The sequence below is a fragment of the uncultured Methylovirgula sp. genome (genome assembly GCF_947646745.1).
GTDB lineage: Bacteria > Pseudomonadota > Alphaproteobacteria > Rhizobiales > Beijerinckiaceae > Methylovirgula.
Genome location: NZ_CANSHK010000004.1, coordinates 57,672 through 105,213 on the forward strand (window position 1 = coordinate 57,672; position 47,542 = coordinate 105,213).

55 protein-coding genes and 1 tRNA gene (1 of these 56 running past the window's edge) are annotated in these 47,542 nt (G+C 64.0%); 31 read left to right on the top strand and 25 right to left on the bottom strand.

All coding sequences use genetic code 11. The features are described from left to right. From Q0025_RS02035 to Q0025_RS02050, 4 genes are all read right to left on the bottom strand, one after another. Positions 1 to 614, bottom strand: the 5' portion of a protein-coding gene (locus Q0025_RS02035; RefSeq protein WP_297295502.1) for a biotin-dependent carboxyltransferase family protein. The gene continues 415 nt to the left of window position 1, outside the view; 614 of the gene's 1,029 nt are visible here — the first part of the coding sequence; it begins with the start codon at positions 612 to 614; its stop codon lies off the left edge, out of view. Beyond that, positions 615 to 1,331 carry an allophanate hydrolase subunit 1 gene (locus Q0025_RS02040; RefSeq protein WP_297295503.1) on the bottom strand — a complete coding sequence of 239 codons (717 nt, stop codon included), beginning with the start codon at positions 1,329 to 1,331 and terminating at the stop codon, positions 615 to 617. A 27-nt stretch (positions 1,332 to 1,358) separates the two neighbouring features. After that, positions 1,359 to 2,234 carry an undecaprenyl-diphosphatase UppP gene (gene uppP, locus Q0025_RS02045; protein ID WP_297295505.1) on the bottom strand — a complete coding sequence of 292 codons (876 nt, stop codon included), beginning with the start codon at positions 2,232 to 2,234 and terminating at the stop codon, positions 1,359 to 1,361. 153 nt (positions 2,235 to 2,387) lie between these two features. Beyond that, complete coding sequence (locus Q0025_RS02050) at positions 2,388 to 3,269, bottom strand: SDR family oxidoreductase (protein ID WP_297295507.1); 882 nt, start codon at positions 3,267 to 3,269, stop codon at positions 2,388 to 2,390. A gap of 92 nt (positions 3,270 to 3,361) precedes the next feature. On the opposite strand from Q0025_RS02050, the gene Q0025_RS02055 reads away from it, so the two are divergent. Both Q0025_RS02055 and rplS read left to right on the top strand, forming a co-directional pair. Then, positions 3,362 to 4,210 (top strand): helix-turn-helix transcriptional regulator, encoded by an 849-nt coding sequence (locus tag Q0025_RS02055; protein WP_297295509.1) that lies wholly within the window; start codon positions 3,362 to 3,364, stop codon positions 4,208 to 4,210. 127 nt (positions 4,211 to 4,337) lie between these two features. Beyond that, complete coding sequence (gene rplS, locus Q0025_RS02060) at positions 4,338 to 4,823, top strand: 50S ribosomal protein L19 (RefSeq protein WP_297295511.1); 486 nt, start codon at positions 4,338 to 4,340, stop codon at positions 4,821 to 4,823. 17 nt (positions 4,824 to 4,840) lie between these two features. On the opposite strand, the gene Q0025_RS02065 is transcribed toward rplS, so the two are convergent. Further along, on the bottom strand, positions 4,841 to 5,242 hold the full coding sequence (locus tag Q0025_RS02065) for a VOC family protein (RefSeq protein WP_297295513.1): 402 nt from the start codon (positions 5,240 to 5,242) through the stop codon (positions 4,841 to 4,843). Between the two features lie 172 nt (positions 5,243 to 5,414). Between Q0025_RS02065 and leuC the strand changes: the two genes are divergently transcribed. The 3 genes from leuC (at position 5,415) to Q0025_RS02080 (ending at position 7,755) form a co-directional block, all read left to right on the top strand. Further along, entirely contained in the window at positions 5,415 to 6,821 is a 1,407-nt protein-coding gene (gene leuC, locus Q0025_RS02070; protein WP_297295515.1) for a 3-isopropylmalate dehydratase large subunit, read from the top strand. Between the two features lie 130 nt (positions 6,822 to 6,951). Beyond that, positions 6,952 to 7,038: transfer RNA gene (locus Q0025_RS02075), tRNA-Leu, on the top strand. Between the two features lie 123 nt (positions 7,039 to 7,161). Next, on the top strand, positions 7,162 to 7,755 hold the full coding sequence (locus Q0025_RS02080) for a hypothetical protein (RefSeq protein WP_297295518.1): 594 nt from the start codon (positions 7,162 to 7,164) through the stop codon (positions 7,753 to 7,755). Here Q0025_RS02080 and Q0025_RS02085 read toward each other — a convergent pair. Genes Q0025_RS02085 through uvrC form a run of 4 tightly spaced genes read right to left on the bottom strand, consistent with a single transcriptional unit; the run spans position 7,730 to position 11,095 of the window. After that, on the bottom strand, positions 7,730 to 8,203 hold the full coding sequence (locus Q0025_RS02085; protein WP_297295520.1) for a molybdenum cofactor biosynthesis protein MoaE: 474 nt from the start codon (positions 8,201 to 8,203) through the stop codon (positions 7,730 to 7,732). The two genes, Q0025_RS02080 and Q0025_RS02085, sit on opposite strands and share 26 nt — an antisense overlap. 1 nt (position 8,204) lies before the next feature. Then, on the bottom strand, positions 8,205 to 8,456 hold the full coding sequence (moaD, locus tag Q0025_RS02090; protein ID WP_297295522.1) for a molybdopterin converting factor subunit 1: 252 nt from the start codon (positions 8,454 to 8,456) through the stop codon (positions 8,205 to 8,207). Then, positions 8,453 to 9,076, bottom strand: a complete 624-nt coding sequence (pgsA, locus tag Q0025_RS02095) for a CDP-diacylglycerol--glycerol-3-phosphate 3-phosphatidyltransferase (RefSeq protein ID WP_297295524.1) — start codon at positions 9,074 to 9,076, stop codon at positions 8,453 to 8,455. The genes moaD and pgsA overlap by 4 nt, the downstream gene beginning before the upstream one ends. Before the next feature lie 42 nt (positions 9,077 to 9,118). After that, positions 9,119 to 11,095, bottom strand: coding sequence for an excinuclease ABC subunit UvrC (gene uvrC / locus Q0025_RS02100; protein ID WP_297295526.1), 1,977 nt, complete (start codon positions 11,093 to 11,095; stop codon positions 9,119 to 9,121). A 306-nt stretch (positions 11,096 to 11,401) separates the two neighbouring features. On the opposite strand from uvrC, the gene Q0025_RS02105 reads away from it, so the two are divergent. From Q0025_RS02105 to Q0025_RS02125, 5 genes are all read left to right on the top strand, one after another. Beyond that, the gene (locus Q0025_RS02105; protein WP_297295528.1) at positions 11,402 to 12,151 is read left to right on the top strand and encodes a hypothetical protein; all 750 of its coding nucleotides are present in this window, start codon (positions 11,402 to 11,404) and stop codon (positions 12,149 to 12,151) included. A gap of 92 nt (positions 12,152 to 12,243) precedes the next feature. Then, a complete protein-coding gene (locus tag Q0025_RS02110; RefSeq protein WP_297295546.1) occupies positions 12,244 to 12,666 on the top strand; it encodes a DUF2147 domain-containing protein in 423 nt (140 codons plus the stop codon). 57 nt (positions 12,667 to 12,723) lie between these two features. Next, the gene (locus tag Q0025_RS02115; protein WP_297295547.1) at positions 12,724 to 13,656 is read left to right on the top strand and encodes a ribose-phosphate pyrophosphokinase; all 933 of its coding nucleotides are present in this window, start codon (positions 12,724 to 12,726) and stop codon (positions 13,654 to 13,656) included. A gap of 182 nt (positions 13,657 to 13,838) precedes the next feature. Further along, a complete protein-coding gene (locus Q0025_RS02120; protein WP_297295548.1) occupies positions 13,839 to 14,795 on the top strand; it encodes an acetyl-CoA carboxylase carboxyltransferase subunit alpha in 957 nt (318 codons plus the stop codon). Positions 14,796 to 14,878: 83 nt separating this feature from the next. Continuing rightward, positions 14,879 to 16,072, top strand: coding sequence for a GNAT family N-acetyltransferase (locus Q0025_RS02125; protein WP_297295550.1), 1,194 nt, complete (start codon positions 14,879 to 14,881; stop codon positions 16,070 to 16,072). 22 nt (positions 16,073 to 16,094) lie between these two features. Here the strand turns inward: Q0025_RS02125 and purH are convergent, their stop codons facing one another. The 3 genes from purH to dapF all read right to left on the bottom strand — a co-directional run bounded on the left by purH (position 16,095) and on the right by dapF (position 19,904). Next, positions 16,095 to 17,687 carry a bifunctional phosphoribosylaminoimidazolecarboxamide formyltransferase/IMP cyclohydrolase gene (gene purH, locus Q0025_RS02130; protein ID WP_297295552.1) on the bottom strand — a complete coding sequence of 531 codons (1,593 nt, stop codon included), beginning with the start codon at positions 17,685 to 17,687 and terminating at the stop codon, positions 16,095 to 16,097. 67 nt (positions 17,688 to 17,754) lie between these two features. Next, on the bottom strand, positions 17,755 to 19,038 hold the full coding sequence (gene mtaB / locus Q0025_RS02135; RefSeq protein ID WP_297295554.1) for a tRNA (N(6)-L-threonylcarbamoyladenosine(37)-C(2))-methylthiotransferase MtaB: 1,284 nt from the start codon (positions 19,036 to 19,038) through the stop codon (positions 17,755 to 17,757). Further along, on the bottom strand, positions 19,035 to 19,904 hold the full coding sequence (gene dapF / locus Q0025_RS02140) for a diaminopimelate epimerase (protein ID WP_297295556.1): 870 nt from the start codon (positions 19,902 to 19,904) through the stop codon (positions 19,035 to 19,037). The genes mtaB and dapF overlap by 4 nt, the downstream gene beginning before the upstream one ends. Positions 19,905 to 20,005: 101 nt before the next feature. On the opposite strand from dapF, the gene Q0025_RS02145 reads away from it, so the two are divergent. Genes Q0025_RS02145 through Q0025_RS02155 form a run of 3 tightly spaced genes read left to right on the top strand, consistent with a single transcriptional unit; the run spans position 20,006 to position 21,611 of the window. After that, positions 20,006 to 20,758: a GyrI-like domain-containing protein gene (locus Q0025_RS02145; RefSeq protein WP_297295558.1), complete on the top strand. Its 753-nt coding sequence runs from the start codon at positions 20,006 to 20,008 to the stop codon at positions 20,756 to 20,758. Between the two features lie 17 nt (positions 20,759 to 20,775). Then, complete coding sequence (locus tag Q0025_RS02150) at positions 20,776 to 20,937, top strand: hypothetical protein (protein WP_297295560.1); 162 nt, start codon at positions 20,776 to 20,778, stop codon at positions 20,935 to 20,937. After that, a complete protein-coding gene (locus tag Q0025_RS02155; protein WP_297295562.1) occupies positions 20,934 to 21,611 on the top strand; it encodes a methyltransferase domain-containing protein in 678 nt (225 codons plus the stop codon). Before Q0025_RS02150 ends, Q0025_RS02155 begins: the two co-directional genes overlap by 4 nt. Before the next feature lie 3 nt (positions 21,612 to 21,614). On the opposite strand, the gene argE is transcribed toward Q0025_RS02155, so the two are convergent. Further along, a complete protein-coding gene (argE, locus tag Q0025_RS02160; RefSeq protein WP_297295564.1) occupies positions 21,615 to 22,796 on the bottom strand; it encodes an acetylornithine deacetylase in 1,182 nt (393 codons plus the stop codon). Positions 22,797 to 22,870: 74 nt separating this feature from the next. Continuing rightward, on the bottom strand, positions 22,871 to 23,263 hold the full coding sequence (gene apaG / locus Q0025_RS02165; protein ID WP_297295621.1) for a Co2+/Mg2+ efflux protein ApaG: 393 nt from the start codon (positions 23,261 to 23,263) through the stop codon (positions 22,871 to 22,873). A gap of 120 nt (positions 23,264 to 23,383) precedes the next feature. Between apaG and Q0025_RS02170 the strand changes: the two genes are divergently transcribed. The 5 genes from Q0025_RS02170 to tolB all read left to right on the top strand — a co-directional run bounded on the left by Q0025_RS02170 (position 23,384) and on the right by tolB (position 27,858). Beyond that, positions 23,384 to 23,809 (top strand): YbgC/FadM family acyl-CoA thioesterase, encoded by a 426-nt coding sequence (locus tag Q0025_RS02170; protein WP_297295566.1) that lies wholly within the window; start codon positions 23,384 to 23,386, stop codon positions 23,807 to 23,809. A gap of 326 nt (positions 23,810 to 24,135) precedes the next feature. Next, on the top strand, positions 24,136 to 24,867 hold the full coding sequence (gene tolQ / locus Q0025_RS02175; protein WP_297295568.1) for a protein TolQ: 732 nt from the start codon (positions 24,136 to 24,138) through the stop codon (positions 24,865 to 24,867). A gap of 46 nt (positions 24,868 to 24,913) precedes the next feature. Continuing rightward, on the top strand, positions 24,914 to 25,360 hold the full coding sequence (locus tag Q0025_RS02180; RefSeq protein WP_297295570.1) for a biopolymer transporter ExbD: 447 nt from the start codon (positions 24,914 to 24,916) through the stop codon (positions 25,358 to 25,360). Further along, positions 25,357 to 26,448, top strand: a complete 1,092-nt coding sequence (locus Q0025_RS02185; protein WP_297295572.1) for a cell envelope biogenesis protein TolA — start codon at positions 25,357 to 25,359, stop codon at positions 26,446 to 26,448. The genes Q0025_RS02180 and Q0025_RS02185 overlap by 4 nt, the downstream gene beginning before the upstream one ends. Positions 26,449 to 26,544: 96 nt before the next feature. Next, positions 26,545 to 27,858 (top strand): Tol-Pal system beta propeller repeat protein TolB, encoded by a 1,314-nt coding sequence (gene tolB / locus Q0025_RS02190; RefSeq protein WP_297295574.1) that lies wholly within the window; start codon positions 26,545 to 26,547, stop codon positions 27,856 to 27,858. Between the two features lie 67 nt (positions 27,859 to 27,925). Here the strand turns inward: tolB and leuB are convergent, their stop codons facing one another. From leuB to Q0025_RS02205, 3 genes are all read right to left on the bottom strand, one after another. After that, entirely contained in the window at positions 27,926 to 29,035 is a 1,110-nt protein-coding gene (gene leuB / locus Q0025_RS02195; protein WP_297295576.1) for a 3-isopropylmalate dehydrogenase, read from the bottom strand. 101 nt (positions 29,036 to 29,136) lie between these two features. Then, complete coding sequence (locus Q0025_RS02200; RefSeq protein ID WP_297295578.1) at positions 29,137 to 29,817, bottom strand: response regulator transcription factor; 681 nt, start codon at positions 29,815 to 29,817, stop codon at positions 29,137 to 29,139. Then, entirely contained in the window at positions 29,814 to 31,199 is a 1,386-nt protein-coding gene (locus Q0025_RS02205) for an ATP-binding protein (protein WP_297295580.1), read from the bottom strand. The genes Q0025_RS02200 and Q0025_RS02205 overlap by 4 nt, the downstream gene beginning before the upstream one ends. Between Q0025_RS02205 and Q0025_RS02210 the strand changes: the two genes are divergently transcribed. After that, positions 31,198 to 31,377, top strand: a complete 180-nt coding sequence (locus Q0025_RS02210; protein WP_297295582.1) for a hypothetical protein — start codon at positions 31,198 to 31,200, stop codon at positions 31,375 to 31,377. The two genes, Q0025_RS02205 and Q0025_RS02210, sit on opposite strands and share 2 nt — an antisense overlap. A gap of 38 nt (positions 31,378 to 31,415) precedes the next feature. Here Q0025_RS02210 and Q0025_RS02215 read toward each other — a convergent pair whose 3' ends face one another. Then, positions 31,416 to 31,712, bottom strand: coding sequence for a hypothetical protein (locus Q0025_RS02215; RefSeq protein ID WP_297295584.1), 297 nt, complete (start codon positions 31,710 to 31,712; stop codon positions 31,416 to 31,418). Positions 31,713 to 31,978: 266 nt separating this feature from the next. Here Q0025_RS02215 and Q0025_RS02220 point away from each other — a divergent pair, with 266 nt between their 5' ends. Beyond that, positions 31,979 to 33,226, top strand: a complete 1,248-nt coding sequence (locus tag Q0025_RS02220; protein WP_297295585.1) for a cupin domain-containing protein — start codon at positions 31,979 to 31,981, stop codon at positions 33,224 to 33,226. Positions 33,227 to 33,283: 57 nt separating this feature from the next. On the opposite strand, the gene acnA is transcribed toward Q0025_RS02220, so the two are convergent. Continuing rightward, positions 33,284 to 36,013 carry an aconitate hydratase AcnA gene (gene acnA, locus Q0025_RS02225; RefSeq protein ID WP_297295587.1) on the bottom strand — a complete coding sequence of 910 codons (2,730 nt, stop codon included), beginning with the start codon at positions 36,011 to 36,013 and terminating at the stop codon, positions 33,284 to 33,286. Between the two features lie 127 nt (positions 36,014 to 36,140). Between acnA and ccmA the strand changes: the two genes are divergently transcribed. The 5 genes from ccmA to Q0025_RS02250 all read left to right on the top strand — a co-directional run bounded on the left by ccmA (position 36,141) and on the right by Q0025_RS02250 (position 39,287). Further along, the gene (gene ccmA / locus Q0025_RS02230) at positions 36,141 to 36,848 is read left to right on the top strand and encodes a heme ABC exporter ATP-binding protein CcmA (RefSeq protein ID WP_297295589.1); all 708 of its coding nucleotides are present in this window, start codon (positions 36,141 to 36,143) and stop codon (positions 36,846 to 36,848) included. Continuing rightward, on the top strand, positions 36,845 to 37,555 hold the full coding sequence (ccmB, locus tag Q0025_RS02235) for a heme exporter protein CcmB (RefSeq protein WP_297295592.1): 711 nt from the start codon (positions 36,845 to 36,847) through the stop codon (positions 37,553 to 37,555). The genes ccmA and ccmB overlap by 4 nt, the downstream gene beginning before the upstream one ends. 213 nt (positions 37,556 to 37,768) lie before the next feature. Further along, positions 37,769 to 38,524 (top strand): heme ABC transporter permease, encoded by a 756-nt coding sequence (locus tag Q0025_RS02240; protein WP_297295593.1) that lies wholly within the window; start codon positions 37,769 to 37,771, stop codon positions 38,522 to 38,524. After that, on the top strand, positions 38,521 to 38,688 hold the full coding sequence (ccmD, locus tag Q0025_RS02245; protein WP_297295595.1) for a heme exporter protein CcmD: 168 nt from the start codon (positions 38,521 to 38,523) through the stop codon (positions 38,686 to 38,688). The genes Q0025_RS02240 and ccmD overlap by 4 nt, the downstream gene beginning before the upstream one ends. Next, positions 38,685 to 39,287, top strand: a complete 603-nt coding sequence (locus tag Q0025_RS02250) for a DsbE family thiol:disulfide interchange protein (protein WP_297295597.1) — start codon at positions 38,685 to 38,687, stop codon at positions 39,285 to 39,287. The genes ccmD and Q0025_RS02250 overlap by 4 nt, the downstream gene beginning before the upstream one ends. Before the next feature lie 3 nt (positions 39,288 to 39,290). On the opposite strand, the gene Q0025_RS02255 is transcribed toward Q0025_RS02250, so the two are convergent. Then, positions 39,291 to 40,070 carry a DUF2470 domain-containing protein gene (locus Q0025_RS02255; protein ID WP_297295599.1) on the bottom strand — a complete coding sequence of 260 codons (780 nt, stop codon included), beginning with the start codon at positions 40,068 to 40,070 and terminating at the stop codon, positions 39,291 to 39,293. 282 nt (positions 40,071 to 40,352) lie between these two features. Between Q0025_RS02255 and Q0025_RS02260 the strand changes: the two genes are divergently transcribed. From Q0025_RS02260 to Q0025_RS02285, 6 genes are all read left to right on the top strand, one after another. Beyond that, on the top strand, positions 40,353 to 41,048 hold the full coding sequence (locus tag Q0025_RS02260; RefSeq protein ID WP_297295601.1) for a response regulator transcription factor: 696 nt from the start codon (positions 40,353 to 40,355) through the stop codon (positions 41,046 to 41,048). Positions 41,049 to 41,074: 26 nt separating this feature from the next. Further along, positions 41,075 to 42,907: a stimulus-sensing domain-containing protein gene (locus tag Q0025_RS02265; RefSeq protein ID WP_297295603.1), complete on the top strand. Its 1,833-nt coding sequence runs from the start codon at positions 41,075 to 41,077 to the stop codon at positions 42,905 to 42,907. Further along, complete coding sequence (locus tag Q0025_RS02270) at positions 42,904 to 43,380, top strand: aldolase (protein ID WP_297295605.1); 477 nt, start codon at positions 42,904 to 42,906, stop codon at positions 43,378 to 43,380. Before Q0025_RS02265 ends, Q0025_RS02270 begins: the two co-directional genes overlap by 4 nt. A 216-nt stretch (positions 43,381 to 43,596) precedes the next feature. Continuing rightward, positions 43,597 to 43,998 carry a PTS sugar transporter subunit IIA gene (locus Q0025_RS02275; protein WP_297295607.1) on the top strand — a complete coding sequence of 134 codons (402 nt, stop codon included), beginning with the start codon at positions 43,597 to 43,599 and terminating at the stop codon, positions 43,996 to 43,998. Further along, the gene (locus tag Q0025_RS02280) at positions 43,995 to 44,306 is read left to right on the top strand and encodes an HPr family phosphocarrier protein (protein WP_297295609.1); all 312 of its coding nucleotides are present in this window, start codon (positions 43,995 to 43,997) and stop codon (positions 44,304 to 44,306) included. The genes Q0025_RS02275 and Q0025_RS02280 overlap by 4 nt, the downstream gene beginning before the upstream one ends. Before the next feature lie 104 nt (positions 44,307 to 44,410). Further along, positions 44,411 to 44,830, top strand: coding sequence for a secondary thiamine-phosphate synthase enzyme YjbQ (locus tag Q0025_RS02285; protein WP_297295611.1), 420 nt, complete (start codon positions 44,411 to 44,413; stop codon positions 44,828 to 44,830). A 71-nt stretch (positions 44,831 to 44,901) separates the two neighbouring features. Here Q0025_RS02285 and Q0025_RS02290 read toward each other — a convergent pair whose 3' ends face one another. The 5 genes from Q0025_RS02290 to rimM form a co-directional block, all read right to left on the bottom strand. Continuing rightward, positions 44,902 to 45,312: an SRPBCC domain-containing protein gene (locus Q0025_RS02290; protein ID WP_297295613.1), complete on the bottom strand. Its 411-nt coding sequence runs from the start codon at positions 45,310 to 45,312 to the stop codon at positions 44,902 to 44,904. Beyond that, positions 45,309 to 45,632, bottom strand: coding sequence for a metalloregulator ArsR/SmtB family transcription factor (locus Q0025_RS02295; protein ID WP_297295623.1), 324 nt, complete (start codon positions 45,630 to 45,632; stop codon positions 45,309 to 45,311). Before Q0025_RS02295 ends, Q0025_RS02290 begins: the two co-directional genes overlap by 4 nt. Positions 45,633 to 45,696: 64 nt before the next feature. Next, positions 45,697 to 46,095 (bottom strand): DUF1801 domain-containing protein, encoded by a 399-nt coding sequence (locus Q0025_RS02300; protein WP_297295615.1) that lies wholly within the window; start codon positions 46,093 to 46,095, stop codon positions 45,697 to 45,699. A gap of 173 nt (positions 46,096 to 46,268) precedes the next feature. Then, on the bottom strand, positions 46,269 to 46,964 hold the full coding sequence (gene trmD, locus Q0025_RS02305; RefSeq protein WP_297295617.1) for a tRNA (guanosine(37)-N1)-methyltransferase TrmD: 696 nt from the start codon (positions 46,962 to 46,964) through the stop codon (positions 46,269 to 46,271). Beyond that, positions 46,964 to 47,536: a ribosome maturation factor RimM gene (gene rimM, locus Q0025_RS02310; RefSeq protein ID WP_297295625.1), complete on the bottom strand. Its 573-nt coding sequence runs from the start codon at positions 47,534 to 47,536 to the stop codon at positions 46,964 to 46,966. The genes trmD and rimM overlap by 1 nt, the downstream gene beginning before the upstream one ends. Positions 47,537 to 47,542 lie beyond the last annotated feature (6 nt).

Here is a 47,542-nt window from a genome sequence, read left to right on the forward strand (position 1 = left end):
GGCGCGCTGAAGAAAAGATCGCGTGCAGCGGGATCGAAATAATCGTCTTGCGGGCCGAGCACGACGCGCAAGGGCGCGTCGGGATCAGGCCGCAACCAGGGGGCGACGATCATCGCGTCATCGGCGCAAGGTCCGGTACTGGCTTCAAGAGGTAGGTCATCGCCGGCGCGCAAGAGGCCGCCGTTGAGGCCGCCCATGCCGGCACGCGCATAGGTAGCGCGGCTGCCGAGTTCGATCGGCGTGCGCAATCCCCCGGCGACGGCGAGATAGGTGAAAATGCCGGCCACGCCCGGCCGCGCAGCCAATATCTCGCCCGGCGCCAAACACAACCGCGCTGCGGCGCCAACCAATTGGCCGCCGCGAAACCAGGCAAAGCCGCCGCCGCAAAAGGCAAGGCTGACCGGTGCGTCGGCTTCGACGATCAATTCCAATCCGCCTGGGCCGATCTCGACGGCCGCGGCGTCGGCCGCATTGCCGAGGGCGAGATTGGCGGTGCGAAAGGCAACCCAGTCCATCGGCCCGGCCGGCGTCACGCCGTAGCGGCGGTAGCCGAACCGGCCGCCGTCCTGGATCGTTGCGCCGGGCCCGGCGCCGAGTATGCGCAAATGCGCCATCTATGCCTTCTGCCGGATTGCCGGCGCGCCGTCGGCGGCAGCCTGCCGCAGGGTTGCGAATGTCGCACCATCGACCGGCACAAAGCTGATCCGGTCACCGAGATCAACGGCGACAGGAGGCATGCGGCGCGGATCGAAAAGCAGCGCCGGCGTCGCCCCGAGATTATACCAGCCGGTCGGCATCGGCCGGTTGGCGATCAAGGCTTGCCCGCCGGCGATCAGCAGCGCGCCTTGCGGCACCGGCGGGCGCGGCTTTGGCCGCCGCGAGATGGCGAGTTCGGGCGGAAGGCCGCCGAGAAAGACATAGCCCGGGGCAAAGCCGAACATGTAGATGCGATAGGTCGCCCCGGCATGCAGCGCCACGACGCGTTCGGGCGCGAGATTGAGCGCGGCTGAGACCTCGGCCAAATCCTCGGCATGTGGCGGCTCGTAACAGGCCGGGATCAGCCAATGTCTTGCCGGGGCCACGGCCTCGGGCGCCATCTCCAGCCGGCGCAGCCGGGCGATTAAGGCATCGGTTGCGAGCACGCGCGGATCGAAATGGATCATCAGCGAACGGTAGGTCGGCACCGCCTCGATGATGCCGGGAATCGCGGCCTGCGCCAGAGCGCGATCGAAGGCATGCACCTTGTCGTTGAGCGCGGCATCGATCGCTGCGCCGAATTCGACGACGAGGGCGGATTCGCCGGCGGGCAGGAAGCGGGGCGCGGTGGGCATGGCAGCCTCCGGCGCGAGCCTCTCAGCTCAATTGGGCAGCCAATGGGCGAAGACGGCAATTAATAGAAAGGCGCCGAGCAGGACGCGATAGACGGCGAAGGGCCAGGAGGCGAAACGTTCGAGAATGCGCAGCAGGCCCCAGATCGCGATGAAGGCCGAGATCGAGGCAACGACGAGGCCGAAGGCGAGGATCGACCAGGCATGCGCATCGAGATGCGCCTTGTGCAATTCGTAAAGCTCTTTGAGCCCGGCGGCGGCAATGGCCGGAATGCCGAGCAGGAAGGAAAAGCGCGCCGCCTCGGTGCGTTCGAGGTCGCGGAATAGCGCCGCGGTAAACGTCGCGCCCGAGCGCGAGACGCCGGGAATCAACGCGCCGCACTGCGCCAAGCCGACGATCATCGCATCCTTCAAATCGACATGGTCGAGCGTGCGCTTATGGCGCGAATAAAGCTCCGCCAGCGCCAGCAAGGCGCCCATCACGATATAGGCGACGCCGATGGCGGCGAGCGAGCGCAGCGGCGAATTGCAGGCGTTGAGCAGTTTCGACAGAAGCGAGCCGACGATGATGATCGGCAATGTCGCGAGAAGAATCCAGACGCAGAAGCGCAGCGACCAATCGGCGTAATCGCGCCGTTGCAGGGCGGCGACCGCGCCGCCGGTGAGGCCCTTTACGTCGGTCCAGAAATAGCTGAGGACCGCGGCCAGCGCCGCGAGCTGCATGGCGGCGGAGAAGGCCGAGCCCGGATCGTTCCAGCCAAGCAGCGCCGGCACGATCCGCATATGCGCCGTCGAGGAGACGGGCAGAAGCTCGGTGATGCCTTGAACGACGCCGAGAACGCCGACCTTGGCATAGCCCAGCGCGACAAATCCGGTATCGAGGCCTTCCGTGCAGGCGCCAGCCATGTCGATGAATTCCCGCCCGTTTTCGATTCGTGCTCTGCACGTGCCGCAAAAGTGTGCCGCAGGCAAGAGGCCACGTAAATGGGGCGGGATTCACATCGCAATTTCGGCCGTGGACAACAGAGCCGCACTAAAGCGGCGGCCGTGCGCGCGGGTTCAAGCGAAGCTGTGCAATCGTTCGAGATCGGCGATCAGCCCGGGGCCGGTCGGAGTCCAGCCGAGCGTCTTGCGGGTCTTTTCGCTCGAGGCGCGAAGATCGTGCGCCGCGAACATCGCCAGCCAGCCGAAATGCGCCGGGGCTTCTTCCGCGCTTATGGATTTCACCGGCACCTTCAGGCTGCGGCCAATGGCTTCCGCGATATCGCGCATCGGCACGCCTTCTTCAGCCACGGCGTGATACTTCGCGCCGGCCTCGTTCTTTTCCAGCGCAAGCCTATAAAGCCTCGCAACATCCGAGACATGGGCCGCTGCCCAGCGATTGCCCCCGTCCCCCACGTAAGCGCAGACGCCCTTCTCGCGCGCCACGGCGACGGCGTAAGTGATCAGCCCCTGCTTCTCGGTATCGTGGACCTGCGGAAGACGCATGACCGAAGCGCGCACGCCTTTCAGCGAGAGAGCCGTCTGTTCGGAAACGCGGGGAAATGGGAAGTCCGGCGGGATATCATTGTCTTCGGTCGCCACTTCGCCGGGCCGGGCTAATCCCGCTGTTCCGCCTGTGACGATGAGGGGCCGATCGGAGCCGGCGAGAACAGACCCCAAAGCTTCGATGGCGCGCCGGTCGACCGCGCAACTCTCGGCAAAATTCGACCAGTCGTGAATAAAGGCGAGATGGATGACGGCATCGGCGGTAGCGGCCCCAGTGCGCAAGCTCTCGAGGTCTTCAAGCGAACCGCGATGCACCTGCGCACCGGCAGCGGCGAGGGATTTCGCGCCTTCGTCCGACCGCGCCAGACCAAGGACTTTATGGCCGCCGGCGATCAGCTCCTTGACGACGGGGAAGCCGACGAATCCGGTCGCACCGGTCACAAACACACGCATGAGCAAGTCTCCAAGTTTCGTTGGAGACAGATCTCGCCTCATGCTTTATTCTGGTAAAGTAGTGAGTTTATCATAGTAAGATAGCTGACAGAATGAGCGAGCATCTGACCGTCGAGAATCGGCTTGGCACCTATCTGCGGGACCGCCGCACCAAGCTTGATCCGGCCGCATTGGGCTTTCCCGCCGGGCGCCGCCGCACGCGAGGCTTGCGCCGCGAGGAGGTTGCCCAGCGCGCCAATATCAGTGCGACCTGGTACACCTGGCTCGAACAGGGGCGCGGCGGTGCGCCCTCGGCCGATGTGCTCAATCGGATCGCCCGCGCGCTCATGCTCACGGATGTCGAACGCGAGCATCTGTTTCTGCTTGGCCTCGGACGGCCGCCGGAAGTGCGTTATCGCAAGAGCGAAGGCGTCACACCGCGGTTGCAGCGGATCCTCAATGCCTTGGACCCCGTCCCGGCCGTGATTCGGACGGCAATCTGGGATGTCGTCGCCTGGAACCGGGCGGCGACCGTCATGCTGGGCGATTATGGCGCCTTGCCGCCGCAGCAGCGCAATGTGCTGCGCATCCTCTTCCTCGATCCGCAGGCCCGCGCCGTCCAATACGACTGGGAAAGCGTGGCGCGGTTCGTTTTGGGCGCCTTCCGGGTGGACGCAGCGCGCGCCGGCGCCGGCGTGGAGGTTGAGGCGCTCGTCGATGAACTTTGCCGGCTCAGCCCCGAATTCAGGGCCATGTGGGCCGAGAACGACGTGCATGGCGCGCATGGCGACGTCGTCAAGCGCATCCGCCATCCGGTCCTCGGTCCCTTTGCCTTCGAATATTCGGCCTTTGCCATCGATGGGCGCCCCGATCTGTCCCTGGTGGTCTATAATCCGGCAACGCCGGCCGACGCCGAGCGGATCAGATCGCTGCTGACGCCGCAGCCCAAAGCCAATCCTTGACGCCCGCAGCCTGCTCGACAAACCGCGGCGCCTCGTGTAGAAGCCGCGCCTTAACTTAAAACAGCGTTCCGAAACGCCCGCCTGGCGGCTGCGGCCGAACCCAGGCGAAACGGAAGGACTATTCCCGATGCCCAATATTATCGAAGAGCTCGAAGCCGCTCAGGTCGCCAAGCTCGCTGCCGTTCGGCCGGTTCCGCAATTCCAGCCGGGCGACACGCTCGTCGTCAACGTCAAGGTGAAGGAAGGCGAGCGCACCCGCGTTCAAGCCTACGAGGGCGTCTGTATCGCCCGCACCGGCGGCGGCCTCAACGAGAGCTTCACCGTCCGCAAGATTTCCTACGGCGAGGGCGTCGAGCGCGTCTTCCCGATCTATTCGCCGAACATCGATTCGATCAAGGTGCTCCGCCGCGGCAAGGTGCGGCGCGCCAAGCTCTATTATCTGCGCGACCGGCGCGGCAAGTCGGCACGTATCGCCGAAAAGCTGGAGACGCCGGAGGCAAAGGCCGCGCGCGAGGCGGCCAATGCTCAGATCGCGACGGCGAAAAAGGAAGCGCCGGTGAAGAAGGCCGCGGGCGCCATCCGCGCACCGAAGGGCGGCGGCAAGGGCAAATAAGCCGCCAAGGCCGGACGTCAGCCGAGCGGCGCGTTCAAAATCCAGCGATGGCCGAACGGATCGCGGAAGGTCGCGAGCCGCGTGCCCCAAAAACTATTGGTCGGGTTCGTCTCGCCTTTGCTGCCGAGCCCGATCGCCCGCTTGAAAACGAGATCGACCTCCTCGGAGGTCTCGAATTCCAGGCTGACCGAGACGGTCATCGGTTCGCCCGGCACCGGCACACGGGTATTGCCGAATTCGGGAAAGGCGTCGGCGAGCATGACCGAACCGCCGTTGATCAAGAGCTCGCAATGCATGATCCGCAGCCCGTCGAGGGCCGGCATCAGCGCCTGCTGCTTCGCCCCGAACACGGTCGTGTAGAAGGCAATGGCGGCCATGGCCGGCGAAACGGTGAGATAGGGCGCGACAGGCGGACGCATTCGATTCTCCGCTGATCCGGGCCTGTGAGCCCAGATGCCTCTGCATAGAGGCAATGACGTTTTTATAACTGTTCCTATATCGGTGTTGGGGTTAATAACGCCTCAGTTTCCGCCAGATATGCCGCGGCGGCAAGCGGCGCAGGGCCGTAACCTTATGAAGAGTGCATGAATCATGGCCGAGTTACGCACGCTCTATGACAAAATTTTCGACGATCATGTCGTCGACCGTCAGGATGATGGCACCTGTCTCATTTATATCGATCGCCATCTCGTCCACGAGGTCACGAGCCCGCAGGCATTCGAAGGCCTGCGGCTTGCCGGTCGGCCGGTGCGCGCGCCACAGAAGACGCTTGCCGTCGTCGATCATAACGTGCCGACCTCCGATCGCTCGCAGGGCATCAAGGATGAGGAAAGCCGCATCCAGGTCGAGACGCTCGCCGCCAATGCCAAGAATTTCGGCATCGATTATTTCAACGAGCAGGATCGCCGCCAGGGCATCGTCCATATCATCGGGCCGGAGCAGGGCTTTACGCTGCCGGGCACGACCATCGTCTGCGGCGACAGCCATACTTCGACGCATGGCGCCTTCGGCGCGCTGGCGCATGGCATCGGCACCTCCGAGGTCGAGCATGTGCTGGCGACCCAGACCTTGATCCAGTCGAAGGCCAAGAACATGCGTATCGTCGTCGATGGCCAGCGCGGTCCCGGTGTCTTCGCCAAAGATATTATCCTTGCGATCATCGGCGAGATCGGCACCGCCGGCGGCACCGGTCACGTGATCGAATATGCCGGCGAAGCGATCCGCGATCTTTCGATGGAAGGCCGCATGACCGTCTGCAACATGACGATCGAAGGCGGCGCCCGCGCCGGCCTTATCGCCCCCGACGAAAAGACCTATGCCTTCATCAAGGACCGCCCGCGCGCTCCGAAGGGCGCCGCCTGGGACGAGGCGCGGCGCTTTTGGGAGACGCTGCATTCCGACGAAGGCGCGCATTTCGACAAGGAAATCCGGCTCGATGCCGCTAACCTGCCGCCGATCGTCACCTGGGGCACGAGCCCCGAGGATGTGATCTCGATCACCGGCCGGGTGCCGACGCCCGAACTGGGCGCGACCGAGGCCAAGCGCGCTTCGATCCGCCGCGCGCTCGATTACATGGGCCTGCAAGGCGGCGAGAAGATCGGTGATGTCATGATCGACCGCGTCTTCATCGGCTCTTGCACGAATGGCCGCATCGAGGATTTGCGCGTCGCGGCGAAGATCGTCGAGGGCAAGCGGGTGTCGGGCCGCGTCAATGCGATGGTCGTGCCGGGCTCCGGCCTCGTCAAGGCGCAGGCCGAGGCGGAAGGTCTCGACAAGATCTTCAAGGCCGCCGGTTTCGATTGGCGCGAACCCGGCTGTTCGATGTGCCTCGCCATGAACCCCGACCGGCTGGCGCCGGGCGAGCGCTGCGCCTCGACGTCGAACCGCAATTTCGAAGGCCGCCAGGGCTTCAAGGGCCGCACCCATCTCGTCTCGCCGGCAATGGCGGCGGCGGCGGCGGTGGCCGGCCATTTCGTCGATGTGCGCGACTGGCACTGACGCTGCGTCTTAACGGTCTGGCACGATCGCCGCGGCGCGCGGCATCTCGCCAGACCGCATGGGAGCGTTTCAGTTAAGAGGGCGGCTTGCCCGCGGCGCGGCGATCTTATAAGTCAGCGCCTCCACCTCGGCGGGCGTGGCGGAACTGGTAGACGCGCCAGACTCAAAATCTGGTTCTGGTAACAGAGTGTCGGTTCGATTCCGACCGCCCGCACCAAAGCCCCGCCTATTTCCGGCGCCCTGATCTTGCCTCATTGATGCAGCGATTGACTGCGGGTGACGCTGCCCTCGCGGGCCGCTATAAGCCGGCAAAACCGGGTGGAGTAAGGGAGAGGTCGGAATGCGTGGAAAAATAAAAGTGTGGGCGAAGCCGGCGCTGATTTTGGGGACGTTGGGGCTTTTGGGTCTTGGCCTGGCGCCGGCGCGCGCTGATGAGGCGGCCTGCCATGGTCTTGCGAGCGCCATGGTGAAGAATTCCAAGACGCCTTATCACAGCGTCGGCTCGATCTCCTTCGACCCCAAGGACCCGCCGGCGGGCGATGCCAAAATGACCGCCAAGCCGATCGCCACCGAGACGATTTTCACCGGCGACAAGGTCTTCGTGAAATTGCCGAGCGGCCAGTGGAAGGACATCCATGCCGCGATCGCCGAGCTGCAGCAGCGGGTCGAGTCGAGCGCGCAAAGCCTCACCGATTGCCAGCAGCTCGCGGACGACACGATCGACGGCAAGAAATTCGCGGTCTATACCGGCGCGGACAAGACCGACACGATCAATGTCGCGACCAAAATCTGGGTTTCGGCCGATACGGGCACTCTGGCGCGGACCGAGACCACGATCGCCGGCCCGACCGCGCCCGACGGCAAGATCCGGCATCAATTCATCTCGCTGCGCTACGACTACGCCGATATCAAAGCGCCGTCGGTTTCGAACTGACCCAGCGGGCGACCGCGGCCTCGTCGTCCTCCTTCGCGGCAACCCAGTCGCCGGCGCTTCCATCGCGCCGGTGCGCCTTTTTCCAGAACGGCGCGCGGGTCTTGAGGTAATCCATCAGAAATTCCGCGGCGTCGAACGCCTCGCCGCGGTGGGCGCTGGCGGTGGCGACCAAAACGATCGCCTCGCCGGCTGCGATCATGCCGGTGCGATGGATGACGAGGATGGCATCGAGCGGCCAGCGGCGCTCCGCTTCGGCGGCGACGCGGCCGATCTCGGCCTCGGCCATCTCCGAATAGCCTTCGATCTCGAGCGCGGCGAGAGTGCCGCCGTCGTCGCGGCACAAGCCGGTAAAAGTCACCAGCGCGCCGGTTTCGGCACCGAGGCCGAGCGCCGCGATCTCGGCGCTCGCGTCGAAAGCCTTCGTCTGAACGCGCAGGACGCGTCTCATCTCAGCCGCCCGTCATCGGCGGGAAGAAAGCGACTTCGGAGGCGGCAGCGATCGGCGCGCCAGCTTTGACGTGCTGGCGGTCAAGCGCGGCGCGGATCGCCCCCGCATTGGCAAAGGCTGCCGCGTAATTCTCGCCCCGCTGCTGCTGCCAGGCGATGAGATCGGCGATCGTCTTGACCGACGCGGGCGGGGCGATCTCTTCTTCAGCGAGGCCGATGCGCTCGCGCACCCAGGCGAAATAGCGGGCCTTCATGGCTTTTCATCCTCGTCGACGAGATATTTGACGCCTGCGGTCAGATAGTCCCAGCCGGTGTAAAGCGTCAGCAGTGCCGAGACCCAGAGCAGCGCAAGGCCGATGTGGGTCGTGCCCGGCAGAATCGGCTCGGCCGCCGGTCCGGCGATCAGAAAGCCGAGCGCGACGAGTTGTAGAAAGGTCTTCCATTTGGCCACCCGGCTCACCGGCACCGAGACCTTCAGCTCGGCGAGAAACTCGCGCAGGCCGGAGACGAGGATTTCACGGCACAGAATGACGATGGCCGCCCAGAGCGAGACGCTGGTGATCGTGTGGTCGGCAGCGAGCATGAGCAAGACGGCCGAGACGAGCAATTTGTCGGCGATCGGATCGAGCATGCGGCCGAGCGAGGATTGCTGCGCCAAGGCGCGGGCCAGATAACCGTCGAGGAAATCGCTGATGCCGGCCAAAATGAAGATCGCCAGCGCCGCCCAGCGCGCCGCGGCGACGCTCGGCCAGAACAGGCAGCCGACGACGACCGGCACGGCGGCGACCCGACCATAGGTCAAGAGATTGGGCAGGCTGAAGCGCCGGCTTGGCCCGCGTGCGACGGTGGAAACGACCATGTCGGGAAGGAACATGCCGCGGCGCAAAAGGTCAATAGACGCCGCTCGCATGCGTTGTCAGGTGCGCTCGCCGTGGAAGAAATCATAGACGAGCTTCGCCGTCGCCGAATTGATGCCATCGACCTTTTCGAGATCGGCGAGGCCGGCGCGCGCCACGGCCTTGGCCGTGCCGAAAGCCTGCAGCAGGGCTCTTTTACGTGCCGGTCCGATACCGGCGACCTCGTCCAAAGGATTACGGGTGAAGTCCTTCTTGCGCCGGGCGCGATGCGTGCCGATGGCGAAGCGGTGCGCTTCGTCGCGCAGCCGCTCGACGAAATAGAGCGCCGGATCGCGCGGCGGCAGCCGGAACGGCTCCTTGCCCTCGACGAAAAAGGTCTCGCGCCCGGCTTCGCGGTCGAGCCCCTTGGCGATCGCGACCACAGCGACATCATTGATGCCAAGATCGGCGAGGACGCCGCGGGCGGCTTCGAATTGGCCCTTGCCGCCGTCGATCAGGATGAGGTCGGGCCGCTGCGGAAACGCATCGGGGTCCTGATTGGCGCCTTCGTCTTCTTTGGCGAGACGGGTGAAGCGACGGCGCAAAACTTCGCGCATCATGCCGAAATCGTCGCCCGGGGTTAAATCCTCACCCTTGATGTTGAAGGTGCGATAATGCGCCTTCATGAATCCCTCCGGGCCGGCGACGATCATCGCGCCGACCGCGTTCGTGCCCATGATGTGGGAATTGTCATAGACCTCGATCCGCCGCAGGCTGTCCTCGATGCCGAGCGCCGCGGCGAGGGCGGCGAGCAATTTCTCCTGGCTGGCGCCATCGGCTAATTTACGCGACAGCGCCTCGCGCGCGTTCTGCGTGGCGTGATCGACGAGGTCCTTCTTCTCGCCGCGCTGCGGCACCGCGACCTCGATGCGATGACCGGCGCGCTCGCAGAGCGCCCGTTCGAGCAATTCGCGGTCCTCGATCTCGTGCGAAAGCAGAACGAGCCGCGCGGCGGGCTTGTCGGCGTAGAATTGCGCCAGAAAGGCGCCCAGCACTTCGCTTTGGCTCAGGCTTTTGTCGGCGCGCGGGAAATAGCCGCGGTTGCCCCAATTCTGGTAGGTGCGGAAAAAGAAGACTTGCACGCAGAATTGCCCCGCCTCTTCGGCGATGGCGAAAACATCCGCCTCTTCGACCGAATGCGGATTGATGCCTTGCGCACCCTGGATGTTCGACAGCGCCGCAATGCGGTCGCGCAGACGCGCCGCGCGTTCATAGTCGAGCCGTTCGGCCGCCTCGTTCATTTCCTTGGCCAGCAGATCGCGCACCGCGCGGCTGCGACCGGAGAGAAAGGCTCGTGCCTCGTCGACAAGGGCGGCATAATTTGCCGGATCGACCTCGCCGGTGCAGGGCGCCGAGCAGCGTTTGATCTGATAGAGCAGACAAGGCCGCGTGCGATTGGCGAAATAGGAATCGGTGCAGGAGCGCAGCAGGAAGGCGCGCTCCAGCGCGTTCAAAGTTCGGTTGACCGCCCAGACGCTGGCGAAGGGTCCGAAATAATCGCCTTTGCGGTCGCGCGCGCCGCGGTGCTTCATGATCTGCGGCGCCGGATGATCGCCGCTGATGAAAATGTAAGGGAAGGATTTGTCGTCGCGCATCAGGACGTTGAAGCGCGGCTTCATTTGCTTGATGTAATTGGTCTCGAGCAACAGCGCCTCGGTCTCCGTCTCGGTCGAGACGAAGACCATCGAGCAGGTCAGCGCGATCATCCGTGCGATGCGGTTGGTGTGGCCGCCAAGCCGCATGTAGCTGGCGATGCGCTTGCGCACGCTCTTGGCCTTGCCGACGTAAAGCACCTCGCCGTCGGCGCCGAGCATCCGGTAGACGCCGGGTCCGAGCGGCGCATGCTTCCAATTCGCCTTGATGACATCGGCGCCGCGCTGGAGCGCGTTGCTGGGCTCGTCGCCAAGGTCGATGACCGGCTCAGTTTCGTCGATGGCCTCGCCTGCGGCAGTCTCGGCCGCGGCTGCGGGCGTTGCGTCATTCGGGTTCGGGATCATTGATGGAGATGTAGGCGGCTAGCGCGGCCAGGAAAAGCCGGATTTCGCTGCGCCTCGGCCGCGCCGGATTTTGCCGGCTATCGCTGTGGTTTTGGCAAGATCATGATTTTGCGCCGGCTTTGCCGCGTCTGCCGCGGCGGTTGCGGCCGAGTCCGGCGGCGTCTGGACCTTGGGTTAAAATCGGGTTAGCTGTTGACGATGAGCGATGGCCCAAATCGGCCCAGGATTTGGCCGACGCCTGCAAAGTCTGCGGATGCGTCAGGCGCGCAGAAGCGGCGCAATTTTCGAGGCGACATGGATCGAAGCTTGGCCGTTCAGACGCCTGTTTCGCGGTCTGCCCGCTTGCCGCGCCGATGGGCGGCGTGTGCGGTCTTGGCCTGCGGCATCGGTCTCGGCGGCTGTGTCGAAGACAATGCGGCGCAAGCGCCTGTGGCGGCCGCGCCGCCATCCGACAATATTGCGCGCCGCCCCGATGTCAGCCCGGCCGGCGCGACCGTGGCGGTGGCCAGCATTAGCGGGGCGCCAGGCAGCCTCGACGACAAATATCAGGCCATGCTGACCTCGTTCGCCAAAGGCGGCCATGTGTCGATGGCCGATGCGGGCGGCGCCAATTATCTGGTGCGCGGCTATCTCAGTGCTTATCCCGAGGGCGACACGGCGACCGCCGTCTCCTACGTTCTCGATGTCTTCGATGCCGGCAAGCGGCGCACGCAGCGCGTCGAGGATGAGGTCGTCGTGCGCGGCACGGCGCCCGATCCCTGGTCGCTGGTCAGCGACGATGTTCTCGCCGCCGTCGCGCAGAAAAGCGCCGCCGATCTCGCCGCGGTGATGACCAACACGCCGGAAGCGATCGCCGCGAGCGCGGCGCCGGGCGTGGCATCGCCGCAAGTCGCGGCCAATGGCACGCAAGTCGCGGCCGTTGCGCCCGCCGCCCCGCAAGACGGTCAGACCGTCGTCGCCGCAACGCCGGCGGCAAATCCCGCTGCGTCCGCCCCGCAGCCGGGCGTCTCTGCAACGCCGTCCGGCAATGGCGACGGAATGACCGCCCAGCGCTAGCCAGCCCTTTCCCGATGCGATAAGCACTCCCCCGACCGCCGGTCGCGCAGCCCGCTGACCGCCAAGACCAGCTTCAACCTTGAGGATGCCCCATGAATTTTTCGCAGTTCGCCCGCCCGCTTTGCTTGACCGGTCTGCTCTTGGCCTCGACTGGCGCCTTTGCCGAACTTTCACCGGCCGGCGACTGGCGCGTCGCTGACGGCACCGCGACCATCCGCATCCATCGCTGCGGCGGTGTCTGGTGCGGCCGGGTGGTGTCGACGATCACCCCGGCCGGCAAAGACATTCACAATCCAGATCCGCGCAAGCGCAATCGGACCGTGCTCGGCCTCGAGGTGCTTTACGGTTTGCGCGCCAACGGTGCGAACGATTGGGCGGGCTACAGCTACAATGCTCAGGACGGCCAGACCTATACGATCTCGGTCTCGCTGCAGAGCGCGGCTGCACTGCGGGTACAGGGCTGCGTGCCGGGCGGCGGCGCCTGCGGCGGCGAGACATGGACGCGGGTGCATTAAGCACCCCCGTTCAATTCTATGGACGGGACGGCGGCTGATCCGCCAAAATCACACGCTATGAAAATTCTCGCCGGCAATTCGAACCATGCGCTGAGCGCCGCCATCGCCGCTTATATCGGCGTCCCCTTGACCAAGTGCCAAGTGCGGCGCTTCGCCGACATGGAGATCTTCGTCGAGATTCAGGAGAATGTGCGCGGTCAGGACACGTTTATCGTCCAATCGACGTCCTTTCCGGCCAATGACCACCTGATGGAAGTGCTGATCATGACCGACGCGCTGCGCCGCGCCTCGGCCCGGCGCATTACCGCGGTGATCCCCTATTTCGGCTACGCCCGGCAGGACCGTAAGCCCGGGCCGCGCACGCCGATCTCGGCCAAGCTTGTCGCCAATCTCGTCAGCCGTGCCGGCGCCGACCGTGTGCTCACGGTCGATCTCCACGCCGGGCAGATCCAAGGTTTCTTCGATATTCCCACCGACAATCTGTTTGCCGCGCCGGTGATGGTGCGCGACATCCGCGAGCGCAACGACCTGAAAAATGTAATGGTCGTGTCGCCCGACGTCGGCGGCGTGGTGCGCGCGCGCGCGCTCGCCAAACGCATCGACGCGCCGCTCGCCATCGTCGACAAGCGCCGCGAGCGTGCGGGCGAATCCGAGGTGATGAATGTCATCGGTGATCCGAACGGCAAGACGTGTATTCTTGTCGACGACATCGTCGATTCCGGCGGCACGCTCTGTAATGCTGCCGACGCGCTGATCGCCCAGGGCGCCAAGGATGTCTATGCTTATATCACTCATGGCGTGCTCTCCGGCGGCGCCGTGGCGCGGATCGCCAAATCCTCGCTCAAGGAACTCGTCGTCACCGACACGATCGCCCCGACCGAAGCGGTTCTGCAGACGAAGAACATCAGGATTCTGCCGATCGCGCCTTTGATCGGCGAGGCTATCGCCCGCACCGCCAAGGAAGAAAGCGTCTCCAGCCTTTTCGACTAAAGTGCTTTCGAGCGAAGTGGGAACCGGTTCGCGTGAAGAAAACGCGTCAAAACAGAAAATCCCAGGTTGAATTAATCTTCTTTTCGCTTGCGCCTTGGTCACACCGCGCCGCTGCCCCATCTTTCTTGACTTGAAGCGCCGAAACGGGGAGTTTCCCCGCCTTTCGGACCCCAATAGGCCTCATGCGCAGCTACCTCGATTTTGAAAAGCCGGTTGCCGAACTCGACACCAAGGTCGAGGAACTGCGCGCGCTCCTCGGCGAAGGCGGCGAGAATGCCGTCGCGAGCGAGGATCTGACCCGGCTCGAAATCCGCGCCGAGAAAGCGCTGGCCGATCTCTATGCCAGCCTCACGCCTTGGCAGAAGACGCTCGTCGCGCGTCATCCGCAGCGGCCGCATTGTGCCGATTACATCTCGGGCCTCGTTACCGACTTCACGCCGCTCGCGGGCGACCGGCTGTTCGGCGAGGATGCGGCGATCGTCGGCGGTTTCGCGCGCTTCCGCGGCACCTCCGTCTGCGTGATCGGCCAGGAAAAGGGCAGCGATACCGAGACGCGGCTGAAGCACAATTTCGGCATGGCGCGGCCGGAGGGCTATCGCAAAGCCGTGCGGCTCATGGAACTCGCCGACCGCTTTTCCCTGCCGGTGATCTCGCTCGTCGATACCGCCGGCGCCTTTCCCGGCGTCGATGCGGAAGAGCGCGGCCAGGCCGAGGCGATTGCGCGCTCGACCGATAAATCCCTGTCGCTCGGCGTCCCCAATGTCGCAGTGGTCATCGGCGAGGGCGGTTCGGGCGGTGCGATCGCCATTGCTGCCAGCAATCGGGTGCTGATGCTGGAGCACGCGATTTATACCGTCGCCTCGCCGGAAGCCTCCGCCTCAATTCTTTGGCGCGATGCCTCAAGGGCGCAGGACGCCGCAACGAATATGAAGATCACCGCGCAGGATCTGCTGCGCTTCGGCATTATCGATGCCATCATTTCGGAGCCGATCGGCGGCGCGCATCGCGATCCGGCGGCGGCCATCGCCGCGACCGGCAATGCCATTGCTGCGGTCCTCGAAAGCCTCGGCAACATGCCGCCCGAGGCTTTGCGCGAGGCACGCGCCGATAAATTTCTCGCGATGGGCCGAAAAATCTAAGACCAAGGGCCTCGCGCCCTGTTTGATTCAGACCGCAATGCGTGCAAAGAGAGCGGCGCTCAGCCAGCCAATCTCGATTTCCGATGAAATCGCAAGCGGTCAGCGGTCGATCCTTTGCCGTCGTTGAAGTCAGCCGCGAGCCCGCGGCCGTGCTTGCTGTTTGGGAAGAGCTCGAGGCCATAGCGCCGGTCTCGATCTACCAGACGCGCGCCTTTCTCATCCCATGGCTCGAGACTTTGGGCGCGGCGCGGAAAATTGCGCCTCTATTCATTGCGGCGAAAAATCATGACGGCGCCCCCGTCATGCTTCTCTGTCTCGGCATCAGGGCCGTGGGGCCGTTGCGGATCGCCAGTTTCCTCGGCGATAAAGCCGCGAATTTCGACATGCCGCTATGGCGCCAGGATGTGGCCTGGACGCGCAAGGACCTCGAAGCCCTGCTGCACCATGCCGTTTCTCTGCTCGGCCCCGCCGCGCCCGACGTTTTCGCATTGCGCGAACAGCCGCTCGAATGGCGGGGTATTCGCAATCCCATCGCACTCTTGCCGCACCAGCCGAGCCCCAATGTCGTGCCGGCGGCAAAATTGGAGGCGGACAGCAAAAGATATTTTGCGTCGCGATTGTCTTCCAATGCGCGGCGGAAGTTGCGTCAGCACGAGGCACGGTTGACGCACTTGCTGGGCCGCGTCGCATTGATCAGGAACGATACGGCAGCCCGCGCCGATGCCATTCTCGGTGCTTTTTTTGCGCAGCGCACGGTCCGTTTTCGCCAACAAGGCATCAACGCGGATTATTCCGATCCGGCCATGCAAGCCTTTTGGACGCGGCTCGCACGCCCCTCGTCAACGCCCGCTGCACTCGAATTCTATGGGCTCAGCGCCGGCGGCACGATCATCGCGACCGCTGCCGGGGCGACGCACGGCGGCCATTTCAGCGGCGCAGTGAATTCGATCGATACGCGACCGGAAATCGCGCGCCTCAGCCCCGGCACGCTGCTTTTCAACAAGCTGATTGCCCTCCAATGCGAAAAGAAGGTTGAAGGGTTCGACGGCGGCCCGGGCGAAGCGCTTTACAAAATGCGCTATTGCGATCAGGTGATCGGTCTTTTCGATGTTTTCGTGCCGGTGCGCTTCAAGGGTCGCGTCTTCGCGTCTCTGCGCGCTTCAAGCTTGCGATTGAAACGCGCGATCAAGAAAAATCGGCGTCTCTTCGAATCGATCCGCTCGATAAAGCGCAGGCTCCATGCCCGGCGTTTTGGCGCCGAGATGATCGAAGATTGATCGAAGAGAACACCCCTTCCCGCTAATGCCGGAAGTGCCGCGCCCCGGTGAAGATCATGGCGAGGCCCGCCGCGTCCGCGGCATCGATGACGTCGCTGTCGCGCAACGAGCCGCCGGGCTGGATCACCGCCGTCGCGCCCGCGGCCGCGGCGGCGAGCAAGCCGTCGGCAAAAGGAAAGAAGGCGTCCGAGGCGACGACCGCGCCCTTGGCCAAGCTTTCCGGAAGACCGGCGGCTTTCGCCGCCTCGGCGGCTTTCTGGGCGGCGATGCGCGAGGAATCGACCCGGCTCATCTGCCCGGCGCCGATGCCCACTGTCGCGCCGCCCTTGGCATAGACGATCGCGTTCGATTTGACGTGTTTGGCGACGCGGAAGGCGAATTTGAGATCGTCACGTTCGGCCTGCGTCGGGGCCCGCTTGGTGACGACCTGCAGATTCAAATCATCGACCAGCGCATTGTCGCGCCCCTGAACGAGGAAACCGCCGTTGACCGATCGGAAGGTCAATTCCTGCCGGCGCGGATCGGGCAGGCCGCCGGTGATTAGCAGTCGCAGATTGAGCTTGGTCGCGATGATCGCCCGCGCTTCTTCGCTCGCGTCCGGCGCGATGATCACCTCAGTGAAGATTTTGATGATCTCGCGCGCCGTCTCGGCGTCGAGCGGACGGTTCATCGCGATAATGCCGCCGAAGGCCGAGACCGGGTCGCTGCGCAAGGCAAGCCGATAAGCTTCCGCGAGGCTTGCTGCCTGGGCCGCGCCGCAGGGGTTGGCGTGTTTGATGATCGCCACCGCCGCGGTCGTGGCCGGATCGAATTCGCTGACGAGTTCGAGCGCCGCATCGGTATCGCCGACATTGTTGTAGGAGAGCTGCTTGCCCTGGATCTGTCGAGCGGTCGCAAGGCCGAAGCTCGGTTGCTCGTTGGCATAGAAGGCCGCCGCTTGGTGCGGGTTCTCGCCATAGCGCAGGGATTCAAGCTTGCGTCCGCCGAAGGCGCGATAATCGGGTGCCGTCTCGCCGATCTGCGCGGCCAGCCAATTGGAAATGCCGGCGTCGTAGACGGCGGTGCGGGCAAAGGCCTTCTGCGCCAGAGCGCGGCGGAAGGCGAGGCTCGTCTTGCCGCCACGCGCGTCGAGTTCGGCAAGAAGCCGCGGATAATCGGCGATATCGACGATCACGCTGACGGCATCGAAATTCTTCGACGCGGCGCGGATCATGGCCGGACCGCCAATGTCGATATTCTCGACACATTCGTCGAAGCCCGCGCCCTTCGCGACCGTCGCCTCAAACGGATAGAGGTTGACGACGAGCAGATCGATCGGCGCGATGCCATGCGCCAGCATCGCCGCCTCATGCTCGGGGTTCTCGCGGATCGCGAGCAGGCCGCCATGCACTTTCGGATGCAGGGTTTTCACCCGGCCGTCCATCATTTCCGGAAAGCCGGTGAGCTCCGAGACGTCGCGCGCGGCGATGCCCGCGGCGACAAGCGCTTTGTGTGTCCCGCCGGTCGAGACGATCTCGATGCTGCGCCCGGCAAGCGCCGTGGCAAATTCGACGAGACCGGATTTGTCGGAGACGGAAATCAGGGCGCGGGCAATGGGATGAAGTTTTTCAGACATCGAGCCTTCTCAAATCGTGCGCCGCGGCTTTAGCACGTCCGCGCAAGGTGCGGCAGGCGGCTTCTCGTCATGCCATCTCGGCAATTCGGCCAGCCGCGACAAAGGGCTGCGCGGTCAGCATCGTTCCGTCATGGCCGGTGACGATGACCTCGGCCAATCGTCCCGCCGGAACGCCGCCGACGCGCGCTTTGGTAAAATCCGCCGCCCGCGCGGTGCCGCCGCGCTCGGTCAGCACGGTCAGGCTCCGGCCGATCTGCGCGTCGAGATGGCGCTTGAGCGCGGCCGCGCCCGCGTGCCGCAAGAGCTTCGCCCGCGCGGCAATCACATCCGCCGGAAGCTGCGGCATCCGCGCGGCCGGCGTGCCGGGCCGCGGCGAGAACGGAAAGACATGCAGATGCGTCAGCCCGCAATCGGCGACGAGCGCCAGGGTCTCGGCGAACATCGCTTCGGTCTCGGTCGGAAAACCGGCGATGAGATCGGCGCCGAAGACGACGTCCGGGCGCACTTTGCGGATCTCGGCGCAAAAGCGCACCGCGTCGGCGCGGCTGTGGCGGCGCTTCATCCGCTTGAGGATCATGTCGCTGCCGGCCTGCAAGGAAAGATGCAAATGCGGCATCAGCCGCGGCTCGGTCGCGATCGCATCGAGGAGGTCCTCGTCCGCCTCGATGCAGTCGATCGAGGAGAGCCGCAGCCGCGCCAGGCTGGGAGCGGCTTGCAAAATTGCCTTCGCCAGCCGGCCGAGGCCGGGCCTACCGTCGCTGTCGCGGCCATAGGCGGTGAGATCGACGCCGGTCAGCACGATCTCCTGAAAACCCTGCGCAACGCAGTTTTGCACCGCGGCGATGACCGCGTCGGCGGGAGTCGAGCGCGACGCGCCGCGGCCATAGGGAATGAGGCAGAAGGTGCAGCGATGATCGCAGCCGGTCTGAATCGCGAGGAAGGCGCGGGTGTGATCCTCGACGCCGCCGAGTGCGGGTGGCGGCGCGCTGGCAGCGAAAATATCGCCGACATCGACGCGCAGACCTCGGTCCGGCGCAAAAGCTTCGGCCGTCAGCTTCTCTGCATTGCCGAGAAGCCTAGCGACTTCGGGCATGGCGGCAAAATGCTGGGGCGCGGTCTGCACGGCGCAGCCGGTGACGATGATCTCGCAGTCCGGCGATTGCCGCTTGAGCCGGCGGATCGTCTGGCGTGCCTGGCGCGCCGCCTCGGCCGTGACGGCGCAGGTGTTGACGATGATAAGCTTGTCGCGGCCCGCGGCCTCGGCCGCGCGGCGCATCGCCTCGCCCTCCACGAGATTGAGCCGGCAGCCGAAATTGACGATTTCGATCTTGGAACGGGGCGCCGCGCTCACGCCGTCGCTTCCTCGAAAAGAAGCGGCTCGAGCACGGTCTCGAATTCCCATTCGACCGGGCCGGCGAGCACGACTTGATCGTCGCTCTCGCGCCAGCTGACCGTCAAGTCGCCGCCCGGCAGGCTGACGATCGCGCTGCGGCCGGTCAGGCCTTGGCGCGCCGCCGCGACCAGCACGGCACAGGCGGCGGAGCCGCAGGCATAGGTCAGGCCTGCGCCGCGCTCCCAGACGGACACGACGATGTGATCGCGGTCGAGCACGCGGGCGAACGAGATATTGGCGCGTTCCGGGAACAGCGGATCGCGCTCCAGTCTCGGGCCGAGCATGGAAAGATCATAGGCGTCGAGATCTTTGACGAAGAAAACCGCGTGCGGATTGCCCATATTCACGGCCGCCGCCGATAGCGGCGCGCCGGCGGGTCCGATCGGGAAGGGGATTGCCGCCGTATCGGCCACAGGCTGCGCGAGCGGGATCGCCTGCCAGCCGAATTTGGGCGGGCCCATCTCGACGGAAAAGCGCCGCGCGCCTTCGCGCCGGCATTCCAGGATTCCATTCTGCGTCTCGACCCGCAGCGAGTCGCGGGCTTCGTCGTCGTGCAGCAGATACCAGGCGACGCAGCGGGTGCCGTTGCCGCAGGCGCCCGCCTCGCTGCCGTCGCGATTGTAGATGCGGACATAGGCCTCGGTGCCGGACGAAACCGGGGCATGCAGAACCATCAGCTGGTCGAAGCAAAGCTCCGGCGCCTGGGCGATGGCGCGCACCGTTTGCGCGTCCAATTCGTAGTTCGAATCGCGCAGATCGAGGATGACGATCGCGTTGCCGAGGCCGTTCATCTTGATCGCGGGCCTGCCCGCCAGGGGATGCATTGGAAATCTCGCCACAAGTTTGCGCCTCATATAGGACAAAGCTGCCGGGGAGGCCAAGGATTGCCGGCGGTCATTGTACGGCAGCCGGATGGAGAAGGTGCATGAAAGGGCTTTGGGTTGGATGGCTGGCTGCGGCGCTGATGCTGGCCGGCCCAGGCTTCGCGCAGACGCCGGCCACGCCCGCAGCCCAGAGCCCCGCTCCAGCCGTCAAGGCGCCTGCCGCCGTCCCGCCGGCTTCGGACCAGCCGAAATCGCTGCCGCCGGCAACGGGTTTAAAGCCGGCGTCCTCCGCCCCCGCCGCGGCGCCGCCTCCGCCACCCGGGCCTCCGCCAGGCGTGCCCAGCCCCGGGCCGAACGAACCGGATCGGGGCGCGCCCGGCGTATCGAGCGAATCTTCGACGGTCATGCTCGACGTGCCGGCGCGCCCGGTGGCGCTGCTCGCCGCCACGGCCAAATGGGACGAAGCCTTCAAAGTCATTAAGGATACCGAGCAGCGGCTGAAGGCGGCGGTCGATAAAGCCGGTCTCAAAATCGCCGGCCATCCGGTCGCGATGTTCACCAAGGAAGACGACAAAGGCTTCACCTTTACTGCCATGCTGCCGCTGGCGCCCGGATCCAAGGCGGCCTTGAGCGATGGCGTCACGCTCGGCCAATCGCCGGCCGGCAAGGCCATCAAGTTCCAGCATCGCGGCGCTTACGACGACATCGATTCGACGTATGATCTCGTTACCGCTTATCTCGACGAAAAGAGCCTCGAAGCGCAGGATTTCTTCATCGAAGAATATCTGACCCCTTTGACCAGCGGCGAGGATCCTTATCTCGCTGTCGATATTTATGTATTCCTCAAGCCATGAGGCGTTGAGAGACGGCGATGCACGACCACGCAAATGACGGGCTCGATCATCCCCATATCGTCCTTGGCGCGGAACATGGCGCGAATGAAAGGCGCGTGCTCGCCGCCGGCGCGTTGATCATCGACGTGCCCGCAGCTGCATTGAGATTCGTCTCGGCTATCGATTGGCGCAGGCGATGAACTGGCGCAATTTATGGCGCGGCGATCGCGCAAGCCGGGCCGGCGAGCGCTTCCCCGCGGTTTATTACGAAGATATCGCCAAGGCGATCGCCGCGCAGATTCCGGCGCCCGCGGCGGTGATGCTCGACTATGGCTGCGGTTCGGCGCCGGCGGCCGCACTCGTCGCCGAACACTGTGCGACGCTTTATCTTTACGAACCTGCGCCGAAGATGCAGGCCGCCTTGCGGCAGCGCTATGCCGGCAATTCGAAGATCAAGGTTTTGAACGACGCGCAGGTGAAAGCGCTGCCGGACATGTCGCTCGACATGGTGCTGTTCAACGCCTTGTTTCAATATTTGACCCTGGCGCAATGCACGGAGGCGGTCGATTTCGCTGCGGTAAAATTGCGGCTCGGCGGTCGGCTCGTCGTCGCTGATGTCATTCCCCCGCACGCCGACCCGTTGAGCGATTCCTGGGCGCTGGTGGAATATGCCTATCGCGGCGGCTTTCTGCTGGCGGCCTTGCGCGGAGCGCTGTCGCGCCGCCGCCCCTTGCGAAGGCGGGCGCCGCTGACAACCTTCACGATCCCCGACATGCAGCGCTTGCTGGCGACGCACGGTTTCGAAACGCGCCGCGCCGACCGCAATATCGGTCACAACCAGATGCACATGACGTTTCTGGCGAAGCGCGTTTGAGGTTCAGCTTAATTCCGCCGCCAGCCGCCGCATGAAATCGACGCCCGCGGCCAATTGGTCGACCTCGATATATTCGTCGGGCTGATGCGCTTGGTCGATCGAACCGGGACCACAGATGACGGTCGGAATGCCGGCAGTCTGAAACTGTCCCGCCTCGCTGGCATAAGAGACGGTGATCGTGGCGTTGCGGCGCGCGAGTTTCAGCGCGAGGCTCTCCGCCGCGGAGCCCGGCTCCGGGTTGAGACTCGGCACCGGCTCGTGCGCCAGCGTCTCGACCCGCGCCCGCTTTGCCGGATCGGCCGCCTTCGCCGCGGCGATGCGGGCGATCTGCCCATTCATGTGCACGAGCGCGGTATCATAGGCGACGGCCGGGAGGCCGCGGAATTCCCACTCGAAAGCACACTCCTTGGCCAGGATGTTGCGCGCCGTGCCGCCGCGGATAATGCCGACATGAATGGACGAGTAAGGCGGGTCAAAGCGCCGGCTCGGATCGCCCTGCGTCTTGAGTTCATCGGCAAGGCCGTAGAGTTCGCCGATCAGCCCGCAGGCGACTTCGATCGCGCTGGTACCGAGATACGGCTTCGAGGAATGCGCCTCATGGCCATAGACCGTCGTGCGATAGGTCGTGATGCTCTTATGCGCGTCAGCGACTTGCATCAGCGAAGGTTCGCCGACGATTGCGATGCCGGGACGCGGCAGGTCGAGGCCGAAGCGCGCGATCGTATCGAGCGGGCCGCGGCAGCCGATCTCTTCGTCGTAGCTCAAAAGGATGTGGATCGGCCGCTTGAGGCCGGCGCGCTGAAACTCCGGGATCATCGCCAGGCAGAGCGCATCGAACCCCTTCATATCGCAGGCGCCACGCGCATAGACGCGGTTCTCGTCGCGGCGCAGCGTGAACGGATCGGAGGTCCAGGCCTGGCCCGTGACCGGCACCACGTCGGTATGGCCCGAGAGCAGAATACCGCCGTCGATCTTCGGGCCGATGGTCGCAAACAACGCCGCTTTGTCGCCGGCTGCATTGGGTACTTTGACGTAATCGACGCCCTGAGCTTTGAGATAGGCCTCGACATCGGCGATCAGCGGCAGGTTGGACTTGGCGCTTTCGGTGTCGAATGCCACCAGCCGCGCCAGCATCTCGAGCGTCGCAGCGAGCCGGTCCGTCGAATCGATCCGCCGATCTAGCACTGTGTCTCCTCGCAAAAGATGGGGGCGCAACCGCGAGCGGCGCCGTCGCGTTCGAACCGACAGCCGTGCGACGATCAGTGCAATACGCGCGCCTCATAAGGCGAGTCGAGCGAGAAAACCGGGATTTCCGCCTCAAAAATCTCGCCGTTCTCGGCCACCATACGGTAGCTGCCGGTCATGATGCCAGACGGCGTCGTCAACGGGCAGCCGGACGTGTAACGGAAGCTCTCGCCGGGCTTCAACACCGGCTGTTCCCCGACGACGCCGGGGCCCTTTACTTCTTCAAGCCGACCGTTGGCGTCGGTGATTTTCCAGTGCCGTGCAGTCAATTGTACGGTATGGGCGCTTTGGTTGGCAATTTCGACAGTATAGGCCCAGAAGAACGTCGCTTGATCGGCGTCCGACCTTTCCGGGACGAACTCCGGTTCGACGGTGATCTGAATGTCTTGGGTGATGCTGCTATACATTGCTTGCGCCACCGGCCAGTTTGTTGAAAGACGGCTTTTCCTTACGCTACCATAAGTTTCTTCCAGCGCAAAAGAGCGTCCCTCGCGGCGGCCGGAATCCGCAAACCATGCCGGAAAGTCATGTCTGAAAATCTCCACATCCATCGCCTGCCGGTCCGCATCTATTACGAGGACACGGATTTCTCCGGCGTCGTCCAGCACGTCGCTTATCTGCGCTTTCTCGAACGCGGCCGCACCGAGTTTCTGCGCGCCTGCGGCATCGATCAATCGGCGCTTTTCGCCGGGACGGCGGCTCTCGCCTTTGCCGTGCGCCGGATCAGCGTCGATTACCGCAAGGCGGCCGCGATGGATGATCTTCTCAGCGTCGAGACCTGGGTCGTCCGGCTCGGCGGGGCGTCGATCGAAATGGGCCAGCAAATCCTGCGCGGTGCCGAGATTTTGGTCACGGCCGACGTCCGGGTTGCGGCCGTGGCTGGCGGCCGGGCGCAGCGTTTGCCGGTGGCGGTGGCGGCCAAATTGGCCGGCCCGGGCCGGCCGCAGGCATAGGATTTGCGAAAACCCGGGTCGGGGCCGGTTTTCGTAACCCATTCTTAACGTTGGTGGTGGCTCAAAGGAATGCGTCGCATTTTAGCGACACCAAGGCCGGGTAAGCCCAAGAAATGACCGAATTTGAGGTGAGGAAAAGATAAAGCGCTGGTCCGATCAAGAAGTTCCAAGCACCGAAGGTTTTTCGTACAGGCTTTTGAACTCTCCCTCGGACGCCTCTCGGAACGGCTGGCGCCACCGCGAAGGCGGCGCGGGTTTCGAGGTGCAACGGGAGGCGCACGGGGATTTCGGCCGTTTCGACCGCTGCTTTGCAAGGACCGCTGTAAATGAATCCTGCCGACATTGCCGCCTCTGGCGTTACCGCATCGGGGGCGGAAGTCACCCTCTGGAGCATGTTCCTTTCGGCGCATATCGTCGTGAAGATCGTCATGCTCGGTCTGCTCGGCGCCTCGATCTGGTGCTGGGCGATCATCATCAACAAGACGATGCTGTTCGCCAAAGTGCGGCGGGCGATGGACCGTTTCGAACAAGTCTTCTGGTCCGGCAATTCGCTCGAAGAGCTTTACGGCAACCTGTCCTCGCGGCCGACCACCGGCATGGCGACGCTCTTCGTCGCCGCCATGCACGAGTGGAAGCGCTCGGTGCAATCCTCGGCCAGTTCCTTCATGGGGCTGCAAACCCGCGTCGAAAAGGTTCTCGACGTCTCGATCGCGCGCGAAGTCGAAAAGCTCGAATCGCATCTTCTCGTTTTGGCGACGGTCGCCTCCGCCGGTCCCTTCGTCGGCCTGTTCGGCACGGTCTGGGGCATTATGACGTCGTTCCGCTCCATCGCGGCCTCGAAGAACACCTCGCTCGCCGTCGTGGCGCCGGGCATTGCCGAAGCGTTGTTCGCCACCGCCATCGGCCTTTTCGCGGCGATCCCGGCGCTCATCGCCTACAACAAACTGCAAGGCGATGTCGCCAAGATGCAGGCCCGGCTCGAAGGCTTCGCCGACGAGTTTTCGTCGATCCTGTCGCGGCAGATCGATCAGCACGGGACGCGCGACCGCGCGGCCTAATTTTCGCCTGCCGTGAGCGGCGGGCCGGCTGGAAGGAGAGCAATTCATGGGCATGTCACTCGCGCAAGGCGGAGGCGGCGGGCGGCGTCGCCGCGGCGTGCCGCGCTATAAGGCGATGGCTGACATCAACATGACGCCGTTCATCGACGTCATGCTCGTGCTGCTCATCATTTTCATGGTCGCGGCACCGCTGCTCGCAACCGGCGTGCCGATCGATCTGCCGCACACCAAGGCCTCGGCGCTGAACATCGATCAGAAGCCACTGTCGGTCGCGATCGACGACAAGGGCGCCATTTTCGTCATGGATCAGCCGGTGACGATGGATCAACTCGTCGACAAGCTGAAAGATGCCGCCAAGGACGGATTCGACGAGCGCATCTATGTGCGCGGTTCCGATCAGGTGAACTACGGCAAGATCGCCGCTGTCATGTCGCTGATTACGACCGCCGGCTACAAGAAAGTCGCTCTGGTCACGGAGCCGGACAAGAATTGAGCCAGTGGGCGGCGATGGATACATCGGGAAAACCCGGCTATATCGCTTCCGGTGCCGCGCACGTGGCGCTGCTCCTCGCCATGCTCCTCTCGTTTTCTCACAATCCGAAATTCGAGGACGTGCAGGAAACGGTGCCGGTCGATCTCGTCACCGATTCCGATGTCAATCAGATCATCAAGGGCGATAAAGCGGCGAAGAAGGTCCAGGACCTTCCGCATGTCGACAAGGTGGCGGCGACGGAGGAGCTTAAGCCGAAGCCGCCGATCGCCGATGCCAAACGCGACGTGCTGACCCCGCCGCCGCCTTTGAAGCATATCGACGATCCGGGCGATGCCGATAAGGCCGAGCCGCCGAAGCCGCCGGCCGAGGCTGCCGCGCCGCCGCCCGCACCCAAGACGCCGCCTTTGCCGCCCGTCGCCGACAAGCCACCGCCGGACATGGCGGCCGACGAGCCTTTGCCGCCGCCGCGGCCGAAGCCGCCGCCGACCAAAAAGCCGCCGCCCAAGGTTGAGGCAAAGAAGCCGCCGCAGTTGAAGCTCGATCAGATCGCCAAGCTGCTCGACGAGGACAAGCCGCCGAAGCCGACCAAATCGCACGAGCGCCACACCGCCAAGCCGAAGTCGGGCGACGACACGCATGATCCGCCGCGCCGCTTCAATGCCGACGATATCAGCCGGCTCCTGAACCACGATGCGCCGGAGCGGCGCGCCTCGACCGGCGCGCGATTGCAGCAATTGGCCTCGCTCGGCTCGCCGACGGCGAACGCGGCGCGTATGTCGCCGTCGCTTCAGGCGGCTATGGACGGCTGGTTCCAGGACAAGTTCCAGGGGTGCTGGACACAGCCCATCTCGCTGCCGCAAGGGCCGAAATATGTTCCGCAGATTCGCGTGCAATTGAATCTCGACGGCTCGTTGTCGGCCGATCCGATCCTGATGAATCCGCCGGACGATGCGGCCTGGCAGCCGCTCGCCGATAGTGCGATGCGTGCCGTGCGGACATGCGATCCGTTACAGGTTCCGGATCGGTTCAAGCCTTATTACGACACATGGCGCGACCGTGTCGTCCAGTTCCAGGATCAGGAGATGTAAGCTTGGCTAAAAAGATTCAGCTGCGCCGCGCTTAATTTCGCGGCATTGCCGCAATTGCGATCTATCCTGCCGCGCAAAACCCTCCGGATTTCTTTCATGCCCTTATCGATCTCCCGCCGAACTGCCTCCGGCCTGATTCTCGGCGCCGCGTCGAGCCTCGCCGTGCCGCGCAGCGCGTTCAGCCAAAGCAGTACGCTCAACGTCTATGGCGGCGGCTTCAAACCGGTCCCGATTGCCGTGACGCAATTTGCCGGCGATGCGGGAGCGAATATCTCCTCGATCATCAATCATAATTTCAGCCGCGCGGTGTTTCTCGCGCCGATCGATCCCGGCCGGTTTCCGCAGCAGATCAGCAATCCCGATCAAGCGCCGCAATTCGACGCCTGGAAGGGGGTCAATGCACAGTTCATCGTCACCGGCCGCAGCGTCACCGGCGGCGACGGCCGGCTGCAGACGGCGTTCCGGCTGTGGGACGTCAACACCGGCACGCAGATCGCCGGCCAGGAATACGTGACCGATCCCAACAATGCGCGTCGCGTCGCGCATATCATTTCCGATGCCGTCTTCTCGCGGATCACCGGCGAGAAGGGTTGCTTCGATACGCGCGTTGTCTTCGTCGACGAGACGGGGCCCGCGGAAAACCGCCGCAAGCGCCTGGCGATCATGGACCAGGACGGCGCCAATGTGCGCTATCTGACAAGCGGGCAGGACCTTGTCGTCACGCCGCGCTTTTCGCCCTCGTCGCAGGACGTTACCTATATGGCCTTCGGCAGCGGCGATCCGAAAGTCCTGTTGCTCAATATCGAAACCGGCCAGCGCGAGGTCGTCGGCAATTTCCCCGGCATGGAATTCGCGCCGCGCTTCTCCCCCGACGGCCAACGCATCGTCATGTCGCTCGAAGACAACGGCGTTTCCAACCTTTACGAGATGGATATCCGCTCGCGCGCGACGACGCGGCTGTCGAATTCCTCCGCCATCGATACGTCGCCGTCGTTCTCGCCCGACGGTTCGCAGATCGTCTTCGAGTCCGACCGCGGCGGCAACCAGCAGCTCTATATCATGCCGGCCTCGGGCGGCGATGCGCAGCGCATCTCCTATGGCGATGGGCGCTATTCGACGCCGGTCTGGTCGCCGAAGGGCGATTACATCGCCTTCACCAAGCAGAAGCCGAGCACCTTTGCGATCGGGGTGATGAAGCCGGACGGGTCCGGCGAGCGCATCCTGACCGAAGGCTTCCACAACGAAGGCCCGACCTGGGCGCCGAACGGCCTGTTCCTGATGTTCTTCCGCGACCCGGGCGGCGAATCCGGGCCGCACATCTACATGATCGACGTCTTCGGCCGCGCCGAGTTCCCGGTGCCGACACCGGCCTATGCATCGGATCCGGCCTGGGGGCCGTTGCTGGGCTAGCAGGTGGCCTCATCCGGGGCCGCGCGCAGTCCGGAACGAAGCCCGGACTGCGCGTTCGCGATACCGGTTAGAGCGTCGCCTTCAATTCCGCCAGGATCGCGTCGCCCATTTCGGCGGTCGAGATCGACTTCGCCGCATTGCCCTTGATGTCGGCGGTGCGGAAGCCCTTGTCGAGGACGCCGGCGATCGCCGCCTCGACCTTGTCGGCAAGATCGGTCAGGCCGAACGAATAGCGCAGCGCCATGCCGAAGGAGCCGATCATGGCGATCGGATTGGCAAGGCCCTTGCCGGCAATGTCCGGCGCCGAGCCATGCACCGGCTCGTAGAGCGCCTTGCGATGGCCGGTCTTCTCATCCACCGCGCCGAGCGAGGCGGACGGCAACATGCCGAGCGAGCCGGTCAGCATGGCTGCGACATCCGACAGCATGTCGCCGAAGAGATTGTCGGTGACGATCACGTCGAATTGCTTCGGCCGGCGGACAAGCTGCATGCCGAGCGCGTCGGCGAGCTGATGCTCCAATTCGACATCCGGAAATTCACGCTTGTGCAGGTCGATGATGATCTCGCGCCAGAGGACGCCCGATTTCATCACATTGTGCTTCTCGGAGGATGTCACCTTATTGCGGCGCTTGCGCGCGAGCTCGAAGGCAATACGGCCGATCCGCTCGATCTCGTAAGTGTCATAGACTTGCGTGTCGATGGCGCGCTTCTGGCCGTTGCCGAGATCGATGATTTCCTTCGGCGCGCCGAAATAGACGCCGCCGGTCAATTCGCGGACGATCAGCAGATCGAGGCCATCGACCAATTCGCGCTTCAGCGACGAGGCGTCGGCAAGCGCCGGGTAGCAGATCGCCGGGCGCAGATTGGCATAGAGGTTGAAGTCCTTGCGCAGCCGCAAAAGACCGGCCTCGGGGCGCACATCGTAGGCCACCTTGTCCCACTTCGGGCCGCCGACGGCGGCGAGCAGAATGGCGTCGGCGGCGCCGGCGCGGGCCATGTCCGCCTCGCTGATCGCCACGCCATGCGCGTCATAGGCCGCGCCGCCGACGAGACCGCGCTCGATCTCGAAATGCGCGACGCCCTGTTTGGCGAGAAAATGGGCGATCTTTTCGACCTCGGCCATCACCTCGGGACCGATGCCGTCGCCCGGCAAAACGAAAAGCTTGTACGTCGACATTTTTGCTCCTATTTTCGGCGGCGGTTTAAGCAGGTTGCGGGGGATGGGGCAAGGTGCCCCGGCGTCGATCCGCTCTGCGCGCCGAGCGCATCGGCAGCCGTTTAGCCGTCGGTTTCGGGTCCCGGGGGCGGCGCGTCGTGAAGCTGCAGAAGGCTGGCGATCCTGATGATGTCGGCCAGGGTGTAGGCGCCGATCTTCTTCATCAATCGGCCACGGTGGATTTTGACGGTGATTTCGCTCAAGCCGAGCTGCGCGGCGATCTGCTTGTTGAGCAGGCCTTTCGCCAGGAGCACCATGATATCGCGTTCGCGCGGCGTCAGTGTCTCGAATTGTTCGCGGGACGCCGCGATGGCCTTCTCGTTTTCGCGCCGGCGGCGGTCCTGCGCCATCGCTTCCGTAACCGCATCGAGCATGTCCTGATCGCGAAACGGCTTGGTCAGGAAATCGACGGCGCCGGCCTTCATCGCCCGCACCGACATCGGAATATCGCCGTGGCCCGTCATGAAGACGATCGGAACCGGAACCGCCGTCTTCGCCAGATGGGTCTGGAAATCGAGACCGCTCAGTCCCGGCAGCCGGACGTCGAGAACGAGACAGCACGGCGTCGCCGGAACGTCGCTCGCCGTGAATTCAATGGCCGATGCGAAAGTCCGCGTCTTGAGGCCGACGGAACGAAACAAGCTGTCGAGCGCTTCGCGCACTGAAACGTCGTCGTCGACGATGAGCACGGTGCCGCTTTCCGACGGGCCCGAATCGGCCTGCTGCGTCGGACGCGCGCTCATTGATATTGGCTCTCATACGCCGGAAGCGCGAATTGAAACGTGCTTCCCGCATTCACGTTGCGCGACGGCCAGATGCGGCCGCCATGCGCTTCGATGATCGAGCGGCAGATCGAAAGGCCCATGCCTATTCCGTCCGATTTGGTCGTAAAGAACGGATTGAAAAGCTGCGCTTCCACATTGGCAATGCCGCAGCCGGAATCGATGATCGCGACCAGCACTTCGGTGCCGTCTTCTTGCACCGCCGTCCGGACTTCGAGATCGCGCCCCTGACGCGGCGTCGCCTGCATCGCTTGCATCGCATTGATCAGGAGATTGATCAAAACCTGCTGCAATTGCACGCGATCGGCCTTCACGGCGGGCAGGTGCCGCGCGAGCCCGACCTTGAGCGTCACGTCCTGGGCTTTCATTTCCCGCCGCAGAAGCGCAAGCGTATCCGCGACGAGATCGTTGATCTGCAACGGCAGCCGCTGGGGTTCGCCCTTTCGCGAAAGCCCGCGCAGCCGCTCGACGACATCGCCCGCGCGCCGGCCGTCGCGAACGATGCGCTTCAATGTCTCGCGGATTTCATCGATCGCCAATTCATCGCGATCGAGCCAGCGCAGGCACGCCTCGCTATTGGTGACGATGCCGGTGAGCGGCTGATTGACTTCATGCGCAATCGTCGTCGTCAATTCGCCCAGCGTCGCAACCCGCGCGACATGCGCCAATTCCGCCTGCGCCTGGGCCAGATGATCCTGCACCTGCTTGGCCGCGGTCATATCGGTATCTGTCTCGAGAATCGCGGCCGGCGCGCCGTTGGCGTCTTTCTGCAGCGACCAGCGGCTCGCGACGATGACGCGCGTTCCATCCTTCCGGGTCTGAATCAATTCGCCTTCCCAACGGCCCGTGCGCATTAATTCGGCGAAGACGTCTTCGCGCGCCATTGGGAATTCGGTGCCAACCGTCTCGAGCGAAAATCGGCCGATCGTTTCGGCGCTGCGCCAGCCGTAGAGCTCTTCCGCGCCGCGGTTCCAATAGGCGATGCGATCCGCCATGTCGCGGACAAAAATGGCATCGTGACTGAGATCGAGCAGATGCGCTTGATTTTGCAAGCGCTCGGCGGCGCTCTGCATCCGCAGGACGAGAAAGGTCGTGATAAGGATCGCGAGCAGCGCCACGCCCGAGCGCCAGACCGAATCCGCCGCATAATGCGGCCCGTCGGAAATCAGAAAGCTCAACACGGTCAGCGCGGCGCAGCCCAAGGCAATGGCGAATACGCCTCTGCGGCTGCTGAAATTGACCGAGATAAGAATCACGATGACGTAAAGAACCGCGATGGCGATCCGGTTGTTCGAGAATGTGTGGAGCGCGAAAATTGCAAGCGTGCAGAGAGCGGCAAGCATGAAGAAAAACGCCGTGCGCCAATGGACCGCCCGCGACGGCAGCCCAGGTTGCAAAAATCGCGGCGTGGCGGGCGGGGTCTTCGTCATTCGTCTAAAAGCAGGCCGCGGCGCTGCGGCGCTCGTTCAGCGCGATGGACAGGTCTTCGCTTCCCAATCTAAGCCGCCGATCCGCAAATGAAAGGGCAAGGCCGTCTGGCCCCGCCCGTTTTCATCGTCCTAATTCGCGTAGAAGCCATAATAGTCGTGGGCGCCCCGATCATTGCGCTGCGGCCGCACGCCCCAGCGCCGGTCGGCGTCCGCTTCGCATTCGACGCCGCAGGGCACGCCATTGATGTCGCGAACGAAGTTGCTGAGCGACGGATAGGATCCGTCGGGATTTTGATAGATGCTGTACCGCGTCCCGGGCGCGCCCCGCGCAGCCGACCCGTCGGTCGTGAAAGATGCAGCATAAGAATTTGCGGCATGGATGAAAAAGAACATCGATGCCGCGGCAAGAAGCTTGAAAGCCTTCATCGTTCCTAGCCTCGATTGGAGGGAGAACCGCCTCCGCACCCGTGCGCAGGCGGGGGTTCTTCGGCGCAAGAACGAAACGAGCCATCGCCCCGTGCGCGCCGAGCCAGATCGAAATAGGCGGGACGCGGGCGGATGAGGATTATGCGCAGCGTCTGCGCGATATACGTCGCGTATAGTTTTGCCCGCGCCGCCGTGGAAATATCTCAGCGGCGGCAGTGGCTGCGTGGGGCGGCCGGGTGCACAACTCATGGAAAGGAGCAAAGCGCATGAATCCGTTTTCACGCCGGACCGTTCTCTCGCTGGGTGCAGCGGGCGGCGCCGCCATGACAGCCTTTGGCGCGCGGGCGGCGACATTCGGCAACCCCGACCAGCCGCCGGAAGGCGCGATCAATTCCAATGCTGCGAGTTTGCGCGAGCCCGGTCCAAAAAATGCGGCGCTCGACGCTCAGTTTCCCGACGTTCAAAGCCCGCCGCCGACGGATATCGGCGACATGCCGCAGTTCTGGTCCTCGTTCAACATCATGCCGAAGCGCATCCAGGGCGGCGGCTGGGCGCGGCAGGTCACGCAGGCCGATTTCGCGATTTCGGAGGCCGTGTCGGGCGTCAATATGCGTCTCGGTCCCGGCGGCATCCGCGAACTGCATTGGCATCTGGCGGCAGAATGGGCGATCGTGACCAACGGCGCCTGCCGCGTCACCGTGCTCGATCCCGACGGGCATGCCTCGGTGCAGGATGTGGGCGTCGGCGATCTCTGGTATTTTCCCGCCGGCTATCCGCATTCGCTGCAAGGTCTCGGCGAAGACGGCTGCGAATTCGTCATCGTGTTCGATGAGGGCCGGCAGTCCGAATATAATACGCTGCTTGTGACCGATTGGATCGCGCATACCCCGCCGGCCATTCTCGCCGAGAATTTCGGCGTGCCGGAAAATACCTTCAAATCGATTCCGCTCAACGACCTGTGGATCTTCCAGGGCAAAGAGCCAGGCCCCCTGGCGCAGGATCAGGCTGCCGTCGCCTCGGGCGGCGCGCCGGAGAATCCCTTCACCTTCAGCCTCGGCGCAACGAAGCCCATCGTCCGCAACAAGTCGGGCACGCTGCGCCTCGCCGACAGCCGGACCTTCAAGGTTTCGACGACCATCGCGGCTGCGATCGAGACAATCGAGCCCGGCGGCGTGCGCGAGATGCACTGGCACCCCAATGCCGACGAGTGGCAATATTGGATCAAGGGCGAAGGCCGCATGACCGTGTTCGATGCGGGCCCGCGCAGCAAGACGGCCGATTTCAAAGCCGGTGACGTCGGTTATGTAAAGAGAAGCCAGGGCCATTTCGTCAAAAACACCGGCACGGGCGATCTGCAGTTCCTGGCCGTCTTCAAGACGCCTATCTATCAGGAGATCAGCCTGTCCGATTGGCTGAGCCATACGCCGCCGGCGCTCGTCGCTCAGCACTTGAATATGCGCGTCGAAGACGTGATGAAATTCGTCAACACGCGTCCGGGCATCGTTCCGGGGTAAGCGCAAAAAAAAGGCGCCGCGGTCAGCGGCGCCTTTTCACCTCGGAAGCGACGCGCCTTACGCCGCCGCGAGCTGGCGCAGCACGTAGGGCAGGATGCCGCCGTTGTTGAAATATTCGAGCTCGTCTTCCGTCGCGATGCGGCAGAGGAGCGGCACTTTTTTCTCGGTGCCGTTGGCGAATTTGATCGTCGCCTCCATCATCTGGCGCGGCTTTAAATCCGCGCCGAGGCCGTGGATCGTGACGAGCTCATCGCCCTTGAGGCCGAGCGATTTCCAGCTCGTGCCGGGCTCGAAGGTCAACGGCAGCACGCCCATGCCGACGAGGTTCGAGCGATGGATGCGCTCGAAGCTCTCGGCGATGACGGCGCGCACGCCGAGGAGGCGCGTGCCCTTGGCCGCCCAGTCGCGCGACGAGCCGTTGCCGTATTCGGCGCCGGCGAAGACGACGAGCGGCACGTTCTCGGCCTGGTATTTCATCGCCGCGTCATAGATCGACATGTCGGCGCCGTCCGGCCAATGCTTGGTCATGCCGCCCTCCGGCACGCTGCCGTCGGATTTGGCGAGGATGAAGTTCTTGATGCGGATATTGGCGAAGGTGCCGCGCATCATGATTTCATGATTGCCGCGGCGCGTGCCGTACTGGTTGAAGTTCTGCTGCGAGACCTGGCGTTCGAGCAGGAACTTGCCGGCTGGCGAAGCCGCCTTGATCGAGCCGGCCGGCGAAATATGGTCGGTGGTGATCTTGTCGCCGAAGAGCGCGAGGACGCGCGCATTGACGATATCCGTCACCGGCACCGGCTCCTTGGTCAGGCCCTCGAAATAGGGCGGGTTCTGCACATAGGTCGAACCCATGTCCCAGCGATAAGTCTCGCCGTCCGGCACCCGCACTTTGCGCCAATGCGTGTCGCCCTCGAAGACGTCGGCATAGCGGCTCTTGAAGATTTTCTTCGTCACATATTTCGCGGCGAAGGCATTGATCTCTTCGGCCGAGGGCCAGATGTCGCGCAGGTAGACAGGGGCGCCCTTTTTGTCGTGGCCGAGCGGCTCGGTCTCCAGATCCTTCGTCACCGTGCCGGCGATCGCATGGGCGACGACGAGCGGCGGCGAGGCGAGATAGTTCGCCTGCACGTCGGGGCTGACTCGGCCTTCGAAATTGCGGTTGCCGGAAAGAACGGCCGCGGCGACGATGCCGTTCTTGTTGATCGTGTCGGAAATCTCCTGCGGCAGCGGCCCGCTATTGCCGATACAAGTCGTGCAGCCGAAGCCGACAAGGTTGAAGCCGAGCTTGTCGAGGTCCTTCTGCAGGCCGGAATTCGCCAGATAGTCGGCGACGACCTGGCTGCCGGGTGCGAGCGACGTCTTGACCCACGGCTTCACCGTCAGGCCGCGCGCCACGGCATTGCGGGCGAGAAGCCCGGCGCCGATCAGCACGCTCGGGTTCGAGGTGTTGGTGCAGGAGGTGATCGCGGCGATCACCACGTCGCCATGGCCGAGGTCGAAAGTCTTGCCCTCGACCGGATAGCGCTTGTCGGCATCGTCGGGCTTCTTGTATTCGCCGGCAAGGGCGGTCTTGAACCCCGGCGCGACGCCGCCGAGCGCAATGCGGCCTTCCGGCCGCTTGGGGCCCGCCATCGACGGCACGACGCTCGCAAGATCGAGCTCGATCGTCTCGGTGAAGACCGGGTCGGGCGTTGCCGAGGTGCGGTAAAGGCCCTGCGCCTTGGCATATTTCTCGACGAGCGCGACGCGGGCGGGCGTCCGCGCCGAGGTCGAAAGATAATCCAGCGTCTCGCTATCGACCGGGAAGAAGCCGCAGGTCGCGCCATATTCCGGCGCCATATTGGCAATCGTCGCCCGGTCGGCGAGCGAGAGATGCTTCAGGCCCGGGCCGTAGAATTCGACGAATTTGCCGACGACGCCGAGCTTGCGCAGCATCTGCGTGACCGTCAGCACGAGGTCGGTCGCGGTGACACCCTCCTTCAACTCGCCGGTCAGTTTGAAGCCGACGACTTCCGGCAGCAGCATGGAGAGCGGCTGGCCGAGCATGCAGGCTTCCGCCTCGATGCCGCCGACGCCCCAGCCGAGCACCGAGAGGCCGTTGACCATGGTCGTGTGCGAATCGGTGCCGACGAGCGAATCGGGATAGGCGACCTCGACGGTGACTTCCTTGCCCTTGCCGGGCGAGTATTTCTCCTTCCGCGTCCACACCGTCTGGGCGAGATATTCGAGATTGACCTGATGGCAGATGCCGGTGCCGGGCGGCACGACGCGGAAATTGTCGAAGGAGCCCTGGCCCCATTTCAAAAAGCGGTAGCGCTCGCCGTTGCGGTCATATTCGAGATCGACATTGGTCTTGAAGGCCTTCGAATTGCCGAAAGCATCGACGATGACCGAATGATCGATGACGAGATCGACGGGCACGAGCGGGTTGATCTTCTGCGGGCTGCCGCCGAGTTTGACCATGGCGTCGCGCATGGCGGCAAGATCGACGACCGCCGGCACACCGGTGAAATCCTGCATCAGAACGCGCGTCGGGCGGAAGGCGATTTCCTTCTCGGCCTTGCCCTTGTTGACGAGCCATTCGGCGACCGCCTGGATATCCTCTTTGGTGACCGAGCGGCCATCCTCGAAGCGCAGCAGATTTTCGAGCAGCACTTTCATCGAGAAGGGCAAGGCGGAAATGCCGGCAAGTCCATTCCGCTCGGCCGCCTTGAGCGAGAAATAATGATAGGATTTCGTACCGACGTTCAGTGTTCTGCGGCTTTTGAAAGAATCGAGCGAAGCCATTGGCTGCAGGCCCCTTATTGTTGAGAAATGCGATGATGGCGGCTTATAGATAATTTCCAATCTAGCCGCTACACCACAAACGCCGCGCCATGCAGGCCGCGCGCCAGAGGGGGAAACCCGCGCCGTCATGCAGATCGAAGCCTCGGCTCTCAGCGTCGAACGCGGCGGCCGCGTCATTTTCGCCGGTCTCGGCTTTGGATTGCGGGCCGGCGAGGCGCTTTTGGTCAAAGGGCCGAATGGCGCCGGCAAATCGACGCTGCTGCGCGCGCTGGCCGGCCTGCTGCCGCTGGCAAGCGGGGATATCAGGATCACGCCTGCGACGGAGGCGCGGCTAGATCACGATGATTTTGGATCGATTCGATCCAAAATCATGAACGTGATCGATTTTAAAGGTTTAGAGCGGGATTCCGGCGAAAAACCGGGGTCAACTTTTTCGCATCCCGCTCTGGCGGCGCTCTGCCATTATATTGGGCACGCAGACGCCTTGAAGCCCGCTCTCACGCTGGCCGAAAACCTCGCCTTCTACGCCGCTTTGCTGGGCGGCGGCGAGATCGCCGCGGCGCTGGCGCGCCTCGGGCTTGCCGGGATCGCGGACCTGCCCGCGGCCTATCTCTCGGCTGGGCAGAAACGCCGGGCGGCTCTGGCGCGGCTCGTTGCCGTCGCGCGGCCGATCTGGCTGCTCGACGAACCGCTAACTGCCCTCGACACAATGTCGCAGACCATCGTCGGCGAGCTGATGCGGGAGCATCTCGAAATGGGGGGCCTCATCGTCGCCGCCACCCATGCGCCGCTGCCGATTGCGGCGCGCGATCTCGTGCTTGGCCGGCCGCTATGAGCCAGAAGCCGCAAGCCGAAAAGCGACAAGCCGCAATCCAAACCCGCCGGTCGCCGCTCGCGGCGCTTCTCGTCCGCGATCTGCGGATCGGGCGCCGCATCGGCGGCGCGGTCAGCATGGGCGTTGTCTTTTTCCTGTGTCTCGTGACGGTCACGCCCTTTGCCGTCGGGCCGGACCAGGCGCTCTTGGCGCGGATCGGCCCGGCGATCCTCTGGATCGCCGCTTTGCTTGCGACCTTGCTCGGCCTCGACCGGCTGTTCCAGGCCGATGCCGAGGACGGCTCGCTCGATCTCTTCCTCATGAGCGAAACGCCGCTCGAATTGATCGTGGTGGTCAAATGCCTTGGGCATTGGCTTTTGACTGGCCTGCCGCTCGTTGCGGCAAGCCCGATCTTCGGCCTGATGCTGGGGCTTGAGCCCGCGGCGCTTGCCCGCGTGACGGCGTCGCTCCTTGCCGGCACGCCGGCGCTGACGCTGCTTGGCGCGGTCGGCGCGGCGCTGACGGTGAGCCTGCGTCGCGGCGGGCTTTTGCTCGCGGTGTTGATCCTGCCGCTCTCGGTGCCGGTGCTGATTTTCGGCGTCGCCGCGGCGGGCGATCCGGTCGTCGGCTTCAAGACGCCGTTTCTCATCCTCTGCGGGCTGACGCTCGCCGCCGTGGCGCTGACGCCGTTTGCCGCCGCGGCCGCTTTGCGCCATGCCGGGGATTGAGACGCGGAGATCGAAGCGCGAATCCGCCGAGGGGAAGGTTAAATATCAAATTCCTCCGCGTCAGCGGCGGCACGGCCAAACGTCTGTAGAAACGTCTGTATAAGCAACGCGGACCGACAGGCCGCCCTTCAGCTTCTGGTGAACCAAGACGTGATGAACCACGACTTGGCGAAACATTTGCCTTCCGGCACCGCCCGGCCTAGATGAGAACCCATGCAAAATTACGCCAATCCGACGCATTTCCTGCGGCTCGTCCGGGTTCTGCTTCCGGTTACGGCCGGGCTGACGACCGGGCTCTTGGCGGTTGGGCTTTATCTCGCGCTTTTCGTCGCCCCGGCCGATTACCAGCAAGGCGAAACCGTGCGGATCATGTATCTGCACGTTCCCTCCGCCTGGATGGCGATGTTCGTTTATCTGGTGATGACGTCGGCGGCGATCGGCACGCTCGTCTTTCGCCATCCGCTCGCCGACGTGGCGCAGAAGGCAGCGGCGCCGCTCGGCGCGGCGTTCACGTTTTTGTGCCTCACCACCGGCTCGCTCTGGGGCAAGCCGGAATGGGGCACGTGGTGGGTTTGGGACGCGCGGCTCACTTCCGTCCTCGTGCTCTTCCTCATTTATCTCGGCATCATCGCGCTCTGGCAGGTGATCGAGGATCCGGGCAAGGCCGCGCGGCTCGTCGCGATCTTCACCCTCGTCGGCGCGGTCAATGTGCCGATCATCAAATTCTCGGTCGATTGGTGGCACACGTTGCACCAGCCGGCCTCGGTCTTCCGCATGGGCGGCCCGACGATTGCAGCCTCGATGCTCTGGCCGCTGCTGATCATGGCAGTCGGTTTCACGACGCTGTTCCTGACGCTGCATATGCTGGCGATGCGCAACGAGATTTTGCGCCGCCGCCTGCGCCGCCTGTCGATGCTTGCTGCCGACGGCGCTGCGCCGCTCGGCGTGGTCGCGGAGCCGGCCGAATGAATCTGGCCGCGCCGCATAGCGGCTTCGTCATCGCCGCTTATGCGATCGCCTTCGTGGTGATCGCGGCCATGGTGATCGGCACGCTTGCCGATTATCGGAGCCTCAAGAAAAGTCTCGAGCGGATCGCGGCGCGGGCGCGCCATATCGGGGATGCCCGGTCTTGAGTGAAACGTCGCCTCCTGCCGCAGCGCCGCAAGAGACAGCGCGCCCGCGCCGCTCGCCGCTCGCCTATCTGCCGCTGCTGATTTTCATCGGCGTCGTCGGGCTGCTGCTCGCGCGCCTTTTTGCCGGCGATCCGTCGCGGCTGCCGTCGGCGCTGCTCGACAAATCGGTGCCGAAATTCGATCTGCCCGCCCTGCTGACCACGGCACCGGGCCTGTCGGACAAGGATTTGCGGCAAGGCCATGTCACCGTGCTGAACATTTTCGCTTCGTGGTGCGGGCCGTGCCACGAGGAAAATCCGCAGCTCGTCGCCTTGGCGCAAGACAAGCGTCTGGCCGCCGAAGGCGTCAAGCTTGTCGGCATTGCCTATAAGGATTTGCCCGACGACACCCGCCGCTATCTTGGCCAAGAGGGCAATCCCTATGCGGCGATCGGCGTCGATGCGAGCGGGCGCACCGGCATCGATTTCGGCGTCTATGGCGTGCCGGAAACCTATATCGTCAAAGGCGACGGCACGATCGCGTTTAAATTCGTCGGACCCATCGACGAAGACACATTGCGCGATGCCATCTGGCCGCAGATCGAAGCAGCAAGGAAATAATTTTCAGTTCCGTGCCCGCGCGGCCTGCGCCAGGGCGACCAGCGCTTCGCGCAAATCTGCGGGGGTCGCGATCGGCCGGGGAAATGGCAGGCGAAGGATCATCTCGTCATTGCCGAGATCGACGCCTTCGGGATCAAAGCCGAGCGTGCGCCACGGGCCGCCGCTCCGGTCGCCGCTTTCCTGGCGGAAGGCGGCTGCGATCAGCGGGGCGAAATCGGCGTGATCCTGATTGACATGCTGAAGCGCGCTGGCCTCGGCGGCGACGAGTTCGGCCGCATTGGCGATCGGCGTCAGGATTTGCGCGGCGGTCAGGCCCGGCGCGGCGCGGCCGAAGCCGCCATTCATATGCACGCCTGTGAGTTCGACCTGGAAAAAAGCAAAATCCGGAAAATCGGCATAGAGCGCCGATTTCGGATGCCGGGCCAGGAAGCGCGCCCGTGCATTCGCGCGCTGCGCCGGGTCATCCACCGCGAGCGCCCGGCCGAGCAGCGTCAGCCGCGGATGGGCGAGCGGATCGCCCTTTTTCGGCAGATAATAGAGAAGCGAGACACGCGCGTCGGCCGAAATATGCCGGCGATGCGCCGAGAGCTGCGACATCAAGAGAAGCGGGCTGCCATCCGGCGCGCTCGCGACATTGACCAAAGTGGCGAAGGGGAAGCCCGAATCCGGCGCAAGCGTTGCCAGAGTTGCCCAGCGCACGGTGCGCAAAAGCAGCTTAGCCTCGGCTATGGCATCGAATTTCGGGCTTTCCGGCGGGTTTTCCGCGATTTCGGGGCGCGTCATGGGTCAATTCCTGGCCTTGCCGGGCCGCGAGAGAGCTAAGGCGTTGCTTTAATTGCGCTCAGGGGTAGATTCCCCTATAGTTCTAATGGTATGGCTTGCAAAGACGCGGGGCACGCGGCCTCATTTCGGCCCTCAAGCTCTAAGAGCTTTTCCGCTCCCGCGCCGCGTGTCCGGGGTTGATGTCCCTCACGTCGTGTTCATGCGCTAACGGTTAAACCTCGCCCGGTTCGGGCTCAACCGGAAGCTTCTGCAACAGCTCGGCCTTTTAACCTAGGAGTGTTGATGCCGACGATCGCTTTGGTCGATGACGACCGCAACATTCTCACTTCGGTGTCTATCGCACTTGAGGGAGAAGGCTATCGGGTTCAGACCTATACCGACGGCTCGACCGCACTTGATGGACTGAAGACCAATCCGCCCGATCTTGCCATTTTCGACATCAAGATGCCGCGGATGGACGGGATGGAACTGCTGCGGCGGCTGCGGCAGAAATCCGATCTGCCGGTCATCTTCCTCACCTCGAAGGATGAGGAGATCGACGAACTCTTCGGCCTCAAAATGGGCGCCGACGATTTCATCCGCAAACCGTTCTCGCAGCGCCTTCTCGTCGAGCGCGTTCGCGCCATCCTGCGTCGCGCCAATCCGAAAGAGGCCGCGGCGCAGAAGGAATCCGAAGCCAAGATTCTGGAGCGCGGGTTGCTCAAGATGGATCCCGAGCGCCACACCTGCACCTGGAAGAACGAAGCGGTGACGCTGACTGTCACCGAATTCTTGATCCTCCAGGCCTTGGCGACGCGCCCCGGCGTCGTCAAAAGCCGCAATGCGCTGATGGATGCGGCTTACGACGACCAGGTCTATGTCGACGATCGCACCATCGATTCCCACATCAAACGCCTGCGCAAGAAGTTCAAGGCCGTCGATGACGAGTTCGAGATGATCGAAACGCTGTACGGCGTCGGCTATCGGTTCAAGGAATAATCGCGGCATTTGGGGCGGCGAAGCGCATGAGCGTCGAAGCGCACGAGCCATTCGACCAGACTCTCGACGCGCCGCGCAAGCGCAGCCTGCGGCGTAGTTTGGGTTGGCGGATTCTCCGCCGCGTCCGCACGGCCGAGCAGGCGGTGGCGGTTCGCTTTTCATCCTCGCTGACGCGCCGCATCGTCGTCCTCAATCTCGGTGGCCTTGTCGCGCTGCTTCTCGGCTTCCTCTATCTCAATCAGTTTCGCGAAGGTCTGATCGACGCGCGCGTGCAGAGCCTGCAGACGCAGGGTGAGATCATCGCCGCCGCTGTCGCGGCTTCGGCAACGGTCGCGACCGATGCGATCACCGTCGATCCGGAAAAGCTCTTGCAACTGACGCCCGGCGAAAGCGCCGGGCTTTCCGAGGAAAGCCGTCCGTCGCTCGAATTTTCGATCAATCCCGAGCGCATCGGGCCGGTGCTGCGCCGCCTCGTCTCGCCGACGCGCACGCGCGCCCGCATCTATGACCGCGACGGCTATCTTCTGCTCGATTCGCGCGCGCTCAGCGCCCGCGGCGATATTTTGCGCATGGATCTGCCGCCGCAGAATGACGAGGCCGGCACCTGGCTCGAGCGAATCTGGTCGGCGATGAAACGCTCGTTCACCTATAACGAATTGCCGCTCTACGAGGACATCGGCATCGCCAATGGCCGCGCCTATCCGGAGGTTTCGCGCGCGCTCAACGGCCATGCCAAATCCATCGTGCGGATGAATTCGAAGGGCGAAACGATCGTTTCCGTCGCAGTACCGATCGAGCTGTTGCGCACCGTCCGCGGCGCGTTGCTGCTTTCGACGCAGGGCGGCGACATCGATGCGATCATCGCCTCGGAACGCTGGGCGATCTTGCGCGTCTTCTTGGTCTCGGCCGGGATCATGCTGCTTTTGTCGCTGCTGCTTGCCGGCACCATCGCCGGCCCGATGCACCGGCTGGCCGAAGCGGCGGAGCGGGTGCGACGCGGCATCAAATCGCGGCAGGAGATTCCCGATTTCACCAATCGCAGCGACGAGATCGGCCATCTCTCGGGCGCGCTGCGCGACATGACGCGGGCGCTCTACAAGCGCATGGATGCGATCGAAAGCTTCGCCGCCGATGTCGCCCATGAATTGAAGAATCCGCTGACTTCGCTGCGCAGTGCGGTGGAGACCCTGCCGATCGCGCGCACCGAAGAATCGCGTAATCGGCTGCTCGCCATCGTGCAGCACGATGTGAGCCGGCTCGACCGATTGATCAGCGACATTTCGGACGCCTCGCGGCTCGATGCGGAACTCGCGCGCGCAGATATGGAACCGGTCGATCTTGCCCGCATCGTTCGCACGGTGGTCGAGATCACCAATCACGTCGAACACGAAAGCGTCCGCGTGAGCCTCGACGTCGGTACGCCGGGCAATAGCGAGGACGCGCGCAAAAGCGGCTTCTTGATTCTCGGGCACGATTCACGTCTCGGCCAAGTGTTCATCAATCTCATCGAGAATGCGAAATCCTTCTCGCAGCCGGGCGGCAGCGTCCGCGTCGCTCTGCGCCCGGCCAAGGGCGCGCTCGCCGGCGGCGTCTTGGCCGACGGCTTCGAGATCACGGTCGATGACGACGGACCGGGCATTCCCGCCGATGCGTTCGAGCGGATTTTCGAGCGCTTCTACACCGACCGGCCCAATCAGGGATTCGGCCAGAACTCGGGCCTTGGCTTATCCATCTCGCGCCAGATCATCGAAGCGCATGGCGGCCGTATCCGCGCGATGAACCGCACGGCCGCCGGCTCCGACGGCGCGATCCGCGTTCTCGGCGCGCGTTTCGTCGTCTGGATCAGGGCGGCGCGATGAGCGCCGACGCCGCGGTGCAAGCGCCGGTCGCGATTCATGCCAGCGGAATCGTCATCGGCGAGGCAGGCGTGGTGATCCGCGGCGCCCCCGGCGCCGGCAAAAGCAGCCTGGCGCTGGCGCTCTTGGCGGCGGCGGAGCAGGGGGCGCATTTCGCCGCGCTGGTCGGGGATGACCGTCTCTATCTCTCGGCCCACCACGGCCGGCTCATTGCCCGCGGCCATCCGGCGATCCGCGGCAAGATCGAGCGCCGCGGCCAAGGCATTGCCGAGATCGGCGCCGAGCCCGGCGCGGTCGTCCGGCTCGTCATCGATATTCTGCCGCCGGAACAAGTGCTTCGCTACCCTGAGGCGGTCAACTCTTACGTTACCCTTTGCGGTGTAGAACTGCCGCTATTGGCTCTGCCTAAGGCAGGCGGTGCGTGTGATTCGGCGCTGACTGTCCTGGCCCGGCTGCGGCAATTTGGGGCAATCTGACGCGGGAGGCCGTCATTTCACTTGCGAATTTCGCCGCGCTGCACAAGATGGCGTCCCCAACATGTCCCGCGGCGTGCGACCCGAAGCCTGGACTTGGATCTTGCGTCGGCCTTCAGCGTCAGAAATCACAGGGTAGGAAATGAGCGGCGGCGCCTACGGTTCGCAATTTTCTGCGCATATTCTGTGGCAAACCCGTGACCCAAAACGGTGTCGTCGATGATCGGAATGGTGCTCGTCACCCACGGTGATCTGGCAACCGAGTTCCGCGCGGCGCTGGAGCATGTTGTCGGCCCGCAAAAGCAGATCGCCACGGTGTCGATCGGGCCCGAGGACGACATGGAAGAACGCCGCAAGGATATTCTCGCCGCGGTGAAACAGGTCGATCGCGGTCTCGGCGTCGTCGTCCTGACCGACATGTTCGGTGGCACGCCCTCCAATCTGGCGATCTCGGTGATGAACGGCGGCCATGTCGAGGTCGTCGCCGGCATCAACCTGCCGATGCTGATCAAACTCGCCTCGATCCGCGACACGATGAGCCTCGATCAAGCGGTGCTGCAGGCGCAGGATGCCGGGCGCAAATATATCTACGTGGCGAGCCGGGTGCTGGGCGGCAAATGAACGAGGCCTCGCAATCCCTCCCGACCGTCGGCGACGGCACGCTGGTGCGCGAGATGGAGATCGTCAACCGCAAGGGTCTGCACGCGCGCGCCACGGCGAAATTCGTTCAGTGCGTCGAGCAATTCTCCGCCGAAGTGACGGTCAGCCGTGCCGGTGAGACGGTCGGCGGTTCGTCGATCATGGGCATATTGACGCTCGGCGCCGGCATCGGTTCGACCATCATCGTCACCGCCAAGGGCGAAGAGGCCGCGGAGGTTCTCGATGCGCTTGCGACGCTGATCGGCAACAAGTTCGGCGAAGACGAATAGAATAGGGCTTTCGAGCGAAGGGGAGGCCGGTTCGCGTGAAGAAAACGCGTCAAAACCAAAATCCGGGAGCCCCGGCTCCGATTTCACCGGAATCGAAGTTTTAGATGCGCCAGGCGCTGCATCGGCTCGCCGTCGAAACGCGAGGCCAGGGCCTCGTCGAAATCACCGCGCTGGTGAAAGATTGGCTTGCCCATCTCGATATCGAGGATGGTCTCCTGACGCTCTATTGCCGGCATACCTCGGCATCGTTGCTGATCCAGGAAAATGCCGATCCCGACGTCTGCCGCGACCTTGAATCGTTCTTTGCGCGGATCGCACCGGAAGGCCGCGGTCTTTACGTGCACCAATCCGAAGGCCCCGACGACATGCCGGCGCATATCCGTGCCGCGCTGACGCAGACGCAGCTCTCAGTCCCGATCCAGGCCGGCCAATTGCTGCTCGGCACCTGGCAAGGCCTCTATCTTTTCGAACATCGCCGCGCGCCGCATCAGCGCGAGATCGTGCTGTATGTGATCGGCGAATAATCGCAGTCACGCGCGGGCCTTGACCTGCGCCTGCGGCGCAAGACCGCGCACGAGACCGCCGTCGGGACCCTTCAATCGATCCGTGCCAGGACCTGCTCCAGGGCCGTAAAGAACCGCGGCCAGCCGCCCTTGGCGCCTTGGTAGGCCTGCTGCTGATCCGGCCGGAAGCCCGATTGCTCCATGCGCAGATGCGTTCCCATGCTCGTCGGAGTGAGCGTCCAGGTGACGGTGCTCTGGAGGCCATAGGCGCCCCATGTGTAAGACAGCGTCTTGTTTGGCTCGACTGTGACGACCTGACAGTCGACCGCGCCCCAATCCGCACGTAAATTGAAGTGGTGGTCGACGATGGGCTTGAAGTCGTTCTTCATCAGCCATTCCTCGATCAGATGCGGTTGGGTGAGCGCGCGCCAGATTTTTTCCGGCGGATGGGGAATCTCACGTTCGACGACGACGGAGAGCGTTTCGGTCGCGGCCTTGTTCATTGGTCCATCCTTTTGAGCAGATCTTCGAGACGGTCGAACCGGCTTTGCCAGAAGCCGGCCATCTGGCTCGTCCAGTCGACGAGCGGCGCCAAGGCGCCGAGTTGCGGGCTGTAATGCGTCTGGCGTCCCTCGTGGCGGTCGCGCACCAGCCCGGCCTGTTTCAGAACGCCGAGATGTTTCGAGACGGCCGGCTGCGAAACCCCGGCCTCTGCCGTCAAGGCCGCGACCGTCTGCTCGCCCTCGCGGCACAATCGTTCGAACAGCGCGCGGCGGGTCGGATCGGCCAGCGCTCGGAAAAGAATGTCACGCGGGTCTGCGATCATGATCGATAATCATCCGGCTATAGACCAGGCTTCGTCCGGGAAATTGTTTTGAATCCGCGGATCAGCTTCGGGCAGTGGACGTGTTCAGCGTGACGGCGGCGCGAACCAGAGCCTTCAACGCCTTTTCGTCGATTCCGTCGCCCTCGTGGAAATCGATGGCACGCCGCATGTTTCCGTCGAGGCTCGAATTGAAAAGGCGCGAAGGATCTTTCAGCGCCGCCCCTTTGGCGAAGGTCATCTTCACGACGCTCTTGTAGGTCTCGCCGGTGCAGATCAATCCGCCATGCGACCAGACCGGAACTCCGCGCCACTTCCACTCTTCGACGACATCGGGATCGGCTTCCTTGATCAAGGCGCGGAGCCGGGCGAGCATCGCGCCGCGCCAGTCGCCGAGCTCGGCGATGCGCATGTCGATCAGTTCGGCAGGCGATGTGCTTTTCAGTGATGCGCTCCTCGTCATGCCGGTTTTTCCTCCAGAGTCCCGAGGCTACATAGGGCCGCGCGAAGAAAGCGCCCAGCGCGAGCCGCTGAACATTTGCAATCGATAACCTTATGGCTATTGATTAATGTATAACCATTTGGATATGGGTGAGTCAAGCCGGGGAGAGACATCAGAGCGGCGAACGGCCGAGCTTACGACTTGCGCGCTTTCGGCTTCAGCAGATCCGGTCGGCGCGCCGCGGTCAGCGCCCGCGCCTCGGCCTCGCGCCAGGCGGCGATCTTGGCGTGGTCGCCAGACAGCAGCACGTCAGGAATCTGATGCCCTTCGAAGACGCGCGGCTTGGTATAATGCGGATATTCGAGCAGGCCGTTTTCGAAGCTCTCTTCCGCGCCGGATTCTTCTTTGCCCATGACGCCGGGCAAAAGCCGCACGGCGGCATCGAGCAGGACAAGCGCCGCGAGTTCGCCGCCGGACAGCACGTAATCGCCGATCGAAACCTCTTCGAGACGGCGCGCCGCGATGACACGTTCATCGACGCCTTCGAAACGGCCGCAGACGATCGCCACGCCGGGGGCCTCCGCGAATTCGCGCGCCCGCGCCTGCGTCAAGGGTTTGCCGCGCGGGCTCATCAAAAGCCGCGGCCGCGGATCGTCCGGCTCAAGCGCCGCATCGAGACTGGCCGCGAGCACATCGGCGCGCATCACCATGCCGGCGCCGCCGCCGGCCGGCGTATCATCGACGCTGCGATGCCGGCCCAAGCCATGCGCGCGGATGTCGATTGCCTCGAGCCGCCAGACGTTGCGCTTCAGCGCATCGCCGGCGAGCGACAGGCCGAGCGGCCCCGGAAACATCTCCGGAAAGAGCGTGAAAATGCTCGCGCGCCACATCAGTGCGCCTCGCCCGCATCCTCTCCGTCCGGGAGAGCTTCGATTTCGGCGGGCGGCACGACGACGACACGCCTCTGCGCCAGGTCGATGACCGGCACGCAGGCCTTGGTGAAGGGCAGCAAAAGCGTCTCGCCGCCGCCTGCCGGTGCGATTTCGAGAATATCGCCGCCGCCGAAATTCAAGACGTTCTGCACCGTGCCCTGCTCAACGCCGGCGGTATCGACGGCGCGAAGCCCGATGAGGTCGGCGTGATAGAATTCATCGTCCGCCGCCGCGGGCAATGCCGCGCGAGGAAGGTAAAGGTCGAGATTGTTGAGAGCCTCGGCCGCGTCGCGCGTCGCAATGCCCTTGAAACGCGCGACGAAAAGGTCGTCCTTCACGGGGCGCAGCGCTTCGATTTCGAAACGCCGCGTGCCGCTTTCGTCTTGCAGCGGGCCGTAGCGGCCGATCGCTTTCGGGTCGGCGGTGAAGGAGACGAGCCGCACGTCGCCCTTGATGCCGTGCGCCGCGCCGATCCGCCCGACGCGCACGACATCGCGCGGCGCGGCCGGGCTGGGGCGGCCGGCCGGCATCGTCAG

What these genes read in the sequence shown, in the direction of transcription:
- Q0025_RS02040 (WP_297295503.1), bottom strand. Translation starts at nt 1,331, where the DNA reads ATGCCCACCGCGCCCCGCTTCCTGCCCGCCGGCGAATCCGCCCTCGTC.
- uppP (WP_297295505.1), bottom strand. Translation starts at nt 2,234, where the DNA reads ATGGCTGGCGCCTGCACGGAAGGCCTCGATACCGGATTTGTCGCGCTG.
- Q0025_RS02050 (WP_297295507.1), bottom strand. Translation starts at nt 3,269, where the DNA reads ATGCGTGTGTTTGTGACCGGTGCGACCGGATTCGTCGGCTTCCCCGTC.
- Q0025_RS02055 (WP_297295509.1), top strand. Translation starts at nt 3,362, where the DNA reads ATGAGCGAGCATCTGACCGTCGAGAATCGGCTTGGCACCTATCTGCGG.
- rplS (WP_297295511.1), top strand. Translation starts at nt 4,338, where the DNA reads ATGCCCAATATTATCGAAGAGCTCGAAGCCGCTCAGGTCGCCAAGCTC.
- Q0025_RS02065 (WP_297295513.1), bottom strand. Translation starts at nt 5,242, where the DNA reads ATGCGTCCGCCTGTCGCGCCCTATCTCACCGTTTCGCCGGCCATGGCC.
- leuC (WP_297295515.1), top strand. Translation starts at nt 5,415, where the DNA reads ATGGCCGAGTTACGCACGCTCTATGACAAAATTTTCGACGATCATGTC.
- Q0025_RS02080 (WP_297295518.1), top strand. Translation starts at nt 7,162, where the DNA reads ATGCGTGGAAAAATAAAAGTGTGGGCGAAGCCGGCGCTGATTTTGGGG.
- Q0025_RS02085 (WP_297295520.1), bottom strand. Translation starts at nt 8,203, where the DNA reads ATGAGACGCGTCCTGCGCGTTCAGACGAAGGCTTTCGACGCGAGCGCC.
- moaD (WP_297295522.1), bottom strand. Translation starts at nt 8,456, where the DNA reads ATGAAGGCCCGCTATTTCGCCTGGGTGCGCGAGCGCATCGGCCTCGCT.
- pgsA (WP_297295524.1), bottom strand. Translation starts at nt 9,076, where the DNA reads ATGTTCCTTCCCGACATGGTCGTTTCCACCGTCGCACGCGGGCCAAGC.
- uvrC (WP_297295526.1), bottom strand. Translation starts at nt 11,095, where the DNA reads ATGATCCCGAACCCGAATGACGCAACGCCCGCAGCCGCGGCCGAGACT.
- Q0025_RS02110 (WP_297295546.1), top strand. Translation starts at nt 12,244, where the DNA reads ATGAATTTTTCGCAGTTCGCCCGCCCGCTTTGCTTGACCGGTCTGCTC.
- Q0025_RS02115 (WP_297295547.1), top strand. Translation starts at nt 12,724, where the DNA reads ATGAAAATTCTCGCCGGCAATTCGAACCATGCGCTGAGCGCCGCCATC.
- Q0025_RS02120 (WP_297295548.1), top strand. Translation starts at nt 13,839, where the DNA reads ATGCGCAGCTACCTCGATTTTGAAAAGCCGGTTGCCGAACTCGACACC.
- Q0025_RS02125 (WP_297295550.1), top strand. Translation starts at nt 14,879, where the DNA reads ATGAAATCGCAAGCGGTCAGCGGTCGATCCTTTGCCGTCGTTGAAGTC.
- purH (WP_297295552.1), bottom strand. Translation starts at nt 17,687, where the DNA reads ATGTCTGAAAAACTTCATCCCATTGCCCGCGCCCTGATTTCCGTCTCC.
- dapF (WP_297295556.1), bottom strand. Translation starts at nt 19,904, where the DNA reads ATGCATCCCCTGGCGGGCAGGCCCGCGATCAAGATGAACGGCCTCGGC.
- Q0025_RS02145 (WP_297295558.1), top strand. Translation starts at nt 20,006, where the DNA reads ATGAAAGGGCTTTGGGTTGGATGGCTGGCTGCGGCGCTGATGCTGGCC.
- Q0025_RS02150 (WP_297295560.1), top strand. Translation starts at nt 20,776, where the DNA reads ATGCACGACCACGCAAATGACGGGCTCGATCATCCCCATATCGTCCTT.
- Q0025_RS02155 (WP_297295562.1), top strand. Translation starts at nt 20,934, where the DNA reads ATGAACTGGCGCAATTTATGGCGCGGCGATCGCGCAAGCCGGGCCGGC.
- apaG (WP_297295621.1), bottom strand. Translation starts at nt 23,263, where the DNA reads ATGTATAGCAGCATCACCCAAGACATTCAGATCACCGTCGAACCGGAG.
- Q0025_RS02170 (WP_297295566.1), top strand. Translation starts at nt 23,384, where the DNA reads ATGTCTGAAAATCTCCACATCCATCGCCTGCCGGTCCGCATCTATTAC.
- tolQ (WP_297295568.1), top strand. Translation starts at nt 24,136, where the DNA reads ATGAATCCTGCCGACATTGCCGCCTCTGGCGTTACCGCATCGGGGGCG.
- Q0025_RS02180 (WP_297295570.1), top strand. Translation starts at nt 24,914, where the DNA reads ATGGGCATGTCACTCGCGCAAGGCGGAGGCGGCGGGCGGCGTCGCCGC.
- tolB (WP_297295574.1), top strand. Translation starts at nt 26,545, where the DNA reads ATGCCCTTATCGATCTCCCGCCGAACTGCCTCCGGCCTGATTCTCGGC.
- leuB (WP_297295576.1), bottom strand. Translation starts at nt 29,035, where the DNA reads ATGTCGACGTACAAGCTTTTCGTTTTGCCGGGCGACGGCATCGGTCCC.
- Q0025_RS02200 (WP_297295578.1), bottom strand. Translation starts at nt 29,817, where the DNA reads ATGAGCGCGCGTCCGACGCAGCAGGCCGATTCGGGCCCGTCGGAAAGC.
- Q0025_RS02210 (WP_297295582.1), top strand. Translation starts at nt 31,198, where the DNA reads ATGAAGAAAAACGCCGTGCGCCAATGGACCGCCCGCGACGGCAGCCCA.
- Q0025_RS02205 (WP_297295580.1), bottom strand. Translation starts at nt 31,199, where the DNA reads ATGCTTGCCGCTCTCTGCACGCTTGCAATTTTCGCGCTCCACACATTC.
- Q0025_RS02215 (WP_297295584.1), bottom strand. Translation starts at nt 31,712, where the DNA reads ATGAAGGCTTTCAAGCTTCTTGCCGCGGCATCGATGTTCTTTTTCATC.
- Q0025_RS02220 (WP_297295585.1), top strand. Translation starts at nt 31,979, where the DNA reads ATGAATCCGTTTTCACGCCGGACCGTTCTCTCGCTGGGTGCAGCGGGC.
- acnA (WP_297295587.1), bottom strand. Translation starts at nt 36,013, where the DNA reads ATGGCTTCGCTCGATTCTTTCAAAAGCCGCAGAACACTGAACGTCGGT.
- ccmA (WP_297295589.1), top strand. Translation starts at nt 36,141, where the DNA reads ATGCAGATCGAAGCCTCGGCTCTCAGCGTCGAACGCGGCGGCCGCGTC.
- ccmB (WP_297295592.1), top strand. Translation starts at nt 36,845, where the DNA reads ATGAGCCAGAAGCCGCAAGCCGAAAAGCGACAAGCCGCAATCCAAACC.
- Q0025_RS02240 (WP_297295593.1), top strand. Translation starts at nt 37,769, where the DNA reads ATGCAAAATTACGCCAATCCGACGCATTTCCTGCGGCTCGTCCGGGTT.
- ccmD (WP_297295595.1), top strand. Translation starts at nt 38,521, where the DNA reads ATGAATCTGGCCGCGCCGCATAGCGGCTTCGTCATCGCCGCTTATGCG.
- Q0025_RS02255 (WP_297295599.1), bottom strand. Translation starts at nt 40,070, where the DNA reads ATGACGCGCCCCGAAATCGCGGAAAACCCGCCGGAAAGCCCGAAATTC.
- Q0025_RS02260 (WP_297295601.1), top strand. Translation starts at nt 40,353, where the DNA reads ATGCCGACGATCGCTTTGGTCGATGACGACCGCAACATTCTCACTTCG.
- Q0025_RS02265 (WP_297295603.1), top strand. Translation starts at nt 41,075, where the DNA reads ATGAGCGTCGAAGCGCACGAGCCATTCGACCAGACTCTCGACGCGCCG.
- Q0025_RS02270 (WP_297295605.1), top strand. Translation starts at nt 42,904, where the DNA reads ATGAGCGCCGACGCCGCGGTGCAAGCGCCGGTCGCGATTCATGCCAGC.
- Q0025_RS02275 (WP_297295607.1), top strand. Translation starts at nt 43,597, where the DNA reads ATGATCGGAATGGTGCTCGTCACCCACGGTGATCTGGCAACCGAGTTC.
- Q0025_RS02280 (WP_297295609.1), top strand. Translation starts at nt 43,995, where the DNA reads ATGAACGAGGCCTCGCAATCCCTCCCGACCGTCGGCGACGGCACGCTG.
- Q0025_RS02285 (WP_297295611.1), top strand. Translation starts at nt 44,411, where the DNA reads ATGCGCCAGGCGCTGCATCGGCTCGCCGTCGAAACGCGAGGCCAGGGC.
- Q0025_RS02290 (WP_297295613.1), bottom strand. Translation starts at nt 45,312, where the DNA reads ATGAACAAGGCCGCGACCGAAACGCTCTCCGTCGTCGTCGAACGTGAG.
- Q0025_RS02300 (WP_297295615.1), bottom strand. Translation starts at nt 46,095, where the DNA reads ATGACGAGGAGCGCATCACTGAAAAGCACATCGCCTGCCGAACTGATC.
- trmD (WP_297295617.1), bottom strand. Translation starts at nt 46,964, where the DNA reads ATGTGGCGCGCGAGCATTTTCACGCTCTTTCCGGAGATGTTTCCGGGG.
- rimM (WP_297295625.1), bottom strand. Translation starts at nt 47,536, where the DNA reads ATGCCGGCCGGCCGCCCCAGCCCGGCCGCGCCGCGCGATGTCGTGCGC.